Source organism: Staphylococcus sp. 11007852, assembly GCF_011394325.1.
Classification (GTDB): Bacteria; Bacillota; Bacilli; order Staphylococcales; family Staphylococcaceae; genus Staphylococcus; species Staphylococcus agnetis.
The window spans coordinates 57672-115342 of the sequence record NZ_JAANBJ010000008.1 but is presented as its reverse complement, the minus strand read 5'-3'; the positions used below and the strand labels follow the sequence as shown (position 1 = coordinate 115342).

Sequence of the window (57671 nt, the reverse complement as noted above, 5' to 3'; positions counted from 1 at the left end):
ATGAGTAAAACCAGTGAGAACCACACACTCACCCAAATCTTAATACGATATTAATATCATCAACGGACATGTTAACGTCCTCTTAATACCAATCGTGATATAGTTTTCTCATCTTATAAAGGGAGGCAAAAAAATGGAAGATATTCTTTATATCCTTTTGTTTCTTGGCATGTTCGGCTTACCTATTTTAGGGTTAGACATTTTAGAAAAATATTTAACAAAAAAGGAGCCTAAATGATGGTGCTACGTTTCATTATTATATGTATTTTTATATACCTGATACATGTGCTTATTTACCCAGAAAGATACTAATAAAGGAGTAATGGTTAATGGATTGGTTACTTTTAATTAGCATATTTATAGTGCTCGCCACTCTCTTAGCGTGGTACCTCTACCACATTTTTTTCAACAGTAAAAGTTATATCTATATGCACTATGCAAAGTTAGAAAATACGTTGACGCATGTTCTAAAAGTAAAAACATCTGCGCAAACCGGTAAAGCATATCTTAAAAGTTTACTACTCACCAATGGGATTGCGACAGTAATATGTTACGCCATATTACGTTTACAACATGGCTTATGGCTCAACCCAAATCATATTGATAATATGACACCGGACATGGCATTTCACACTGTCATTTCCTTTATCACTAATACCAACTTACAACATTACGCTGGTGAAACAAGTCTAAGTTATTTATCACAAATGATAGTGATTACTTTTTTGATGTTTCTGTCCGCAGCTTCGGGTTTATCGGTGGCACTTGCCTTTATCAGACGAATGACGGGCATTAGTGATTGCGTAGGTCACTTTAACTCTGATGTCATCAAAGTCATTGCATTAGTGTTACTTCCGCTTTCATGTATCATCAATTTGCTTTTGATGCATGAGGGTGTCATACAAACGTTGAACAAAAACTTATATATTTCGACAATCGACCATCGCATTCAAGCGTTACCTTTAGGTCCTGTCGCCTCACTCGAAAGCATTAAACATCTCGGTACGAATGGGGGCGGTTTTTTTAGCGCAAATAGTGCGATGCCTTTTGAAAACCCTACCGTTGTGACAAATATGGTAGACATGATTTCTATGATGATTCTGCCAGGGGCAATGTTCATTTTATTTGGCATCGTATTATATAAAAAGAACTTCCCTTCTAAAAATCAAGCGTTTTATTTCGTTGGCTTACTATTACTCATTTTCACACTTTGTTTTATCGTACACATTACTGCAGAGTATATGGGAAACCCTCACATTCCGGGTGCCAATTTTGAAGGGAAAGAAACGCGTTTTGGGATGACGCAAAGTGCCCTTTTCGCTATAGTCACAACGAGCTTTACCACTGGTGCTGTCAATCATATGCATGATTCTTTAACGGCACTCGGCGGAATGGTACCACTGATGCTCATGATGATTAATGCTATTTTTGGAGGAGCGGGTGTAGGCTTTTTAAACTTTATGACGTACGTGTTATTAACGTTATTCATTGCAGGACTCATGATTGGACGTACACCACAACTTTTCGGAAAACGTCTTGAAAGTAAAGAAATGACACTCATTTCTATTATCCTTATTATTCATCCATTCATCATCTTGGGGCTAACATGTCTAACTTTCATTTATCCACAAATGATGCATGCCATGACTAATCCGGGTGCCCATGGTATCTCACAAGTCCTCTATGAATTTACGTCAGCGAGTGCAAATAATGGATCAGGATTTGAAGGATTACAAGATCACACTCGACTTTGGAACATCACTACAGGTTGCGCCATGTTTTTCGGACGTTATCCTGCGATGATACTTCAACTCTTCGTAGCCTCGTTACTTGTCAGAAAGCCCGTACAAAACACAGCCAATGAAATGGCTATAGATACTGCAGTCTTTAATGTACTTTTAGTTGTCATTATTTTGACTATAAGTGCACTCACATTCTTACCTGCTCTCGTACTAGGTCCTATTGGTGAGTATTTGACGTCTCTAGGAGGAGTATTATGAAACAAGAACTTTTAAAATCAGCCGTTGGACAAGCGTTTGTGAAACTTAATCCAACAAAAATGATTAAAAACCCTGTTATGTTTGTCGTCTTAGTGACCTTTTTTGTAACGGTGTTGGGTGGCATCTTTCCATCCTTATTTTCTATGAAACCTGCAGGCCCTTACCACTGGACTATTGCAGTCGTTTTATTAATAACGATATTGTTCGCCAACTTTGCAGAAAGTCTTGCAGAAGGACGTGGTAAGGCAGAAGCCAGCGCCCTCCGTATGAAGAAAAAAGAGATGACTGCCAGACGTCTTAAAGACCATCAAGAACATACTATCCCTGCAACCAAGCTTAATAAAGGGGATATTGTACTTGTAAAAAAAGGCGAAACCATTCCTTGTGATGGTGAAATCATTGAAGGCATTGCAATGGTCGATGAATCCGCCATCACAGGAGAATCTGCACCTGTCGCAAAAGAATCAGGCGGCGATTTTTCAAGTGTCATTGGGGGAACGGTCGTTGTCAGCGATCAGTTGAAAATCAAAGTTACAGCCGCAGCGGGCGACTCCTTTCTCGATAAAATGATTGCATTAGTCGAGGGCGCTTCGCGTCAAAAGACACCAAATGAACTTGCTTTGTCGACCTTGTTAACCAGTTTGACGCTCATATTTTTAATCGTCATCGTTACTTTAGTCCCCATTGCACGACACTTACATTATGATTTATCGACGACAGCTTTAATTGCACTATTTATTTGTCTAATCCCGACTACCATTGGGGGATTACTTTCAGCGATTGGCATTGCCGGGATGGATCGGGTTACCCGCTTCAACGTCATTGCCAAAAGCGGGAAAGCCGTCGAAGCATGTGGTGATGTGGATATGATGATTCTTGATAAAACCGGGACCATCACCTTTGGTAACCGTATGGCACATGCCTTTTACCCTGTCAGCGGGGTCACACAAGATGTATTAACACAAGAAGCCGTACTCAGTTCTTATGATGATGATACGCCAGAAGGACGTTCTATCGTCACATTTGGCGCATCACAAGGCACGCACATTACACCCCCTAGTCGTTATACAGTCATTCCATTTACTGCAGAAACGCGAATAAGTGGGATTGAGGTAGACGGTCAACTTCACCTTAAAGGAGCTGTAGATGCCGTTATAAAACGCGCTAAAAAATGGGATATTGCGATACCTGAAGATTTATTGTCGTTAACAGATGAAGTGGCACATCAAGGTGGGACACCTCTTGTCGTCATGGATCATACACAAATTTATGGTGTCATTTATTTAAAAGACATCGTTAAACCAGGGCTACCTGAACGCTTTACCGTATTGCGTAAAATGGGCATCGAAACCGTAATGTGTACCGGGGACAACCCACTCACAGCTGCGTCCATTGCACAAGAAGCCGGAGTAGACCGTTTTATCGCCGAATGTAAACCTGAAGATAAAACACGCGTTATTAAAGAGGCACAAGCACAAGGCAAAGTCATCGCAATGACAGGGGATGGTACCAACGATGCCCCTGCCCTTGCACTCGCTAACGTAGGCGTGGCGATGAACTCTGGAACCATCGCCGCGAAGGAAGCAAGCAATATGATTGACTTAGATTCTGATCCAACAAAACTCATTGAGATTGTAGAAATTGGGAAACAATTATTAATTACACGTGGCGCCTTAACGACTTTTAGTATTGCTAATGATATTGCAAAATATTTTGCAATCATCCCAGCACTCTTTTTACCGTGGATGCCCGCGATAAATAGTTTAAACATTATGCATCTACAAACGAGTCATTCAGCTATCCTATCGGCATTAATTTTCAATGCCATCATTATTCCTTTATTAATCCCTATCGCCTTAAAAGGGGTTAAATTTAGACCAACAACTCAAAGTCGTTTACTGTTAAACAATACGTTGATTTTTGGACTTGGTGGCATCCTTACACCATTTATCGGTATCAAACTTATAGATATCATTATCAATCTATTTTGAGAGAAGGTAATACTATGTTTAAAAGTTCGATTTTGACAACACTATTGGTGTTCGTCATATGTGGTTTTGTGTACCCTATACTTACAACCGCAGTGGGTCAAACGTGTTTTCATTATCAAGCCAACGGGAGTTTAATCAAAGACCATGGTGAAATTGTCGGTTCTGAACGCATCGGTCAAGATTTTACATCGCCATACTACCTACATGGACGACCATCACCTCACCATTACAGTTCATATCCGGTCACCGAAAACCCAGACCATATCCAACCAGTGACAGGCGGTACAAACTTTAGCAATCAAAATCAAACGTTACTCGACCGCGTCGCTAAAGACCGTAAAACATTCAGTCAAAACAACGGGGTTCAACCTAACGATGTCCCGGTAAATATCTTAACTGCATCAGGCTCAGGATTAGATAGCCAAATTACGAAACAAGCAGCAAATATGCAAATACACCGTATCGCCAAACATAGTGGCTTATCCATAAAAACGATACAATCTATAATTGACAATCATACGCTACATCAATCCGAATCAGATATCGTCAACGTACTCGCTGTGAACCTAGACATCAAGCACGCTATGCATCTTTAAAAATCAACGCCCTTCCTCACACTCATCCGTCAAGGTAGACTGAGGGAGGGCTTAACTTTTCGTATGCCTCTATGTTTCTTCTACATAACATCGACACTATCACTTTTAAACCTCGCTTGACTACACAATGAATGGCTACTAAAAAATGTATACAATAACAGTCAAACTCACACCCACAATATAGAACAAAATATATATCATATAATTCGTGTTTAATTCACTTTCATATAAACACAACTTTCATAAGATATAATCTCTTTTAAGAATCACTTAAATAAAGGTACCCTTCTTGCCATCATTGTCAAAATGATTACTTACTTTTTGACGTCACATCTCTACACAAATTTATATTTAAATGCATAGCACCCCAAAAAAGTGTCGAATTATCAAATATTTTATAAACTTTGATTACAACTTCTATATTTAAGAAATATTTAATGTTACTCTAATTGGTTGCGTGTTATACTTTTTTACGTTAATAAAAGTTATTCTATTTAAAAAAAGAAAGGGATAGTTATGAAAAACAAAAATATTTCTAGATTGCTAATGGGAGCAGCAACAATCACACTTGCAACAATGGTAGCTAATGGGGAAGCGAAAGCAGCAGAATCAACAGAAACAACACCTGCACAACACACACAAACGAGCGACGTAACTGACGCACAACGCGCATTTTACAAAGTATTGCACTTAGAAGGTATCACAGAAGAACAACGTAACCACTATATTCAAACATTACGTACACAGCCTGAGCGCGCACAAGAAGTTTTCTCAGAATCCATCAAAGACAGTAACAATCAAGAGCGACGTGCTGGACAACAAAACGCATTTTATGAAGTTTTAAACAATGAAAATTTATCTGAGCACCAAAAAACAGAAGCACTCGCAGAAATCCAAAAGAATCCAGACAAAAGCCAAGACGTATGGTACCAAACATTACACACTGAAACACACACAAACAACAACTTAGAATCTACAACTCCAGAACACACTCCAAACTTAAATGAATCAACGCAAAACACAGGGCACCTCACAAGAGAACAAGCATTCGCACGTCATAACGAACTAACATCAGACGCAAACACATCACTATCCGAATTATTAAAAACAGACTCAATCGATAACCGACGCAACGCACAACGTAACGTTAATAAAGCGCCATTAGACGTTAAAGAACAATTACAAAAACAACTCGATTTAATCATTGCACAACACGATGCAAAAGTACGTGATAACAGCACTAAAACGACTGAAGACACTAATAACAGTGTTGAAGATGCACAAGCACGTATTGACGAACGTGTACGTACAATCAACGAAGCTTTAACAACATTAGAAAAAGAAGATTCAATTAAAAACCGTCGTCAAGCACAACGTGAAGTGAACAAAGCACCACACTACATGCAAGATCGTTTACAAAAACAATTAGACTTAATCATTCAAAAACATGCGACTTCAAAAACAACAGTAGCGACAGAAACATTATCATCTAATCAAAACACAGAAGCACCAAAAGTAGAAGCACCAGCGAAAACAGAAACAGCACCAAAATCACCTGGTTACTATCAAGCATTTAAAAACTACATCAGTGAAACATTCAATAACGGTTATAAATACGTAACAGATACGTACAACAGTTATAAAACAAAATATGACAATGCTAAATTTTATGCTGACAAATACTTTAAATATAAACGTCTAATTGATCCAATCGTATTAGCAACTTTAGGTGATGGATGGAAATCGCATATTACTCCAATTAAAATTGAAGAAAAAAATGGAGCTCTCTACAACTCATACGCTAAAGTCAGAAACTACGTCACTGAAGGCATTAACACAGGTAAAGTTTTATATGCGTTCTATCAAAATCCAACATTCGTAAAAGCGACAATTAAAACAGCTAACACTGTTAGTTCATTAACTAACTCTTTCACAAATTTATTCTCATCACTTTGGAAATAAATAATTGAAAATCAAAAAAGCTAGGACATAATTCCTAGCCAAAAAAGAGAATCGATCAGGTAAAATCATTTTTACTTAATCGATTCTCTTTATATTTTATTTCGAAATAAAGCCCTAATGTGTAAAAAATTATCCATAAACAAAATGATATTTTTGGTAATCTGAAAGCTAATTGAGACTTCAATAGATTGTCCGTACGTACTCCATCTAAAGTCGAATGTGAAAATATAATATTTTCATGGCACTCAACCTAAGTAAAATAGCATAATAAGTGCTAAATTTAAACAGAATTAGCGCGCAAAACACCACAAAATTGTAAATAAATTTTGTGGTGTTTTTTAATAGTTAAGATTCTATATCCCAGGCCAACTCTAATATCTATATTTTACGCGTGATAGCGGCCAATCATTACTTTCTCAACATATTTTCCATTATATGCAAAGCTAATTTGTTGTCCGTTCACATTGTACATGATTGCTCCGTGTAACTTATCTTCTGTCATTTTATATCCCGCGTATGCTTTTTTTACATCAGCCACTTTTAAACTTTTATTCTGAACCATGAAAGTAACAGAGACTGGCTTCTTATTAATATATTCAATTTCTTGATCGTATTTCTTTTTAAATGCTAATGGACTCCCACTTTTAAATGTTTGGATTTTAGCATCTACTCTCACTTTATTCATTGTAATGTTATTGTATCTTAGCGCATTAATAAAATTTTTCTCAGTAACAAATTTCGCATTATATCCAGCATACCCATTATACGTATAATAAGGTGTTGTTGCTGCGTGTGTCACAGGCGCTTCCGGATTCACTACATTAAATGTCACACCAGTTAATAAAATACTTACTGAAAGAACTAATTTACCCATTTTATTCATTTAATACCACTCCATTACATATAATTTTTTATTCACAATCATATATTACAATATTATTGCAATTATTACAATAAGATTACAGAGTATTTATTAATTCTAGTATAAACACGTACCAACAAGTATTTAGAATCACATTTGTACTATCCAGAAAGTTATTGGAGTGAAAGAACATGCTTAATGCAAAACTCGCGAAATAGATGATAATATACCTAAAAATATTAATAATGAAATTTTGTTATTAACAAGATAGTGAAAAAACCTACAAGAAAATCCACCCTATTCATACATTTGGAAAGTTGTTTCACCCGAAACAGCATCAAAACAAGGATTCATTAGAGCCCTTGTTTTGATGCTGTTTATCTAATTTATTCTTTTATAATTCCGTATACTTACTATTGCTATCCTTACTTTTGTCTATAGGATATTTATTAGCATTCTCTAATAATTTCTTGCGTATAATTTCGTTAATATCAAAATTCAAATTATCTGCTAGCATATAACTATAAATTAATATATCAGCTAATTCTTCAGCTATTCTATCTTGTTTTGTATCTAAAACTTCTCTTGAAGATTTCCATTGAAATAATTCGAGTAATTCAGCTGCTTCTATACTAATCGATAAAGATAAATCTTTCTCATTATGATATTGACGCCAGTTACGATCATCTCTAAACTGATTGATTTCATTCATTATTTTTCTTGTTTCATTCATATTTATCACCTTTAGATGCGTTTTTTAATGCTTCTCTTAATTGGTCATCAACTGCATAGATATATAATCCATTTACACCACGTGTTAATAAAACATTCAATTCATTTTTTAAAAGCATATTTGAAAAGTATTGTTTCGATCCATCTTCTAAAGTTCTCTTTCGAGTCGCTTTTTTGTTAGCGCTACTTTTTTCATCAAAAATAATTTGTCCATCTCTATACTTAACGGAAGGACCAATCACCACACCGGCATAGTTTAAATCTAACCCTTGAATAGTATAAGTTGATTCAATCGTATTGGGTACATTAGGACATGGATGGATACACATGACACCTATTGAAATCAACAAATTCTATTACTAGCACAATTTGAAGTATTTGGTTTTCACTTTGAAAACAATTAATTGAAATTAATAAAGGACAACCATATACATAGCTGCCCTTTTTAATTAATATTGAAGCATCAAAATTAGCTATAAATCCAATTAGATTCTTAAACGTTCAATTCAGACCTCTAATTTACAAACCGAGTCTAATCCATCTTCTTTTACAAAATGTTAATATCAACACGTTAATGATTAGTAAAATTATGAAGAAAGCAATTAAATTAACGATATCTGTAGAAGTGATAAACACTTCATTACTATTTAATGTATTTACTACATGGTTATACATTTTATTGCTCGCTTCAAATGGCGCCAAAATACCAAAGTAAGACTTATTAATTGCCACCATAATAATTGAAGTTATCCAAAAAACTATACTAATAGCAATACTAATAAGTAAGTTTGAAAACATAATACTTATTGTCCCTATTATTAGAAGATACTGAAGCATGATTAGCATAAACAAACCAATCAATAAAAAGTAATGAGTAAAATCATTAAATATTAATGAAATGACAGTGATACCAATAATTATACATACTAATGATTCTATAAACAGAACCAGTATTTTTTTGTAGAAAAAGCTATAAATATTTTCACCTATCAACTTGTAAAAAAGGATTTGTTTGGCTGAATACTCTTTATTAATAAAGAATGCGATTATAAATGAAAATAGTAAAAATCCAAATTCTGTAGCAACCGTATATGCACTAATAAAATACTGACCATAACTCAATTTCTCAACCTTATCTATGCCAATAGGAAGGAAATATCCTAAAAGATAAACAAAAGTGAATATTACAGCTAAAACAATAAAAATTTTATTCGTTATACTCTTTCTAAATTCCAACATTCTGATTTCCTCCTATATCTTAGTTATCAATATAATTACGAATTAGCTCATTTTGATCTTTATAATTAAGAATCTTTTGATTGTCGAGCATAAAGTAATGACCTTCTAATGCTTTTAAATCCGCTAGATTGTGCGTGATATTGATAATAATTTTTTCAGGATTAATAGATATGTATTCATTTAAAAAAGTATGAATCTCATTTACAGTTCTTTTATCAAGCGCATTAGTAATCTCATCTAAAATAACAATAGGCTTGTTTTCTAATAGAAAACTTAAGATTTTTAATTTCTGTTTTTGGCCGTCACTCAAGCTTTTTATTAAAGTATTATTGGGAATACTATGAATATGTAACATATCCATCAATTCAACCATTTTCTCATTTTGGCTAAATGTGTTTGTAAGAATATTTATTAAATCATTTTTTGTAATATCATACGGCACATTAGAAGCACTTGAAATAAGTGTAATACTTTTCGATAAATTAGGATGTAAATTTTTATTCAAAATCAAGTCCTTAGCAAACATTGATTTACCTACACCATTTTTACCAACAATATGGTTTATAGATCCTTTAAAAAATTCCACATTTACATCTTTCAGTAACACTCTTGATTTAACTATGAGGTTATAATCACTAATTTTCACAATTTCACTTCCTTGTTTTATATCATTCACCCTAAGGCATCATTTATTCCGAAATGTAATTTACTATTAAATTATAACAAATCATATAGCGAATAAGTTGAATATGACCTATTTATTGTTAATAAAATACAATTTATATATGATACATACGATTAGAGACCTATATAATCTAAATAAATAAAAACCACCCCTTCACATGGGTGGTATTTATAAGCTTTGTATTTTAATATTCAAAAACCTTAATATATTATATAATATCTAATAACATATTATTAAAAAGGAGTGTAATAATGAATGAACGTACTTTAAAAAAGTTATTAGATGATTATAATAGCTTGAATAATCCTAAGCAAACTACTGCAGTCAAATATAAGGGTGTTTTTAAAAATACTCAAATTTATATTTATTTCGATGCTTGGGATCCAAACAATTACAACTTCCAGCTTATTATTCATAATAACTCCGATTACTATCTAACTACATTGAATATAATTAATGATAAATTTGACTCTAAATACTTACATAACATATCTCTAGACTTACTATCTTCTATAACTGTAAACAGGACCTTAGATGATTTTTACATTAAATTAGAAGATATTATCATCAATAACAATTCTGTTTACATCAATTACAATAAAGATACTATTTATACCAATACGAATAAATATAATCCTCCAAAAGAAGAATTGTATTTAAAAACACTTTCTCATAAAAATATGACAGACGACATGTTTAATTGGGCTTTTCATAATACAAATATTGATATAGAAACACTTAAAAAAATTAGAAACCACAATTTAACTTTCGTAAGAACGCCTGATATTAATAAAAGAAGAAAATTAACAGTTATTTTAGAGCAATTTTCTTTAAATTAGAAAACGGTTATACTACATATTAATGTAATTCAATCATTAACGGTTTGTCTGAGTTTATTGATTATTCATGAGGTTTATAATTCTTCTATAACTAATGATTTTGTATTTCGTAAACAATCTATATGCTAATTGGGACTTATCAATGAATGCCTTATTACTTTTTAGTTCCTTCAAAGTAGTATTCTCATAAGGTACGCTTAACTATTTTTCTTAGTAATTATTAAAGTGTTTCAACAATAAATATCATAATTGTCAAAAAATTCGTGTTATAATAAATGAAAAGAGGTGATGACTATGGCGTTTGGAGCAGAAAGTATAACTTTAAAACAGAATAAAGTAGTAAAAACTTTGAAAGAACATAATGCAATTTCTTCAAAATCTGCTAAAGATTTAAATAGCTTAAATATACGACATACTCGTACTTTTAATAATTTAGTAAAACAAGACGTTATAAGAGAAATTGACAATAAATATTATCTAGATATAAAAAATTGGGAAAATTTCAGAAAATCATTTAAAAGATGGTTTTTAATATAGCAAAGCTTTTGTAAATAGACTGATCTTGGATAAATATACTATTTCAAAGTTTGAATTAATTTTAGTAGAATTGTGAAAACTATCTTAAACTACCTCCTACTAATTGTAATACTAATGAAACTTCTTAAATCGCATTTCAGTTAATTTAACCGATATAGGCCTTGTATAGTTAATTTCTTTATTTGATATTTACATACTTTGCATTTTTATATGTTTGATTACCAATTATTTAAATTTATCAGCTAGCTCTTCCTAAGTTAAACTGTAACTTTTTATTTACTATCTAATCTGCTCGCAAGTCTCATATTTAAGTCACCTATTATTAGGGTGATTGTTTTTTATATGTAATCTTATGCATTAAAAAAACGCATCATTAACTAATTTGCAGAAGCGTATCAGTTAATGATGCGTTTTTACCATTTATTAGTACTCCATACTTTTAAAATAAAAATTGAATAATTTTTCAATATTGTATCTTACATAGCATCAAGAATTTTATTCATAAGAATAAAATTCCAATTTTTTATTCTTATGAATTTCCTTAGTATAACTTTCTTTAGACAAATAGTTAATCTTGTTATCTTCCGAAAATTTTTCAAGTTCTTTTTCACTTTTCAATACTTGAACTAAATAACTCTCTCCTTTGAATCTCCCTTTCATTTTTGTGTACATCACATGAAATTCACCATTCAAATCATTCGTTATTTCTTTGTTATTAGTCACTCTAGATAAAGCATTATCAATATTAGTTGCTATTCTTTTAATAACAGGTATTACAACGCTATTACCAGCTTGCTTGTATAACTGACCATTAGACATACCTTCAGGTAGTTTAAAATTAATAGGATACCCTTGTGCATTAAACGTTTCTCTAGGCGTTAATTTTCTTATACCACTATCAGATAAAATTATTGGAACATTATGACCACCCGTTCCCATATTGGCTGTTAATGTTGGTATAACTCCTGTTTTATTTTCCCTAACATACTGTCTTCTCCACTGATAAATTGCATACTTTTTATTAACTTCTTTTGATAATTTACTATAAAAAGGTTGTCTTCCTTCTTTATAATAATATCTATCCTCTTTTTTTGATGAAAAATCAATGATATCACTAACAGTTGTAGTTAGTTCGACTGGGTCTGGAAATTGAAAATTATCAAAAGCTTCCTTATTAGTGAATCCCACAATATATATTCTCTCTCGGTTTTGGGGAATATTACCGTAATCTTTACTATTTAATACTGCCCACTTAATTAAGTAACCATTCATCGTAAGGGCTTCCCTAATGATTTTGAATGTGTTTCCATGATCATGAGTAACCATATTTTTAACATTTTCTATAAATATTACTTTAGGTCTATTAGTTTTAATAAATCGCAAAAGTTCAAAGAATAAATCGCCACGTTCGTCTTCAAATCCTTTTCTATAACCTGCAATACTAAATGCTTGGCAGGGAAAACCTCCGACGATAACGTCTGTTATTGGAATTTCAAATTCATGAACATCATGAATGTCTCTTTCATCTAATGGTGTATCAGGATTATTTAATTTATAGGTTATACATGCATTCTTATCGAATTCATTAGCGTACACCACTCTGAACTTGCCAGTCTGTTGAAAACCTAGCTCAATTCCTCCTACACCACTAAAAAAGGCAGCAATTGTGCGCTTTCTTACTTTTCTAGAAGAACTTACAGAATTAGTCATGTAGCTCTACCTTCCTTCATATTTTCATAGAGAATATTGTAGCACATACATGAAGTTTCGTACATACGTTCCCATATCCTTATTCATATATGCTATGTGATTTTATTTTAAAAATATATGGATAAATATTTAATGTGATTTTTTGTTAATTTTATTTACTTAGCTTCACTCTTTATTCATCATCTGCTACGCCTTTACCGCTAATAAATTTATCAAAGGCACCTACTGGCGCAAAATCAATATATATATTTTTAAAGTCATTTTTATTTCTCCAAAGCCTTACAGAATCAGTCTCTTTTTTAATTAACCATTCTCTTGTAACTACCTCTCTATCAGAAAGTCCTAAAACATCTACAAGTAACCATTGACCCAAATCTGACTGACCATATAATGTACCGTCTTCTCTTCTTTCGGTCAAACTGCCAGATTGTAAACTTTTCATATTCTGTTGACCTACTAGAGCAGGGATTACACTTCCATTTGGTAAATGCAAGTGAAATCTAACTTGATGTTTTGCTCTATCTTCTTTAGATGATTCTTTTAATTTATTTTCTGCCTCAAAAATATCTTCAATAAAAAAATCAGAATACTTTTTATGAAATATCCTAGGTATAGGTATGTATATTTCATTAAGTGGTCTTAATTGCCCGCTGCCTTTATTTTTAGAAGCCGCATTCCATGCATTCAATCCAGATTTAGTTTCAACTTCTCCAGTTTTGTAAGAATAAAGAGGCAGATAAACTTCGTATATATCTTTTTCTTCTTGTTTAAATTCACCAATCAAATTTAAATAGGCCTTTATTAAAAACTCAAAAGGATCATCAATTATATCAATTTCACATTGTTCTATAATATGAGTATCACTATGATCAGTTGCAAACCTTTGCCATATTTGGGAATCTCCAAATGTATACCTATAGTATTTTGAACCATCATTCCAACTAAAAGACGTTTTTGAGATACAAGGATTTTGAATTTTATTAATATCAATAAGTGGATAAGCACATTCTTGTAAAATGAATTTACCTTTATCCCTGGTTATATAATGATAAATATTTTTGTCTTTAGATAATCCCAATCTCTCATAATCAGAAAGCATTCTTTCATTTTTTAAAGTCGATATTTTATATGCTAAGTCTTCGAGATTTCCTTTTTCAATATACGGTTTAATTTCATTTTGATAACGTTTTAACTGCATTACTTTTTGATATGATGGTGAAGAGTTCATCCATGTTTTTAATCCTATTCCTATTCTTTCATTACCAAATTCTGATAAAATATCATGTGGAGTATTACCTATATCCACATTTTTTGAATTAAAAGATTTTGCATAGACCGTTTCTTGGAACTTTGAATCTAAGTACGGTATCATATCTCCCTTTTTTTGTCTAAATAAGTTTGACAATGCACCATATACTTTTAAGAATTGAAGATATTGTTCTTGTCCCTCTTTTGAATATCTCTCCCAAATACTCACTATACTCACCCACTCTAAATTTTCATACATTACATTTTAATCATTAAAACTACAACTAAATTCAGGTATTTATGCCAATCACTTATGATACGCTTCTCCTCTATTTATCTTAAATGCCCGATACACCTGCTCTAACAACACAACACGCATCATTTGATGTGGAAATGTCATTTTACTGAAGGACAAAGCAAAGTTGCTACGATTCATGACGTCTTGATGTAAGCCATTCGATCCTCCAATAATGAAAGTAAAGTCGCTTGCACCTTGTGTCATACGTTGATCTAGTTCTTTTGCGAGCGCTTCGGAACTTAACATCTTTCCTTGGATTTCTAACGTAATGACTGTGGATTGTGGTTTGACTTTGGTTAGGATGCGTTGGCCTTCTTTTTCTTTTACTTGCTCAATCTCTTTGTCACTCATATTTTCTGGTGCTTTTTCATCTGGCACTTCGATGATTTCGACTTTTGTATAAGCACTTAAGCGTTTTTCATATTCTGAAATGGCCTGTTTCCAATATTTCTCTTTTAATTTTCCAACTGCGATGATGGTTATTTTCATAATTTCCTCCATTTTGTTTATAAGTAGCAAGTTATCCACAGGTTATTCAGTTACTCACATATTTATCCTCATTATACCGAATTTGTATAAATTATTTAAGATAAAATGTGGATTATTTCGATATAATTGTGCATAAGTTTGTGAATATGTGTATAACTTTGTTGGTAATAACGTTATTAACATGTGGATTGTTTATAATTCTTTCGTTTTGTGCACATGTTTGGGGATAACTTTTAACTCATTTTGCACATTTATGCATGTAAATATTTGAAAACGTATTGCGTATATCCCTCAAAATTTTCAGTTATTTATATCATAAGTGATTCATAAATGGTTGCCAATGTTTTGTAAATCTATAAAAAAACGTTACGCATCAATCGCGTAACGTTTTGATTATTATTGCCTATGTTTAAAGTGTTCGATAGCGCTTTTGATTTCATCTCTCACGCGTTGAAATTCTGACCATGGTTGTCCTGCCGGGTCCTCGAATCCCCAATGTTGTTTATGAACGTGTGGCGGCATGATCGGACAATGCGCATCGGCATGGCTACACAATGTGACGACTAAATCTGCTTTATTCACAATATCAGGATTGATTAAGTCTGATGTTTGATTTGAGATATCTATACCAACTTCTTGCATCGCTTCAATGGCATTAGGATTGACGCCATGCGTTTCTATACCCCCTGAATAGACATTCCAGTCCTTACCAAGTATGGCTTTTCCCCATCCTTCTGCCATCTGGCTACGGCATGAATTCCCCGTACATATAAAATAAATCGTTCGTTTTTCCATATTGCTCCCCCTAGTTTTTAAACTAATATCATTGTCAGATAGAGTCCGAGTAATGTAATGACTAGTACAGGGAATGTGATGATAATACCTATTTTGAAATACATTCCCCAAGAAATTTTGACGCCTTTTTGTGCTAACACATGAAGCCATAATAACGTTGCAAGTGAACCGATAGGCGTGATTTTGGGTCCTAAATCTGCCCCAATTACATTCGCATAAATCATCCCTTCTTTTAGACTGCCCGTGACACCTGCTTGATGTATCGCAAGGGCATCAATCATGACGGTCGGCATATTGTTCATGACCGCAGATAAAATTGCAGATATCAAGCCCATCCCCATGACACTCGCAAACAATCCATGCGCTGCAATCATGGATAACGTGTTTCCGAGTAATGTCGTAATGCCGACATTTTTTAATCCAAAGACGACAAGATACATACCGATAGAGAAAAATACGATGTTCCACGGTGCCCCTTTAACAACAGCACTTGTATGAACTGCTGGAGAGCGCCGTGCGACCACAATAAAAATGGCAGCAATCGTACATGCGATGAATGAAACAGGCACTTTCACCAATTCGCTTACGAGATAACCTATAAATAAAAAGCCTAATATCCACCATGACAGATAAAAGAGTTGCCAATCTTTAATAGCATGTGTTGGTTTTTTTAAATGATTAATATCAAATGATTTGGGTATCGCTCTTTTAAAATAAAGCCATAATACAACAATGCTTGCACCAAATGAAAACACATTCGGAATCCACATCCGACTTAAATATTCAACAAAGCCGATATCGAAATAATCTGCTGAAACGATATTAACAAGGTTACTCACGACAAGGGGCAAAGACGTTGTATCCGCAATAAAACCACTTGCTATAATGAAAGGGAAGACTGCCCGCGCTTTAAACCCTAAGTGGCGCACCATTGCGAGCACGATTGGCGTTAAAATTAAGGCAGCACCGTCATTTGCAAAGAATGCAGCGACGATTGCACCAAGTGTCATAATATATAGAAACATTCTAAAGCCATTACCTTTTGAAGCTTGGACCATATTAAGGGCGGCCCATTCAAAAAACCCTATTTCATCAAGGATTAATGATATCAGAATAATCGCAATGAAGGTGAGGGTCGCATTCCAAACAATTCCCGTCACTTCGCCGACATCACTTAAATCGACGACACCCGTCAGTATTGCGACGACAGCGCCGACACACGCCGTAATACCAATATCTAAACCTTTGGGTTGCCAAATCACAAAAACAAGTGTCAACAAAAATATAGTTATCGCAAGTATCATCATCCTTCACAGTCACCCCTTTTTATAGAACGACATGCACACGTTGACGTTGACGTCGTAAGGTGTTCTAACGTCTCTTTGAGTTCATCAAAAACGTGTTGATTCAGTTGATACATGCGTTTATTACCTTCTTTACGCATATTGACCATATTACCTTCAACAAGGATTTTCATATGATGGCTCAGTGTGGGTTGTGAAATCTGAAAGTGTTCGAGTAAGTCACATGCACATAATTCACCGCATGATAACATGTTGATGATTTCTAATCGGTTCACATCAGAGATCATTTTGAGTTGTTGCGCTAACTTTTGATAAGTCATTGTCATCCACTCCTAACAAAACATAGATTAACATCTATATAGATATATATCAATATATAGAGGATAAAAAAAGGATTAGAATCGCAAAGTGCGTTTCTAATCCCAGTTATCATTATAGCGTATAAATCGGTGTCGCTTGTGCTTTGTCAGTATCACATAATTTAACGTCATTTACGGTATCAATATCGTGTTCACGTAAAATCTGTCCGACACTCATACGTGCTAAATCTTTCATATTATTGTCTTGTGAGAGATGTGATAAATAGATGCGTTTCGTTTGTCCTGTAATGACGTCTGTCATCGCATGTGCTGCGTCTTCATTTGAGACGTGACCCATATCACTTAAAATCCGTTGTTTCGTTTTCCATGGGTAGCGACACATGCGTAACATATCAACGTCGTGATTACTTTCAAAAATAAATGCATCGCTACCACGAATCATGCCTTTCATACGGTCAGACACATAGCCTGTATCCGTAATCAGTGTTAGTTTTTTATAGTCATTATGGAAAATGTAAAATTGTGGATCTATCGCATCATGAGACACGTTAAAGGATTCCACATCAAACCCAGCGATTGATTTCGTTTCGTATGGATTGAAAATAAATTTTTGTGCACTTGGAATGCGTGAATCTTTCTTTTCAATACATGTCCATGTTTTTTCATTCGCATAAACAGGCAGGTTGTATTTTCGTGCCAAAACGCCTAATCCTTTAATATGATCGGAATGTTCATGCGTCACTAATATGCCATTTAAATCTGAAATTTTTCGGTCGATTTGATCGAAAAGTGCTTCCATTTTCTTACCTGTTAAACCGACGTCGACCAACAGGCTGCCTTTATCACTCTCTACATAAGTGGCGTTACCTGTACTGCCACTTGCGAGGACACTCATTCGTATCAAGTGACCACCCTTTCTATTATTCTGTAATTTGCGGATTTGATGATACCGCTTCAACATAATACGTATGTTTTTTACCTTTTTTACTAACGGTAATTTCCCAGTTTGCTTGTAATACTTGTACGTTGGTTTCTTTTACTACCGTATAGTACCCCAGTCGAATACTATCAACCGACTGGCCAGCTTTTAAATATTGGTTATAATATAGTGTTTCTATAGCTTCACGCGCACTCATAACTTGACGTGGTTTATTATTTTCACCTTTAGACGGTCGGATGTCTTCCATTGTCGATTGCGTATAAGATTTTGTTTTATTCCCATTAACATCAAAAGACAATCTGGCACGATTATTATTCATGATTGGATACCCATCATATGTTTGTTCATAAATAATTTTACCATCTTGCGTTTCATGATATTGATATTGGCTACCACCGTACACATTAGCATTAATGTACGGTTTTAATATCGAAATGGGATCTTGACTCACATTCACCGCGTGCGTCATCTTTTGCGTTAACGTAAAACCATCTTTACTGGCTTCAGCATTATCATCTTCTTTCACATCTTTTTCAAAATCATGTGAATCTCCAGTGATTAACTGCATTTTGACGCCACTAACATTTGGCATATCTTTTGGCAATTTAATATCTTCTTGTTCAAAATTAACGGCATTGTCGTTTTCTGAATCATTGACGTGCGATTTATTCACTTTATCAACATAAATATAAATTAAACATAAATTTGTCAGGAAGAAGACGACGATGAAAAGGGTTTTGGTTTGTTTCCAGTTCACGGCTTAATCAACTCCCCATCTCGAAATTCATACCAATCATTATCATATTTAATATACCATGTTGGCACAAATTGACTATTATGTTGGATTTCAATCCCATCATTTGAAGATTCTTTCGTAATCATACGGTAGCCGACAATCATTTGTTCTACTTTAGAAAAGTCCACACGACCATTACTTGCCAGCTTTGATCGCACATCTTCTGCAGGTGGCAATGCTCTAGGTTTTTCACCATTATCCACGGTCACATTCGTTTTTAATAATCCACGACTGTATTCGAAAATGCCGCGTTCACCCCAAATCACGCGTATTTGGTTTCGGATTGTTGAGTCAAATATAGGTCTACCATTAATGAACATTTGATAAATCATTTCACCTTTAGACCCATTCGCTTTAAATAAACGAAAATCATCGGTAAAACCACCATGTTTGTTAATGTAATCAAAGGTTCTTGGAATACTGATATTCATATCACGTGTACTATGTTCATCTTCTGATAAATTCGTGTAACTGTATGTTTCTTTATTGGCATCATAATTTACCATGCCCGTATTATTATTGTACGTTGTCGTACCGCTTCTTGTTGTCCGCACAATTGGTGTATCATCAAAAAGAATGGAATTAAGGTCTTCAACATTAATGTTGTTGAAAATCGTACGATACGTGCGTAAATCTTTTGGTGCTTTAGGCGCATATAAATAAGTTGCTTTATTTACTGTTGTTTGGTCCGTCAAAATATCCGTGTAAGGTTCAAGATTAGATGACATCTCATCTAGATGCCCTTTTATTGTTTTAACAGACACATCCGTCGTCATTTTTATAGCACGCTGACGATCCGCATCAATCGCATAGACGTCAACATCATAACGACTGTTCATATCTAAAATAATGCGATTAAATTTAAAATTTGAAGGAACCTTAGCGGGTACATTCATCACTTCATTCAAATACATCGCAAGTGGGGTGTCTGTCGGGTAGTCTAAAATAACAAGATGATCACTTAATGTATCTAATGATAAAACATGATCATTTGAAAATTCTTCTACTTTAGAAATGTGATGCTTACTAAAGAGATTGGCAAGTTCATTGACCGATGGGGTCGCAGAAGATCCTTCTATTTTACCTTGGTCTACATGCACCATTTGATTTGGGGTCATCACTTGCGCCGCTTCCTTATCGTAACGCGCACCTATGGCTTTCGTATTTTCATGATGTGGGTCGCTATATGTATCTGCCACATCAGGAGAAAAATTCCAAATCTTTACAGTTAGAATAATACTCATTAAAACAAGGAGTCCTAAGATGATGGATTTGATGAGTTCTTTAGTCTGCATCCCAATCACCATCTTCAATAATTTCACACGGTAATGTTATAAAAATAGAGGTACCTTGCCCTTCCACACTATTTGCCCAAATGCGCCCGTTGTGTGCTTCTACAATTTCTTTTGAAATCGCAAGACCAAGACCTGTTCCACCCATCTTACGTGTCCGTGCTTTATCTACTCGGAAAAAGCGGTCAAAGATTTTGTCCACTTTGTTTATCGGGATACCAATCCCATTATCTTTAATACGCACTGTCACACGATTATGCACCGCATTTTGTTTCACGTGAAACTCTACACGTTTCTCACCGCGAGAATATTTAATTGCATTTGTAATCACGTTATCAAATACTTGCGTCATCTTGTCTGGATCGATTTCTGTAAATATAGATTTATGCGGGATATCGCGCACAAATGTTGTGTCTTTGGCAGACATCTCATGTCGATTGATGATTTTATTGACAAACATGTTAAAATCAACAATTTCTTTCGTAATTTGTTCTGTTTCATTATCCATTTTAGATAAATGAAGTAAATCATTAACGAGACGAATCATACGCTCTGTTTCTTCTCGTGTCACAGATAAAAATTGAGGCGCAATCGACTCATCTTTCCACGCGCCTTCTTCTAAAGCTTCGATGTAACTGTTCATCGATGTCAGTGGCGTACGTAATTCGTGTGACACGTTCGCAACGAACTCACGACGTTCTTTTTCTACTTGTTGTTGTTCAGTAACATCATGTAACACGGCAATATAACCGGTTACGAAACCAGTATGTTGAACGATATTACTAAAGTTCACTCGCGCAATAATGCCTTCATCCTCATTAATATCAAGAAGAAAACTATCATGATTGTCGCTTAATTCTTCTAACGTATACGTATCACGTAAATCTAAAATATCAAATATATGTTGCCCAGTAACATCTTCTTTCATCTTACCGAGCATTTTAAGCGCCATGTCATTGATAATACGCACACGCCCTCGACGGTCTGTCGCAATGATACCGTCACTCATGTGTGTGATAACAGAGTCTAAACGACGCTTTTCACTTTCAGTATTCGCTTGTGCTTCTTGCACACGTTTGGACAAGTTATTGAATGCTAATGCCAACTCACCAATCTCGTCATTGCCGTAGATTTTCACACGTTGCGTGTAATTCCCTTTCGACATTTCAACCGTTTGGTTACGCATATCTGTAATCGGTTTCGTAATTGTACGTGCAATAAAGAATCCCAATATAACTGTAATAATTAAAGAAATTAAAGTCCCAACAATAAAAATTTGATTAATATTATTAAGCTGGTCATAAACTTGGTTAATGTTGGATTCGATGTATATATCACCTATCAATCCTTTATTCGTTGTGACAGGCATATTTTTAACCCAAACCCGTTGCTTTCCTTCGCCATAATCTTTAAGAACCGTATCCGAATTTTCTTGTCCGAGTGAAAGCGCCTTTTGAATTGAACTTTCATTCGCTTTTTGATTAATCATATGACGATTGGATTGTTTAGACGTCGCTAAAATGATTTGATCTGTATCAATGAAGCGTATTTCAATCATTTCATTACGGTTGGCATATTCATTTAAAAGATTTTGAATATCTTTTTGAGTATTCGTCGTGCCATTCTCGTCCGCATATATTTTCTCAATACTGAGCTCAATTTGTTTCGCATTTTGAGAAATATTGGTTTTAAAGGTATCGGTCATTTCTTTTTCAAGACTGTTCGTAAAATAAAGACCGATAATTTGCATACCGATAATGATAAGTAACACATAAACAATAACGAGCTTCGTGTGAAGGGATTGAAATTGTTTTAACCACTTCATATTAAGCTTCCTCTAATCATGTTGTTGAAGAAAATAGCCTACACCACGACGTGTAACAATGTAGTCCGGGTGAGACGGATCATCTTCAATTTTTTCACGTAGACGACGAATCGTTACGTCAACAGTACGTACGTCGCCAAAATAATCATAACCCCACACCGTTTGAAGTAAATGTTCACGTGTCATTACTTGACCCATATGATTTGCTAAGTAATGGAATAATTCAAATTCACGATGCGTTAAATCAATATCTTCGCCACGTTTTTTAATCGAATACGCATCTGGGTAAATGACGATATCTTTAATCGTAATATCGTTAGATTGTACTTCTGTATCTTGTGTAGGTTGTGTGTAATGGCGACGTAAGTTCGCTTTCACACGCGCAATGAGTTCACGTGTACTAAATGGTTTCGTAACATAGTCATCTGCGCCTAACTCAAGACCAAGAACTTTATCAATTTCTGAGTCTTTCGCTGTTAACATAATGATTGGCATTTCGTATTTTTTACGTACTTCACGGCATACTTCCATACCGTCTCGACCAGGTAACATAATGTCTAGTAAGACAATATCTGGTTCTTTTTCATAAATTAAATCCACGGCATCATCACCGTCGTAGGCTACGTATACTTCGTAACCTTCTTTCTTCAAGTTAAATTCTAATATATCCGCAATTGGTTTTTCATCGTCGACTACGACTACTTTTCTCGCCATATGCTTTGACCCCATTTCATATTAAAGTGCAAAATTATACGTTTCCAATTGGCATAATCCTATACCTTATAATGTATCACTTCTAAAGTGCAAATTCTATCATTTACTTTATTCAACATTAATACAAATTAAAAAAGCAACACTATGATAATCGCATGGTTGTCATAGGTTGCTGTGAAAGTATTGTATGGTTGGAGATGTGTTTGAATCAAAAAAATGCCCATCCATATTTGGATGAGCAAGTAGCGGTCCCGACGGGAATCGAACCCGCGATCTCCTGCGTGACAGGCAGGCGTGTTAAACCGCTCCACTACGGGACCATATCATGGTGACTCCTACGGGACTCGAACCCGTGTTACCGCCGTGAAAGGGCGGTGTCTTAACCGCTTGACCAAGGAGCCTCTTTTGAACACAAGATTGATTATAGCACCCCATTTTCATGATGGCAAGATAAATTTTAAATTTTTTTCAATAATTTTTCACACACGCTTTACAAACGCAACACAATACCTTCAAACCCCTTTATATCAACGATTCACTCTCATCTTTTTTACACTTTTATCTCTCTCAAACACCTTATCACATCAATTAAATGATAAAAGTTAGTTTCATCATTATTGAAATTAATGTAATTCATAAACAATACCTATGTCATCATGCCATAACGGGTATAACATACGAGTAGATTTTAAGGAGGGACTACGCACATGCCAAAAAAGCAACAAGCTAGTATAAATTTTAGTAATCAAAAAAATAGAAAGTCTTTTGTCTATAAAGCACTGTATCAACTCAATGATGTCGTACTTGGCCTCATTTTTTAATCGGTAGTTTTTTATTTTTCTCTGATTCGACCGTATTTCAAGGTACTGTATTATTCGTTATTGGGAGTATTCAGATGATTATTCGTCCACTTATCGCTATGATTCATGATCTTCATATGGCAATGATAGACCGGAATGAACAACAACACTAATATACAAAAAAAGCCAGCAAATCCATTGATTTGCCGGCTTTCATATACTGCAAGTCAGTCTTACCGTTATATTGCGGTTAGACTTACCTCAGACGAATTAAACCCATAATTTTTCAACAATGTTCGTTTGATTACGGTCTGGACCTACAGAGAAGATTGAAATGTGAACGTTACATAATTCAGAAATACGTTCTAAATAACGACGCGCGTTATCAGGTAATTCATCTAAACTACGTACACCTGTTATATCTTCTGTCCAACCAGGTAATTCTTCAAAAATTGGTTTACAACGTTTTAAGTCATTTAGGTTCGCTGGGTATTCTGTAATTTCTTTACCATCAAGCTCATACGCTGTACAGATTTTAACTGTATCTAAACCTGTTAATACGTCGATAGAGTTGATTGATAAATCTGTAATCCCACTTACACGACGAGAGTGACGTAACACGACTGAGTCAAACCAACCTACACGACGTGGACGTCCTGTAGTTGTACCGTATTCACGTCCAACCTCACGAATGTGATGTCCTTCTTCATTAAATAATTCAGTTGGGAATGGACCATCACCAACACGAGAAGTATACGCTTTACATACACCTACTACTTTAGATACGTGAGTCGGGCCTACACCTGTACCTACTGTTACGTTACCCGCAACTGGGTTACTAGATGTTACAAAAGGATACGTACCGTGATCGATGTCTAACATCACACCTTGCGCACCTTCAAATAAAACTTTTTCGTCAGCCACAAATGCATCATCTAACACTTTAGCTGTGTCAGTAACATATTGTGCCAAACGTTGACCCGCTTCGTAATACGGTTCGAAAATTTCTTCAAACGATGGTGCATCTTGATTAAACATGCCTTGAAAATAGTCATTTTTATAAGCTAAGTTTTCTTTTAAGCGTTGTTCAAAAACTTCTTTATCTAGAAGGTCTGCCATACGAATACCGATACGTTGTGCTTTATCTACGTATGCTGGGCCGATACCTTTTTTCGTAGTACCGATTTTGTTATCACCACGACGCTCTTCTTCTAATTCGTCTTGTTTTAAGTGGTATGGAAGGATGACGTGAGCACGGTTAGAAATGCGCAGATTGTCAGTCGCAATTCCACGTTCATTTAAGCCATCTAATTCTTTTAATAAAGCAACAGGATCTACAACGACACCATTACCAATAACAGATAATTTTTCTTTATAGAAAATACCTGATGGTACTAAGTGAAGTTTGTATGTTTCACCATCAAATTTAATTGTATGTCCTGCATTATTACCGCCTGAAAAACGTGTAATGACATCTGCTTGTTCTGCTAAAAAGTCTGTAATTTTACCTTTTCCTTCGTCTCCCCATTGTGTCCCAACTACTACGATTGATGACATAAGAGCACCTCCAACGTTTTCTCGATTAACCAAAGTGTATTTTACCAGTATGACAGATGGAATGCAAACCAAAAAACGAACGTTAAAATCTATGAAAATTTTCATGACCTTGTTGAGTCGAATGTCTCCTCAAGCTTATGACAGCGCATTATTATAGCGTTTATCGTACAAAATAAACATTTCAAAATCCATACTTAACACAAAATACAATCGAAAAATCAATTAAAAAACCGTACATTAAACAATTAAATAGTTTTAATGTACGGAAAAATTATTTTTTAGACTTAAATTTGTCACATTTTATTTAACCCATATCGGCATGTGCATACTCAATATCTGTAAATTTATTATATTGTTTCATGAAGTGCAATTTCACTGTCCCTGTAGGACCGTTACGTTGCTTGGCAATAATAATTTCAATTTCACCATTTTCATCATTTGTTTGTGGTTCAAACCCTGCGTCGTCATCATCTTCATCGCCATCACCGCGATTATAATAATCATCACGATATAAAAAGGCAACAATGTCGGCATCTTGTTCAATTGATCCAGATTCACGAATATCACTCATCATTGGTCGCTTATCTTGACGTTGCTCCACACCACGTGATAACTGACTCAATGCAATTACAGGACACTCTAACTCACGGGCAATCCCTTTTAGCATACGTGAAATCTCAGAAACTTCTTGTTGACGGTTATCAGATGCACGCGAACCACTTCCTTGAATCAACTGTAAATAGTCAATCACAATCATATCAAGTCCATGTTCTTGCTTCAATCGACGACATTTGGAACGTAAATCTGTAATACGAATCCCTGGTGTATCATCGATAAATATCTTTGTACGAGAAAGTTTACCGACCGCAACTGTAAATCGGTTCCAGTCTTCTTCCGTCATTGTTCCAGTACGTAAACGGTTAGAATCTACATTTCCGGAACTACATATCATACGTGTTGCCAGTTGGTCTGCACCCATCTCGAGTGAGAAAATACCGACCGTATATTGATCTTCGTGGGTTGCCACTTTTTGCGCAATATTTAATGCGAAGGCAGTCTTACCTACCGATGGACGTGCCGCTAAAATGATTAAATCGTTACGGTTAAATCCTGCTGTCATTTGGTCAAGATCACGATAACCTGTAGGAATCCCTGGCGTTTGCCCACTATTTTGATCAAGCGCTTCTGCATTATCATACACTTGTCCTAGAACGTCACGAATATCTTTAAAACCATCACTTTCTCGTGTTGACGATAGTTCTAAAATACGACGTTCCGCATCATTTAAAACGGTATCAATATCTAACTCATCATTATATCCATCATTCGCGATACTATCAGCAGTGTGAATTAATTTACGCTTAACCGCATTTTTAAAGACAACATCGGTATAATATTGAATATTTCGTGTCGTCGGGACATTTGACGTAATTTCAGCAAGATACTGTGGTCCCCCGGATTCACTGATGACCCCATCTTGAGTGAGACGGTCTAACACCGTTACGATATCAATGTCATTACCGTCCTCATTAAGGTTCATCATCGCACGGAAAATATGTTGATGGGCAGTGCGATAGAACGATTCAGGTAATAAAATTTCTTGTGTTGAAGACATTAATTCAGGATCTAAAAATATCGCACCTAAAACGGATTGTTCCGCTTCATTACTATGTGGCATTTGTTGATGCTCATACATTCCATCCATGCGATTAACCTCCCTACGTGCTTTTATATACTTTACATATTTTAACACTAGTTAGAGTTCATTCCTAGAAAATTAATAGATGTCATAAAGGATTTGAAAAATAAGACTGTAAGTTACGTAAATAATGTAATAAAACCAAAAACGTTTTAATGAACAGTTGAATCTGCTAAAACATACTTTGTTGATAATGAATAATTTCCATTGATTAATTTATTGAAGCATGTTTACTTTCAACATTTCAATTTTATAAAAATAGGACTGAAACATTTGTTTCAGCCCTAAGTAAAATATCTATTTTTCCACTGTATGCACGCGAATTACGCCTTCAACTTCTTTGTGTAGCTTAACTGGTACGTTCGTATAACCTAATGCTTGAATACCGTGTGAAAGCTCCATTTTGCGCTTATCAATTTTAATGCCATGTTGTTTATTTAATGCTTCGGCAATTTGTTTTGTACTCACAGATCCGAATAATTTGCCACTTTCACCTGATTTGGCAGTAACTTCAACTTCTAATGATTCAAGTTTGGCTTTTAGTGCCTTCGCATCATCAAGTTCTTGTTGTTTATCTTTTTCAATGCGTTTATTTTGTTGTTCTAATTTTTTCAAGTTACCTGGTGTCGCTTCAACAGCATAATTGTTTTTAATTAAAAAGTTATTGGCATATCCAACAGGTACGTCTTTGACTTCACCTTTTTTACCTTTACCTTTAACATCTTGTGTGAAAATTACTTTCATGCATTGTCACTCCTATCGATTTGTTCTTGGATGGCTTGTTTTAATTGTGCAATGGCTTCTTCGACTGTGACGTCTTTCATTTGTGTAGCCGCATTCGTTAAATGGCCACCACCGCCAAGTGCTTCCATTGTAAGCTGAACGTTAAATTCACCTAATGATCGTGCTGAAATCCCTACAAGGTCATCTTCACGTTTAGCGATGACGTAAGAGGCTTCAACACCATCTAAACTTAATAGCTCATCTGCAGCTTGTGCCACCGTTACAGGATGATATATTTGATGCTCTTCACCGTGTGCAATGGCTATACCATTATCTTGTAAATCTACTGTACGAATCAACTCTGTCCGTTTAATATACGTTTCAATATCATCTTTTAAGAAATGTTGCGTTAAGATGGTATCGGCACCATGCGCACGCAAATAGCTCGCAGCGTCAAATGTTCGTGAGCCTGTACGTAATGTAAAGTTACGCGTATCAACAATAATACCGGCGTACATCACTGTTGATTCTAAACGTGTTAAACGTTGTTCTGTCGTTTGATATTCTAATAACTCTGTCACAAGTTCGGCTGTCGAACTTGCATAAGGTTCCATATAAACGAGTAAAGGATTAGAAATAAATTCCTCTCCACGTCGATGATGATCAATAACGACCTTACGATTGGCTTTATTTAATATATCTTTATCAATGACCATTTCAGGTTTATGCGTATCGACAATGACTAATGTCGTTTTACTTGTCATCATATCCCATGCTTCGTCAGACGTAATAAAACGTTCCTTAAGCTCTGGTTTTTGATCAATTTCGTCCATGACGCGTCGCAATGTCGGATCTATGTCAGATTCATTCAATATGATATAGGACTCAAGATTATTCATCATCGCAAAACGGGTCACACCAACAGCCGCACCAATGGCATCTAAATCTGGACGCGTATGGCCCATTACAATGACTTTATCACCTTCAAGTAAAATATCTTTTAAGGCGTGTGAAATAACGCGGGCTCTTACACGTGTACGTTTTTCCATCGGGTCAGTCTTACCTCCATAAAAACGCACATTGCCATTCATCGTTTTAATCGCTACTTGGTCACCGCCTCGACCTAAAGCAAGGTCAAGACCAGATTGAGACATCTCACCTAAATCGATGAGGTTTTCGGAACCTTCACCCACACCAATACTTAATGTGAGTTGTGCACGGTAACCCACACTTTTTTCTCGTAGCTGACTTAAAATATCAAAATTTGTGTCTTCAATTTCTCGTAAAATGCGTCGGTTTAAATACGCTACGAACTGATCTGAACTATAACGTTTAAAATACACATTATGTTCTTGTGCCCATCGACTAATGACACGCGTAACCATTGAGTTAATTTCCGAACGTTGTGTATCGTTCATATTTTGCGTAATCTCATCATAGTTATCTAAAAAGAGCGTCGCAATAATCGGTTGTTCATCGTCATATGCTTGTCTAATCTCTGCTTCTTCTGAAACATCGAGAAAATACAAAATACCTTCATCTTTTGAATATTTAACGCGATAGGTATAGCCGTTATTCATAATTTCTATTTCTTTTGCTTTTTCAAGCTGTTTTAAAATATTCGGATATACTTCGTTAATTGGATCAGAAATAACGTTCCGCTCTGTACGTTCCGTTAAGAATTTGTTCATCCACTCAATTTGATCATGTTGATTTAATACTATGATACCTATAGGCATATTTTTGATAGCGCGATCACTTGCTAACGTTACCTTGCCACTTAAATCATCTAAATAAGTATCAAATCGTTTAAAAATCCATCTAAATAGAAAAACACAAATAATCAATACGATAAATAACGTAATCGCAGCAATAAACCCGTACAACACACTAAAGAAAAAGCTCACACCGACACTCGCTATTGCCATTAATGTAATGAATATAAAAGGGAGGAGTAACGATTTCTTTACCGACTGACGTTTCATTTTGTCACCTCTTAACGTTTTTTAAGCATGCTTTTTAAATTCAATCCTAAATCTAGTAAACCAATGAGTCGTGTTAACGGATAAGCGATGATGCCTATAATTATGAGTAAAACTGAAACACCTATTGGAAATTTTTTTATAGAGCAAGCATAATGAATAAAACTTAAACCTTGGATGACAAGCAAGAAACCAAGCACAATAATAAAGTTTTGACTGATGCTATTCGCAGTCGTTGAAGGTTCTGTCACAATGCTAACTAATAACGCAATGGCATAGATGATAAAAATAGATTTTCTTAATTGCCATAAATATAAAGGGCGATACACGGGTGTGGCCACTTTAAATTGACGCAATATCGGAAACATAATGAGTAATGACAACATAAAAAATAACGTTATGCTTATCACAATAAAACTTGGCATTTGAACGGCCATTTGTTGTACAGATGCTTCTAAGATTTTTGCCGATTGCGCATCTAAGTTTTGCATACGAATCGTTTCATCTACAACGATTTTGTATGGTTCAATTAATTCGTGCGCATAAGGCAGTTTCTTAATACTTTGTAGAAAAATCATTACGCCTAATGTCACTAAACTTGTGACAAATGAGACGACATATAAAATGCGTTCTTTTGACGCTTTAATCAGTAATAATTGACTAATGATTAAACTTGCAAGAAGTAAAATAATCATAAAGGTTTGCACAAATAAACTTCCCGTGATGGTTGCAACCATAATTGAAACCAGCGCAGCAATGCCAAAAGAATATTTAGAACGATACCAAAGAATAATTCCTGGAAGCGGTGCAAAAAATATAACAATTACTCCCAATATAGGTATAAAATGCATCACTAAAGCAACCAAAATTAATGCAATGGTGCCTAATATGGTGTCTTTAGGTTTAATTTTCGAAAACAATAATGCCACTTCCAAACTTAAATTTATAGTCACTATTTTACAGGCTTTGAGAGTGGTTTACAACAGACGTCATGCGTTCGAATTATAGTTTCATATTACGAATAAAATCACGTAACATCCGTTTTTTATCTTTATTTTTAAAGTAAATTTTAAACCTTCGCCAATACACATTTAAAATAGTTTTGAGATAGCTCCTACACATTGTCTTTCTTTATATCGTGTTCTGCTTAATACAAACAATAGGTAAGTTGTATTTCAGTTATCATAACTCAAATACAGCTCATCAACGTGTATCTCATTTACATGATTATAACAAAAATGTAACATATTCGTCTAAATTTAGCGTCTAAATCTTGAAAGTTCTAAGAAGTGGTACAAATAAGGTGCCCAATCATTGAAATTTAACAAAAAGCCATCATGTCCCACATTGTCTGGTACAAAAAAATGACGGTGATATTTAAAATAATCCCCTATCGCCGCGACTTGATCATCGGGATAGAGTAAATCATCAGTAAATCCCATCGTTAACACCTTTGTATCTAACGAACGAAAAACGTGTTCAACGTTTTGACGCCCTCGAAATACATTGTGACTATCTAACACATCTAGCAGTGTGAGGTAACACTTCAAATCAAAAGATGTTTTGAATTTATCACCTTGATGCTTTTGATAGGTTACTACTTCATCCGGCGTAAATCTCGCTTCATAACTTTTAGACGACCGGTAGGTTAAAAAACCTAATTGTCTCGCAATACTTAAGCCTTCCCTTCCTCCTAAATGTATCGCTTGACGTGCGATTTCATTAAATGCGCGTGAATAAGAAGACGTTTTTACGGTTGAAGCCATAATGACTGCCTTTTTCACTTTAAATTTTTGGTTATACAAGAGTTCTAGTACTTGCATACCACCGAGAGAGGCGCCTATCAACACTTCTATCGTTTCAAATTGAAGCGCTTGTAATCCTAATTCAATAGCACAAACGATATCACGGATTGTTAACCTCGAAGGGAATTGTGAATCTGTTAGCCGCGAACTAGATCCAAATGGACTTCCAATCACATTAAATGTTAAAAATTGGTAATCATGTAACGGCATGTAGCCGCCATCAATAATTTCACGCCACCATCCAGGGTTATCTTCTGTACCATAAGTTAAATGGTTTCCTGTTAATGCGTGACATACTAATACCAGAGGTTGTCCTCGATATCCTACATGTTCATATCTCAATTTTAAATCTTGAATCATTTCACCTGATTCTGTTTTAAATTCACCTAAATGCAGTGTATCTACTGTATAATGTGTCAATTTAGCATGCCCTCCCTCTAAACAAAAAAGTTGTACTACCGTCTGTACGGCAATACAACTCATGTTAATCATTGACTTATCACTCGAAACATTCGTTGGTTGTAGCACCGTACTTATCACTAAGTGGTTGCTGAAGCATCACAGGGCCAAATCCCTCAACTTCTCTTAATAAGCTTTCAGTATTCAATTCATTAATTCATATCATAACGTATTCAGAATATTCATGCAAATGTTTACAGAGGTAGAATAAGTCTTAAACATGCAACACTTACCATACCTATAATAACAGCAATGGTTAAACTCCTTGATATCAAAGTAGCGAGGAGTGTTGGTATAACTGCGAATACATAAATCCAGTTTAAGCGAAATCCAAAGTGACCACTTTCTTGAATAATTAATCCATCGACAACTAAGGCAGCAAACAATGTAATTGGTATAAAAGATAACCATTGAATGACTTTTTCAGAAAGTTGTAATTGTGCGATTGCGATGAAAGGCGTAATACGTAATAATAACGTGCCTATACCAGATAGAATAATCGTCCAAAGAATATACATTGTCATCGGTCCATCACCACCCCTATTGCAGCAGTAACCATTGATGTAATTAAAATGGCGATATAAGATGGCATTACAAGACTGAGTACCATCATTTGTATAACGACAATACATACCAATTTTAAATAGAGATGTAACTTTGGTTTCGTAAGACCTTCAAATTGACTTAACATAAGGAAAATAAACATGGCGATAATCGCATAATCCAATCCTAACGCCTCAGGATTCGAAAAGATATCACCAAGTAACGCACCAAGAATACATACAAAAATCCAAAATATGTAAGCTGTTATATTGATGCCATGCATCCAACGTCTCCCGATTACGGCTCCTTTTGTATGTGGTGTAATTGCGATACCAAATGTCTCATCCGTTAATAACGATCCGATACCTATACGATGAGGTAAAGATGTCGCTTTAAAGTTTGGGGCGAGAGTCATACTTAATAAAAACATACGACTGTTAACGACAAGTGCTGTGAGTACAATAATCCATATAGGCGTTTGAACAGCCATTAATGCAATAATGATAAACTGAGCAGCACCTGCATAAACAAGTATAGATAGTAACGCGATGTCTAAAATACTGAAGCCAGATGCAATACCTACGATACCGAAAGAAAAACCAACACCCGCATAACCGAGCAACGTAGGAATACAATCTTTGACACCTTGCCTAAACGAATTGTAAGCCATTGCACCTCACCCCTCCTTAAAATTAAGACTATTTTAGTATAAATCAATAAAAATTACTATAAGGTTAGTCTGAGGTGTGAGTGACGTCAGACTGTCGTTCGTATTAAAAATACTGAATTCTTGCCGATGCTGGATAATTAGTTTTTCCTAATCAAAGATACCTTTAATATCATAAATACGCACTATGTTATTAAAATCCCCTCCCCTACACATTTACGCATAAAAAAACTGGATGTATCTTAATAGACCCATCCAGCTACTCATTTATTAAAATGTGCTTAGCATTAATTTTTGTCAAATTTATTTTGCTTCTGTAATTTTACCTAAGAAGAAACTATCCACTTCAGTTAAACGACCTCTCCATAATGTCGAACCTACAGATGGAATTGGGTGACTACCATTTAAATAAACGCGTGCATCTTTGAGATGAATAAAGTTCGCGCCACCTTCGCTTGATTTCGCAGATTCACTCGCATCTGAAAATTGTTCACTAAATTCTTTAGCAACATCATTGCCATCTTTAAACGATTCACTTAAAGATTTGTAGTAATCCTCAGCAGAAACTAACGTCCCTGAAACAATTGATCCATTAACAAGTAAAGAAATATCTAATGCAAAACCATTTTCATTCGTAGCCTCTACAAAAGATTCTAAAATACCGTCTTTATTCGTCGCTTCACTCATATTGATACCCCCACACGATTATTTTTTAGAAACCGTATCATCATTGATTTCTATTTTAGTTTGAATGCCTTTAGCTTCTTTAGAAACCTCATTTTTCTTGATTTTCACTGATTTTTTGTTTTTCGTCAGTTTATCCCAAAAACCTTTTTTCGGCTCTTTAACAGATAATGCAGTGTCTTGTTTTTCTTCTTCCTCATCATCTTCCGTATCTTCAGAGTCTTCATCTTCTTCAGTTGATTCTTCTTCCTCTGTTTCTGAATCTTCCTCTTCATCCTCTTCTTCTTTTGAGTCCTCGGAGTCTTCTTCTTCAGCTGATTCTTTTTCCTCTGTTTCGGAAGCTTCCTCTTCGTCCTCCTCTTTTGAGTCCTCGGAGTCTTCTTCTTCAGCTGATTCTTTTGAGTCCTCAGAGTCTTCTTCTTCAGCTGATTCTTCTTCTGTATCCTCAGTGTCTTCTTCTTTGTCTTGGGCGTCAGATGCTTCTTTATCATCCGCATCGTTCGCTTTTTCTTTGTCATCAACAGTTTCTGAATCCGAAGTCTCCGCGTCGTCTTCTTTTTCTTGTTTAGACGCTTCTTCGGTTGCTTCTTCATCTTTTACCTCATCATCTTTTTTCTTAGTAGTCGCTTGAGATGACTTGGTAGATTTATGAGTTGTTTCATTATTTTCATCTTTAGTTGAATCATCTTCTGATTTTTTTGTTGTTCTACGACGACGTGTCGTTGATTTACGCTTAGGTTTTTCTTCTGTCTCATCTACTTTTTCACTGTCTTTAGAAGCTGCATCGTCTTTTTTAGAGGATGCAGCTTTCTTCTTAGTTGCAGTAGATTGAGATCTAGCGCGTGTATTTTTCTTTTTTGAAGTTGAAGTTTTAGACGTCTCTTCTTCAGAGTCTTTTTCTTTTGTTTCATTTACTTCAGTTTGATTGTCTTTTTTTGTACTTCTAGGTGAGGTTTTTTTACTTTGTGGCATATCAATCACTTCCTCATTTTCCCGAGAAGCCCCTTTTTCTCTTTCTGCTTCTTCTTCTTTTTTTTTAAATCCTTCTTTTTGTTCGCACCATTTTTACCAAACTTATTCAAAATTGAATCTTTTAAAGAGTCATCTTTGTTTGATTTCTCTTTTTTCTTATTCGTTTTTTTAGATGATTGATCATCTCTTTTAAAACGGTCCAACAAAGAAGGTTTCTCTTTTTCCTTTGTTATTTTAGCTTCTTTTCCATTCTTTTCAGCTTTTTTCGCATCTTTTTTGCGAGCTTTTTCATTTTTTGTTTGATCACCATTTTTTTCACTTTTCTCGGGCTTTTTGAAAATAGTTTTCCCTTTGTTCTTTTTCTCATGATTAGATCCCTCTTCTTTCACTTTTGCTTTTGCCTTTTTCGCATCTGTGCGCGGCGTTTTAGACGCTGATTGTGTTTTCTCTTTCTTATCTTTTTTCAAACTGTTTAATACATTTCCCTTGTTATCTGAGTCTTTCGTTGACGTATCATCATTATGAAAAATACGTGAATTAATTTTCGTTTTTTTCATAGACTTCTTGTCCTTTCTATCGCCCTTGTGATCTTTTTTGAATTTATCCCATAAAGATCCTTTCCGCTTTGTCGCTTTGTTTTTAGTAAATGAACTAAATACTGAGGATTTAGACTTTTTAGATTGAGATTGTTGGTTTAAAAGTTGTGACGTTAAAGATTTCATATGGTCTAACCGATCTTTCGTCATCGTTCCTGATTTCGGATTACTTTTGGACGTAGATAAATAGCCCATTGTAGCACCTAATATGCCACCAACAATCGTTTTCTTAATTATCTTTTCCTTCTCCTTTTGCTTCATCTTTTTGTCCCCCATTCTTTGCTGTCGCTGGTTCTTCTACCTTAGTGTCTTGACTTAACTCATTCGCATTAATTTTACTTTCGAGTGCTTCAATTTTATTCAACAATTCTTGATTTTCGGATTCTAAATCTTTTTGTTGATTCATTTTATTTTCAGTCGCTCTTGAAGTGAGATATGGATCTGTTTCCCACCAATCTAAACCAATTTCTTTCGCTTTATCTACTGAAGCCACAATTAGACGTATTTTAATGGAAAGGAGCTCGACATCAGCAATTCCAACACGAATGTCACCTGCGATTACGACACCTTTATCAAGTACTTTCTCAAGTACTTCCACTAAGTTACTTGATCCATTTTGTGGTAAATTTGGGTCATTTGCCATTGCATTTCACTCCTTTTTGTTGGTATTACATCAATCTGCCTAATGGTCCGAGGTCTATATTTAAATCTTCATCGTCAAAGCCGAAGTGATCTTTAAGCTCGTCCATTTTCTCCTCTAAATCCATTAATGCGACGCCTAATTCTTCAATTTGTTCATCCGTTAAAGTCCCACTTTCAACGCGACGAATGGCATGACGTTCAACAATTTCACGTAACAATTCGATAACAGTTAATACAAGTTGTGCTAATCCATCTTCAGCTTCGTCCTGATTGAAGTTGATGCGTCCGTTTTGGTTCACTTGATTCATCTGTGGCATCGAGCAATTCCCTCCTTTGTCTCTCAAAATCTTCTGATGTTAAATCTCGACGTTCCGTTTCTTGAGTTTGAATTAATTTTTCAACTGAAGAGATGAGTACACGTAAATCCAAGTAAACTAAATCAATATTTGCAATTGAAATAATTAAATCTCCGCGAATAACGACACCTTTATCCAAAATGACATCCAAAACATCAATGAGACCGACTTCTTTATTTTCTATCGTTTCTTTAGTAGATGGCATACGCACATCACCTCACTTCTAGTAAAAAACAGAAAAGTGATAAGCTGGCCATGGCCCATTTGCATCAATTCTCAGTTCTTCACCTTTATTATTTTTCTCCCATTCCGCAATATCAGACTTGAACTGTTCCACTTTGTCTTCTGAAAGGAGATAGACACTATTTAAAATCATATCTTCTTTTAAACCAGTGACATCTTTACTCCAGTTCTTTTTCACTTTTTGCTCTATGGCATAGGATTTAACTTGATTGTGAAGTGACTCGCTAATACGATCTTTTTCATTTTCAAGCTCTGTATCAATCAGCCTGTCAATTTTCTTTTCCTCAAAGAAACGACGACCTTTTGGTAAATTACTGATTTCTTGACGTTTAGCTTCAACTTTTTCATTGTTAACGCTTAATTTGTCCCTCAATTTGCTATCATCACAGTAAATTTTAATTGTCCACTCTTCTTTACCTTGAAGATACGCAAACGTTTCTGTCACTTTGTCTTTCACTTCACCAATCGTTTCTCTTAAATTGTCTTCACTTTTATAAATCGTACAAAATTTAAGTGGGATTAACGTGTAATGTTGATTTAACGTCGAAATGGTTTCATGGTGATGAAAGGCTTTTTCTTGTAGCCATTCCATATCATTATCGACTTTGTCTTCAATAATCGATTCAGAATAAGCTTCACCATCTAATGACGTTACAATTGCCACAATGTCATCATTTACTTTTGAGGTGAATAATTCATGTTCACCATCAAAACCGGTAATAGACGGTAATGGTTCTTTATCAATTTCTGATGCAGGTACTAATGCGTATAAATAAGTTAAGTTTTCCATGTTATCTCTCTTCTTTCTCATCGATTAAGGCTTCCCATTTATCGATTTCTCGTTGTTTTGCAATTTCATAGCGTGCTAATAACACTTCTTCTTGTTCTTTATAAACATCCTCAGGTATTTCCCCTAGTTCAGCCATCATTTGTAGATGAATGAGTTTCTTCTCAATAGTAGGTAAATCGTAAAGTTCTTTATCGGCTTCTTCTTTAACCTTACGTGCTATAGAAGTCAACATTTTAATTGACCCGTATGCTAACATTAAGATCCCTCAATGTTTAATCGGATATTTACAAAGTTATATGCTGGCCATGGACCTGTATATTTGAAGTCCACTTTATCTTGATATTTCTCGTAAAGTTCATTCACTTTTGCATCGAACTTTTCATCTTGATTACGATCGACTAAAAAGGCTGCATTTAATAAAACTTTTTCACCTTGTGGATCGTTCACACGTCCAGCAGTACTTAATTTCTCAAGTGGTTTATAAATATCCGCTTCGATATCTTTTCTAAGACCCTCAATAATTTTTTGAGTTGCCTCACCAAGTTTCATACGATCGAAGTAGCCAGCATCTTTAGATTTACCTTGGACATTTTTACTCATTGATTGGATGTTTGCATTACTTTTTACGGTTGACTCTAAATATTCTTGTTTACCGATGACTTTAAGTCCTAGTTCAAATTTACCCTTAATTTCAGGAAATAATTTCTCAAATTGAGGATAAAGTTTTTCAAGCAAGATTTTGACATCTTCTTTTGATTTGAAAACATTACCAAAACTTACCGGAATCACGGATTCTTTTTCTTCCATCACTTTTGCAACTAATGATTGATGCATCATTAAGTTTTCTTGGTTTGGAGAGTAGATTTTCATCGGTACAGTTGCTGCAACAAATGCCGCATCTTTATAGCGAACAAGATACGTGTCTCTTTCTTCGCCTTCAACTTCTACTGTGCCAAAATTACTGTCATCTTCGGTTTGGATACCACAAAAGATGTAAACGCCCATTTCTTTTTCTTCTGCCATGTGTATAGCCTCCTCTTAACATTGCTACAACTCAATCGTCTTAGAATGAGGGTAGTCTAACCGGTTATAAAAATGACTCATTTTTATAGCCTTTATATTTATTGATCAACCTTACTACGGTAACGAATGCCTTCACGTTTAAAAGAAGTCACTTCTTTATCATCATCTAAAAGCACTGTGTACGTACCAATCATTTGGTCTTTAGCGTAGCGTTTCATATATTCTTTTTCTTCAATCACTTCTACCGTCGCTCTCCATCCAGACTTACCTTCTTCATCTGAGTCACTATCTTCACGACGCTCAACAGACGTTATTTTATAGGGTGGTGCGACATGCTCGTTAAAAAATGATTTAATGTTTTCAAGTAATTCCTTCATAATGTGCAATCCCTCCATAATTCTTTCTAAAAATAACGAGAGGGCGACAAAAATCAATTTGCCGCCTCCGAGTTAATGTTCAATTTAAACGCCAAATGAACCTTCTTTTTGTTTCGCTTCCTCTTTGTCGGCTTCTTTAGATTGACTATCTGACTCGATGCGTTCTCTTGATTGATTTTCACTTGCTAATTGTTCTTGAGACTGACCAGGTAAGCCTTCCTCTTCAACTTCATCTCTAAGTAAACCAACAGCTTCAGCATAACGTAACCATGTGTCTACACTTGCGATAACAATTCTTGCTTCAATTGTTAAGATTTCAATACCTACAACTGAAACTCTTACATACGCATCAATAACAATCCCTTTATCTAAAATACGGTCGATAACTTCCGCTAAACTTGCTGTGTCAGCACTTCTTTGTACACTACTCATAATAAAATTCCCCTCTCAATTTGAATAAATAATTTGACCAATGACGTTGTTGTCATTTAAAACTGCTTAAACTGCTTTTCTTGGCTGACTTTTAGTTTGTATATAACGATTGATTATCTTCAATATTCTTGATGTCGGACGCATGCTTGATGTCGTCGTAACTTTTCAGATTTGAAACGCCTTTAATATTGCGGACGCTTTTAATATCTTGCACACCTTTAACTTTTCTCTTCGATTTTGAAGATTTGCCTTGGCTCGAAGAAATGTTCTCTTGAAACTTTTCTCCCGCTTCTTTGAAGTCTTTTAACTTTTCTCTTGTAGTGAGTAAAGCATCCTGAACTTTTTCTTTTGCTTCGTTAGCCTTTTCAGGAACGACTTCTTGATTTTTCTTTTTCACTTTTTGAAGTTTGTCTGCTACTGTGTCTGCTTGTGATTGAACACTATCTTGAATTTTCTGTTCAACCATTTCATGCGCTTTGTCTTTTAGTTTATCTTTTGCTTGGTCTTCAACCTCATCTGGTAAAAGTTCCAATGTTTTCTTTGTCGCTTTTGTCGCATTACGCGCGAGTTTAAAAGCCATGATAACTTCTCCCTTAAAAGTTAGTTATGTCTATATGCTTGAGTTCATTGAATAACCATACATGAAAGTTGAAACGAGATTGTTCTGTCATAATTGAATCGTCTCTGTCAAAGCTATCAACTTCCTTCCCTACAGAAGATGATGAATGAAAACATTTAAAGGTTTCATCATATATGCGATGATGTTTTACACTAAATTTCTGTATTGCGTATTTTGAAATGCACTGACCTTTGTCAGTTTCTAATGTTACGTTTACCACCTGTGTAATTCTCAAAACATATTTAATGTTACAAGTTATTTTTTTGTGCAAAAGACCAACTGTGCATAAGTTGTTTTATTATATGTAATTTTTTAACTACTTTTTTAAAAGTTCTGAATATCTTTTTAATTAATGTGAAAAATTGTATTTTTTATTAAGATTTCAAATTAAATAGCTGAAACGTTGACAATGCGTCACAATGGTTATTGGTTAAAGTAAATATTTAAAAGTCGCACGCGACATGTAGAAAGGAATGTAGAAATATAAAAAGGGTGCACATAGGAACTTTATTAACCAAAAATGCTAACAATATTCTTTATATATGAACTTTGTTGGCTATTATTTATATGTTTAGTCCTTGAGAGGGGAAGTATGGCTAATTAAATTATTACATTGATTGCTTCCTTAGCTGAGATTCCTGATGCATTAATCCTTAAATAAAAATCCATTTTTAGAGCACAAATTTAAGACTATTTGTTTTTTCAATATATAAAGCAGTAGTTAAGTTAAGGAGCTTGAAAAAGTGAGGAATCGTAAGTTGAAATAATTTATGTCTTACTAAAAAACCCTTCGACATTCAAAAATGAACGCCGAAGGGTTATACATATTTATATCATTACATCTATTACAATGCTTCAATAACTGTTTGACCACCCATAAATGGCACAAGTGCTTCAGGTACAGTTACAGAACCATCTTCGTTTTGATAATTTTCAATAATCGCAGCAAATGTACGTCCTACCGCTAAACCTGATCCATTTAATGTATGCACATATTCTGGTTTCGCATCTTTATCACGTTTGAAACGAATATTTGCGCGACGTGCTTGGAAATCAACACAGTTTGAACAAGAACTAATTTCTTTATAATCATTATAACTTGGTAACCATACTTCTAAATCGTATGTTTTACTTGAACCAAAACCGATGTCACCTGTACATAAAATGACACGACGGTATGGTAAACCTAATTCTTCTAAAATAGCTTCTGCATGACTTGTCATTTCTTCTAAAGCATTCCAAGAATCTTCAGGTTTTTCAATGCGCACCATTTCAACTTTATTAAACTGATGTAGACGAATAAGACCACGTGTATCACGACCAGCAGAACCTGCTTCACTTCTAAAACATGCCGTTTGACCAGTGAATTTCTCAGGTAAGACTCCCGGCTGGATAATTTCATCACGATAGTAGTTTGTGAGTGGCACTTCCGCTGTTGGAATCGTATAAAGTCCTTCTTTTTCAACTTTAAATAAGTCTTCCTCAAATTTCGGTAATTGACCTGTCCCATACATTGCTTTTGGATTTACGAGTTGTGGGGCAATCATCTCTCTATAACCATGTTGTGTCGTATGTTTCGTTAACATGTAGTTCATTAAAGCACGTTCTAGTTTTGCACCTTCACCAGTTAAGAAAACAAAACGTGCACGTGCAATTTTAGCTGCGCGTTCAAAATCAGCCATTTTCAATGATTCTAATAAATCCCAATGTGCTTTCGGTTCGAAATCAAATGTTCTCGGAGTACCCCATTTTTTCTGTTCAACATTTTCTGTATCATCTGCACCTTGAGGTACATCATCGTGAATCAAGTTCGGGATGCGAGATAATTTATCATGTAACGCGTCGTCTACTTCTTTTAATTCAGTGTCAATCGCTTTAATTTTTTCGCCGACTTCACGTTGTGCTTTAATCGCGTCATCTGCATTTTCTTTATTACGTTTCTTTTGCGCAATCGCTTCTGAAGCTTTATTACGTTCAGATTTTAATTCTTCTGTTTTTTGAATTAACTCACGGCGTTTTGTATCAAGATTTAAAATTTCATCTACGACTGAAGTGTCATCACCGCGTAACGCAATTTTCTCTTTGACGTGTTCTGGGCTCGTTCTAAATAATTTAATGTCTAACATGTTTATCATCCTTTCTATGATTGCGAGTAACAAAAAAACCACGTCCCCTTGACTACAAGGGACGTGGTTCAACGTGTTGCCACCCTATTTAACAGATATTCATCTGCACTCTACAAAGTTAACGGTTTGACCCGAATTGTTCATCACGTGGGTAGATTTCATATGCAACGTATTATTTGTTCACACCAACCACAAACTCTCTGAAATCGATACATATTACTTAGTCCACAAACAATTGTTTATTAATTTAACTTCAATATAGCAAATTCATTTTCAGTAAGCAAGTGCTAATTTTGTGAACACGTTTAAGCGTGATATGCGACGTTTTTTAATGCTTCCGCCATGACATCAATATCCTTATGGAATTGACGGTCTTCTGTAATAGAAGGGATGTGTGTTCGATAATGATCATATTTATCACGCGTTTTTGGAGACAAGCCTTCAATGCCTTTTAATTCAACTGCTTGCAATGCAATAATCGCTTCAATCGCTAATACACGACGCACATTTTCTAAAATTTGATATCCATGTCGTGAAGCAATTGTCCCCATTGAGACGTGATCTTCTTGATTCGCTGATGAAGGAATGGAATCGACACTTGCTGGATGGGCTAATGTTTTATTTTCTGATACTAAACTTGCGGCCGCATATTGCATAATCATCGCACCGCTTTGTAAACCAGGTTCTGGACTTAAAAAGGCTGGGAGCCCTCCATTAAGTTGTGGGTTCACTAAACGTTCCAAACGTCGTTCAGATACATTAGCTAATTCACTTAAACCAATTTTTAAGAAATCTAACGCAAAGGCAACGGGCTGACCATGGAAATTTCCTCCAGAAATGACTAACGTCTCATCACCATCATCGAATATAAGTGGATTGTCGTTTGCTGCGTTCATTTCAAATTCTAATTTCTCTCTCACATAATTAAATACTTGGAAACTGGCACCATGAATTTGTGGAATACAGCGCAACGTATATGGATCTTGAACACGGATTTCACCTTGACGTGTCGTTAATTTTGACCCTTCCAACCAGTCTGACATCCGTCTTGCCACAGCCGTTTGTTCTTCAAAATTACGAACGATATGGACGTTTTCATTATATGCGTCTGTAATACCGTTTAAAGCTTGATGTGTAAGTGCCGCAATCCATTCTGCTTCATATCCCAAACTTTCCGCTTCAATAAATGTAATAACACCTTGAGCAGTCATCGCTTGCGTTCCATTGATTAATGCAAGCCCTTCTTTGGCTTGTAATGTCAAAGGCTGACGATGAAGTGATTTTAAGACGGCCGCGCTGTCTAAAATTTCCCCTTTGTAAGACACGCGACCTTCGCCAATCAATGCTAAAGCTAAATGAGATAATGGTGCTAAATCACCTGAAGCACCTAGTGAACCTTGTTGTGGAATCACTGGAATAATACGTTCATTTATAAAATACGTTAGCTGTTCAACGAGGTCTGTAGTCACACCTGAATGTCCTTTTAGTAATGTGTTCAATCGTAACACCATCATGACTAAAGAGACGTTATCCGCAAATGGCGCACCTACTCCACAAGCATGAGAACGAATTAAATTCACTTGGAGTTGATTGTATTTTTGTTGATCAATTAACACATCACTAAACAGCCCAAACCCTGTCGTAATACCGTAGATTGTTTCCTTATTTTGAATAATACGTTCTACAGTAGCTCGGCTTTGTTTAACGCGCTGTAACGCATCTTCAGTTACTTCTACGTTATCGTGATGGGCTAAAAAATCTCGTATGTCTTGAATCGTTAATTGTTCGCCTGTTAAACGTAATGTCATAATAATTCCCCCTTTGTTTATGTCTCATCCCATTTAAGTATAGATGTCATAAAATTGAGTGACAATAGTTCTAGCGATATCCGTAACGTATTATTGAGGTAGCCATTTAATGCGATAAAATATTCATAGATTTACTATTGACGAAAGATATAGACAGGTATAATATATCTTGTTGTATTTAAACTATTTTAATTAAGTAAATGGATAGGTTCATCACGTTAAAATATAAAGAATATATGGAAATGAAAACTGTTATAAAGGAGGTCAAACATGCAAACATTATCAAGTGTTAAAATTCCTAAGCGAAAACAAGAAACGCATAAAGGGGATTATGGACGCATTTTGTTAATTGGCGGAAATGCAAATTTAGGTGGCGCCATTATGCTTGCAGCAAGGGCATGTGTATATAGTGGTGCAGGGCTTATCACTGTGGCAACACACCCGACAAATCATGCCGCACTACATTCTCGTTGTCCAGAAGCGATGGTCGTTGATATTAATGACACGAAAAAATTAACGAAGATGATAGAATGCTCGGACTGTATTTTAATCGGTCCAGGATTGGGTCTTGATTTTAAAGGGAACAATGCCATGACATTTTTACTTCAAAATATCTTACCGCATCAAAAATTGATTGTTGATGGCGATGCGATTACTATCGTGAGTAAATTACGTCCAGAAATCCCTTCATGTCATGTCATTTATACACCGCATCAAATGGAATGGGAACGTTTAAGTGGCATTCCCATTGAAGAGCAAACGTATGAACGCAATCGTGAGGCAGTCAATCAACTCGGTGCAACAGTTGTACTTAAAAAACATGGTACTGAAATTTTCTTCAAAGATGATGAATACAAATTACAAATCGGTAATCCTGCCATGGCCACAGGCGGTATGGGTGATACGCTTGCGGGTATGATTACTGGATTTATTGGTCAATTTGATAATCCAATCGACGCAATCACGAGTGCCACGTACACGCACAGTTATATTGGTGAAAAGTTATCAGAAACGATGTACGTCGTACCACCATCGAAAATTATAGATGAAATTCCTTTTGCAATGAAAGCATTAGAAAAATAAAAAAACAGGGCTGGCAATCATCCAGTCCTGTTTTTATTTAATTTATGCTTCGTCATCATCAGTAGATGCGATATCTTCATTCACACGATCCATGAAGTCTTGGCGTAAGTCTTCACGTTCGTCGTTATTATCCTGTTGGTCTTCCGTCTCAGTGACTTCAGTGTGAATGGTGTCTTCGGTAGGTTGGTCATCAATGACATGCTCAGTTTGAGTTTCCATACCATCTTTATTGATATTTTCCTCAACATCTTCGATATCTTCAGGTTCACGTTTAACTTTTGCAACAGTTGATACAAATTGATCATCTGCCATTTTAATTAAGCGTACCCCTTGGGTCATACGGCCATTTTTAGAGATGTCTTGAACTTCCATACGGATAATGACACCATGATTTGTAACGACCATGATATCCTCATCACCAGACACTGTACCAATGCTGATGAGTTGTCCATTACGTTCCGTTAGTTTCGCTGTTTTAACACCCATTCCGCCACGATTTGAAACGCGGTATTCACTTACTGATGTACGTTTACCGTAACCTTTTTCAGTAACAACAAGTACTTCATCTTCACTATCTTCGTTCGCGACACCTAAACCAACAACTTCATCCTCATCGCGAAGTCTTATACCTCTTACACCAGAAGCGATACGACTCATCGCACGTACGTCACTTTCTTTGAAACGAATAAGCGACGCGTCTGATGTTCCGATAAGGATATGTTTATGGCCGTCTGTTAAACGAACAGCCACGAGTTCATCGTCATCTCGGAAATTGATCGCGATTTTACCATTTTTATTAATGCGGTTGAAGTTACTTAAAGCAGAACGTTTAATTAACCCTTTTTTCGTCGCAAAGACGAGGAAGTTTTCTTCAGAATCTAAATCTTTCACCGCTATCATCGTACTGATTTTTTCATCATTATCAAGCTCAATCGCATTCACGATAGGGATACCTTTAGACTGACGGGAGAGTTCCGGTACTTCATATCCTTTCAATTTGTATACGCGACCTTTATTCGTAAAGAATAAAATATGATCATGTGTGCTTGTCGTTACTAGTTGACTCACGAAGTCGTCTTCTAATGTGTTCATACCTTGAACGCCACGACCACCACGATGTTGTGAACGATAAGTAGATGCAGGTAGACGTTTAATATAGTTTTTGTGACTTAACGTAATTACAATTTGTTCTTCAGGTATTAAATCTTCATCTTCAAGATTGTCTACCCCACCTAATTGAATTTCAGTGCGACGTTCATCTCCATATTTATCTCTAATTTCGATTAACTCTTCACGCACTAAGTCTAATAGTTTTTCTTCATCAGCTAAGATTGCTTCCAATTCAGCAATATAAGCAATAAGATCATTGTACTCTTGTTCAATTTTATCACGCTCTAAGCCTGTCAGACGTCTTAAACGCATATCTAAAATCGCTTGGGCTTGACGTTCTGAAAGTTTAAAACGAGATTGTAAACTTTCCATTGCGATTTTATCTGTAGCAGATTCTCGAATAATCGTAATGATTTCATCGATATGATCCAGCGCTATACGTAAACCTTCCAAAATATGTGCGCGGTCTTTTGCTTTACGTAAATTATATTCCGTACGACGACGTACGACTTCTTTTTGGTGCTCTAAATAATGATAAAGCGCTTGTTTCAAGTTAATCAATTGTGGACGTCCATTGACAAGCGCAATCATGTTAACCCCAAATGACGTTTGAAGTGGTGTTAATTTGTATAAATTATTTAAAATTACGTTGGCATTTGCGTCTTTACGCACATCGATAACGACACGTACACCTGTACGTAAACTTGTTTCATCTCGTAAATCTGTAATACCATCAATTTTCTTATCACGCACTAAATCTGCTATTTTCTCGATCATACGCGCTTTATTGACTTGGAATGGAATTTCAGTGACAACGATACGTTCACGACCACCACCACGTGATTCGATTTCTGCTTTAGCACGCATAATGATTGAGCCTCTACCTGTTTCATAGGCGCGTCGAATACCGCTTTTACCTAAAATTAAACCAGCAGTAGGGAAGTCTGGCCCCGTAATATCTTCCATTAATTCATTGATAGAGATTTCTGGGTTCCGACTTAAACTCAATACACCATTAATGACTTCAGTCATATTATGCGGTGGAATGTTGGTAGCCATACCTACCGCGATACCAGATGCACCGTTGACTAAAAGGTTTGGAAAACGTGAAGGTAGCACACTTGGTTCACGTTCATTGCCATCATAGTTATCGATAAAATCAATCGTGTCTTTGTTAATATCTCTTAATAATTCAAGTGCTAACTTTGTCATACGCGCTTCAGTATAACGCATCGCTGCTGCACCGTCGCCATCCATTGAACCAAAGTTACCTTGACCGTCTACGAGTGGATAACGATAGCTGAAATCCTGTGCCATACGTACCATTGCTTCGTAAATAGATGAGTCACCGTGAGGGTGATATTTACCCATGACGTCACCAACGATACGTGCAGATTTTTTATAAGGTTTATCTGGTGTCATACCTTGTTCATTAAGGCCATATAAGATACGACGATGTACTGGCTTCAAGCCGTCTCTCACATCTGGCAAGGCACGAGACACAATGACACTCATCGCGTAGTCTAAAAAGGACTCACGCATCTCGTTACTGATATTTCGTTCATTAATTCTTGATTCAGGTATTTCAGCCATCAAGATATCCTCCTTCTAATTGAACCGTTTTCCATTTTAGAAATCTAAGTTGGCATAAACAGCATTATCTTCAATGAATTGACGACGATTTTCTACGACGTCACCCATTAACATCTCAAATGTTTGGTCCGCTTCAATCGCATCATCAAGTGTCACTTGAAGCATCGCACGGTTTTCAGGATTCATCGTCGTTTCCCAAAGTTGATCCGCATTCATTTCTCCAAGACCTTTATAACGGGCAATAGACCATTTTGGTGTTGGATTTAGACGTTCTTTTAATTTATCTAATTCTCGATCGTTGAAGACATAATATTTTTGTTTTCCTTGCGTTAATTTATATAACGGTGGTTGTGCGATATACACATATCCCGCTTCAATTAACGGGCGCATAAAACGATAGAAGAACGTTAACAATAACGTACGAATATGTGCACCATCGACATCCGCATCAGTCATAATTACAATTTTGTGATAACGCGCTTTTGAAATATCAAATTCTCCACCGATACCTGTCCCAAAGGCAGTAACCATTTGGCGAATTTCGTTGTTATTTAAGATTTTGTCTAAACGTGCTTTCTCAACGTTTAAAATCTTACCTCTTAAAGGTAAAATTGCTTGCGTACGTGAATCACGACCTGATTTTGTAGACCCCCCGGCAGAGTCCCCTTCGACTAAGAAAATCTCACTTTCAGAAGGATCTTTGCTCGAACAGTCTGCCAATTTTCCTGGTAGACTAGATATATCTAAAGCCGACTTACGACGTGTCACTTCACGTGCTTTTTTAGCTGCAAGACGTGCGCGTGATGCCATAATACCTTTTTCAACGATGACGCGTGCAACTTGAGGGTTTTCATATAAGAAACGCTCAAAGAGTTCAGAGAATACACGGTCTACGATTTGACGTACTTCAGAGTTCCCAAGTTTCGTTTTCGTTTGACCTTCAAATTGAGGGTCGCCATGTTTGATTGAAATGATAGCTGTAAGCCCTTCACGCGTATCTTCACCAGATAAGCGTTCTGAATCGTCTTTCATAAGTTTATTTTGAGAGCCATAGCTGTTTAACACACGTGTTAAAGCACGTTTAAATCCGTCTTCATGCGTACCGCCTTCATATGTGTGAATGTTATTCGCATACGTTAACAAATTAGCAGCATAACCGCCGTTGTATTGTAAGGCGATTTCCACTTCAACTTCATCTCTAGATTCATGCACGTAAATAGGTTCTGGATGAATAGCCTCTTTATTCTCGTTTAAAAGCTCCACATACGACTTTATTCCACCTTCGTAGTGGTAAGTATCCTCACGTGGAGAATCGTCGTCACGCTCGTCTCTGAGCGTAATTTGAATACCTTTATTTAAGAATGCCAATTCACGAATACGAGATTGTAACGTTTCGTAGTTGTAAACCGTTGTTTCTTTGAAAATTGTACCGTCCGCTTTAAAACGAATAACTGTACCTGTTTTATCGGTATCATCAATTTGCTTAAGGTCAAATGCAGGTACACCTTTATGGTAAGCTTGGTGGTGAACGCGTCCATCACGGTGAACGTAGACCTCTAACGTATCACTAAGTGCGTTTACAACAGATGAACCTACACCATGAAGCCCACCTGACACCTTATAACCGCCGCCGCCAAATTTACCACCAGCATGTAATACAGTTAAGATAACTTCAACGGCCGGACGCCCCATTTTTTCTTGAATATCTACAGGGATGCCTCGACCATTATCAGTTACTTTTATCCAGTTATCTTTTTCAATTACTACTTCAATTTCATTCGCGTATCCTGCGAGCGCTTCATCGATACTATTATCGACAATTTCCCAAACAAGATGATGAAGTCCGCGTTCTGAAGTTGATCCAATATACATACCTGGGCGCTTACGTACTGCTTCTAGTCCTTCTAAGACTTGAATCTGACTGGCACCATAGTTTTCTGAGTTGTTCACATCAGCCAATGCTTCCACCTTCACTTTCTACTATTTCTCAATATTTCCTTGCGCAATTTGATATACTTTCGCATTTTTCATAATTTCATGATCAATGCCGTCTACAGAAGTCGTTGTAACGAACGTTTGTACTTTATGTTGAATGGTACTAAGAAGATGTGTTTGCCTAGAGTCATCAAGCTCACTTAACACATCATCAAGTAAAAGAATGGGATATTCTCCCACTTCTTGATGCATCAATTCTATTTCAGCAAGCTTTATGGAGAGCGCGGTTGTTCGTTGTTGTCCTTGGGAGCCAAAAATTTGTGCATCCATGCCATTAACTTGAAAAGATAAATCATCTCGATGCGGTCCAAACAAACTATTCCCACGCTCAATTTCTCGTTCCATTTGCTGTTCTATAAAGCGATATGTTTCATCAGTTAAGACATCCTCAGACTGCGAGACGTCTTCATATTTAAGACTGGGCATATATTTTAATGTCAATGACTCTTTCCCATTCGTGATGCCATGATGAATAGGTTGTGCTAACGTTTCTAATTCTTGAATGAATTGACGACGTCGCTGTGTTACTTTTACAGCGTATAACGCAAATTGTTGATTTAGAACCTCTAACATTGTAGTATCTTTTTTTTGTTTAAGTTGGAGCTGCTTTAAGTAATGATTACGCTGTTTAAGTATTCGTTGATATTGTGAGAGATCATTTAAATATAAACTGGAAATTTGGCCTAATTCCATATCTATAAAACGACGTCTAATTTGAGGAGAACCCTTCACAATATTTAAATCTTCAGGCGCAAATAATACGACATTTAGATGTCCGATGTATTGTGTCAAACGACTTTGCTCCAAATGATTTACCTTTACTTTTTTACCTTTTTTCGTAATGAACATCGTTAGTGGCATCGTGCCATGACGAAAATGAAGCTCACCCTCTATTTTAGCATATTCTGCATCAAAGCGAATGAGCTCTCTATCATTAGACGTACGATGACTTTTAGCCAAAGCGAGTACATATATTGATTCAAGTAAATTTGTTTTACCTTGCGCATTCTCGCCAATTAAAATATTGACGTCTGGATGACATTCAAGTAAAACAGAAGCGTAATTCCGATAATGCTCTAGTTGGAGTGTTGATAATTTCATTGCTCACCAAATTTAATAATAAATGAACCCACTTCAGGAATGTCGAGTTGATCACCATCACTAAGTTTTTTTCCACGACGTGTTTCATGTTCACCATTGAGGTAGACGTCATACTCTTTTAAAAACCATTTCGCTTGGCCACCTGACTCTACTATGCCTTCATAATTTAAAAATTGACCTAAAGTTAGTTCGCCATCAACGATTATTTCCTCAGCCAAATCCATCACTCCATTCATATTTGCTCACTTATATATTATACCGTTTTACGCGTAAAATTTCATGTGCAAACGTGTATAAATATCAGGATTGAACATGTAAACGTTTTACGTGAAACATTTCATCTTATTTTTCTTTATTTTCTTCATGTAGCGCTGTATCAATCGCTTTTTTAATACTTTGATAATCCGTAACATCTTCTACACGTTTGCCATTGACGTATAATGCTGGTACTTGTTTCACATGATATTTTTCAAAAAGGTGATTGTCCGCTTTGACATGTGTTAACGACGCATCTGTTTTAGCTTGATACGCGTGTAAAATATCTTCTTTTTGTTTAGATGTCACTTCAAGTTGATTGACGCCCTTTTTTATCAAGTCATCTGTCAACCATGTCTGATGCGTGACGGCTTTTTTTGATTGTGGTTGGTGCGCATATAAGTAATGGTGAAAGTCCCAGTAAGCTGCTGGAGCGATCCGATTCACAGCTAAGGCGGCGCGTGAACCACGCAGAGATTCTTTACCATGAAGTAAGACATTCACATAGCGAAATTCAACCTTATCCGTATCGATATACGCTTTTTCTAACTTAGGTTTGATGTTTTTCTCAAAATCACCACAATACGGGCATTTGTAATCTCCAAATTCAGTAAGAATCACTTTATTGTTATGCCCTGCTGTTGGACTTTTTAAAGTGTCTTTATGAAGTGCTTTCACGTTCTCTATATTTTGATCGTCATTGTTAGAAGACCATGTCATGATGAGTGTTGCGATAATTAAAACAATAAATGACACGACAATAATGACAGTGATTGATTTTTTTAGGCTCATAGTTTCCCTCCGAATCGTCATACTTATATTTTACTAAAAAAGAGACCCTTTTAATATTACACGTCCGTTAAAACAACATTTCTTTATTTTCTTAAAAATAAAAAAGGGTGCTAGAACATAGCTACCCTGTTAATCAAAAAACCAACAAAATTCTTCGCACATGAACTTTGTTGGTAATAGTTATATATAAATTTAGTCTTTGCGAGGGAAAGGATGATGAATTAAGTCATCACATTGATCGCTTCCTTAGCCGAGACTTCTAAGGCAGTAGCTGACTGGATTGCGAATGCGTTTCGAAAAGCGAGGCGCTAGGAGCAATCAAAATTGAAATGATCCATGTCCCCCCCTTTTTTTCTGTTAATTAGTATGTGCGGATTGGTAAGATGAGTTGCGTTACTGTGTCGTCATCTTTCGGTTTTAAAATAAATGGCTTCATAGTACCGAAAAATTCAACTTCAACTTCGTCATTATCAATGGCTTTTAACGCATCCATCATATATTTTGAGTTGAAAGAGATTTTAAGGTTGCCCCCTTCAACATCGTTTGCTGTCACTTCTTCTTTCACTGTACCAATTTCTGGTGATGTTGATGAAAGTTCAACAAGCGAATCCCCTGTACTTAATTTAATGACGTTGTTACCACCTTCACGTGCTAATAATGACGCACGATCAATTGCGTGATAAAAATCATTGTTGTTTAATCCTAATTTGATTTCGTAGTTTTCTGGGAACAAACGTGATGTATCTGGATAATGGCCCTCAAGTAATCGTGAAATGAAATTAATGTTTCCTACACGGAATAATACTTGGTTTGATGCAAAGAAAATATCGATGTGATCTTCATTTTCAGTCATAATTTTGTTTAATTCTGCTAAAGCTTTACCTGGAATGATGACATTTTTGTCTTCAATTTCTTCGTCTAACTTTAACTTTCTTACAGCCAAGCGGTGTGAATCGGTCGCTGTGCATATTAATTCATTTTCTTGTATAAGCCAGTTTACACCAGTAAGTACAGGGCGTGTTTCTGAGGTGGACACTGCAAAATTTGTTTGTGCAATAATATTTTTAAGCACTTTAATTGGTAATTGTAGCGCATCATCACTAGAAACTTGCGGTAATAATGGATATTGATCTGGATCTAAACCACTTAAGTTAAACTCAGAATGACCAGAAGTAATTAAGGTTTGGAATTGTTCATTCGTTGATAATTTAACTTCTTTACCTGGTAGTTTTTTAATGATATCCACAAAGAAACGTCCTGGTAATACGACTGAACCTGGTTCTTTTACTGCTACGATTTCTTCTCCATCTACGTCATTAGGAATCGTAATTTCGATTGAGATTTCAGAGTCAGAGCCTGTTAAGACAATACCTTCATTTGTGGCTTCAATTTTTATACCCGTTAAAATCGGTAAGGTTGTTCTTGGGGATATTGCTTTTAATGTATCGTTTAATTGCGTGATAAAATAATCTCTCTTAATAGAAAACTCCATCATTCAATAAACTCCTTTCAGTCGTTTATATAGTCTTAGTTATATTAAAAATAGTAATAATAGTCATAAGTGCTGTGGATTAGTGGATAAGTCAAAAATAATGTGATGTTTCAAGATTGTACACATGTGGATAAACTGTGCATGATGTGTATAATCCTTCAACATTATCCACAATGACCTTTTCTAAGCATTGCGTATTTCTTTTTCAAGTGATTCAATTTCTTGCTTAAGTGTTGGATCATTTTTTATATCTTTAATAATTTTGTCATGCGCATGAATTACAGTAGTGTGATCTCGACCACCAAATTCTTCACCAATTTTAGGAAGTGAAAAATCGGTTAATTCTCGAGATAAATACATGGCAATTTGTCGTGGATACGCAATTGATTTTGTGCGTTTTTTCGCTGCAAAATCTTCAATACGTACGCCGTAATATTCGCCAACTACTTTTTGAATATCTTGAATCGTAATTTTTTTAGACTTTGGTAGTTGAATAATATCTTTAAGCGCATCAGCTGTAAGTTCAGTTGTAATCGGTTTACCTTGAAGTTTTGAAAATGCGAGTACACGCGTCAGTGCCCCTTCAAGTTCACGAATGTTCGTTTGAATTTGATTTGCAATATACGTCAGCGCTTCAATAGGTATATCCAAGTTTTCCTCTTCTGTTTTCTTCTGTAAAATGGCCATTCGTGTTTCAAAATCAGGCGGCGTAATATCAACGATAAGTCCCCATTGGAAGCGAGATTTTAACCGTTCTTCTAAAGTTGAAATTTCTTTTGGTGGACGATCACTGGAAATTACAATTTGTTTGTGATTTTGATGTAGATCATTAAACGTGTGGAAAAATTCTTCTTGCGTTTGTTCTTTCTTTTGAATGAATTGAATATCATCAATAAGTAAAATATCTATGTTTCGATATTTTTCACGAAATGATTCTGTATCATTATTTCGAATTGATTGGATAAATTCATTCGTAAATTTTTCACTTGAGGTATAAAGTACTTTCGCATTTGGGTTGTTTTCTAAGACGTAATGCCCGATCGCATGCATCAAATGCGTTTTACCCAGCCCTACGCCACCATAGATAAACAATGGATTGTAGGCTTGAGCTGGTGCTTCGGCCACTGCTAAACTTGCAGCATGTGGGAAGCGGTTGCCTGGGCCTATAACGAAGGTTTCAAATGTATTATTCGTGTTGAATTGTTCACCATTTGTTTCAGGATTTGTCGCAGGCGTTGTTGCCTGTGCTGATGAAGGTGGTTTCAGTTCATCAAAATCTGCTTCTGTTAAAAAGCGTACGTGTTTCACGGATTTTCCAGTTACAGTTTTGATAATGGCTTGAATTAATTCCGTATAATTGGTGCTCAACCAACTTGCTACGAAGGGTTGATTGACTAATACAATTGCTTCTTCATCAGACAGAGTATGCAACATTGTGTCTTTAAGCCAAGTTTGATAAGAAATATTTGATACTTCCTCTTTAGATAAGTTGAGAACTTTGTCCCAAATTTCTTGTTCTGACATTTACACTCCATCTTCCTAAGTAATATTTTTTAAGTTATACACAGATTTCCCGTCAGTGGATAAAACTAATCACACCTTGTTAATAATTATCCACAAATTAATCACATGTTGTGGGTAACTCTTACGTTTAACGGGATTATTCACAGGTATATGCTACGTTATCGTGATAAAGAAACCTATGTATCGTAAGGGATTAATCCACTTATCCACACAATTATACTTTTTAACAACACTCCCTGTCAAACGGGTGTGAATATGTGTGACAACTTTCGAGTAACTTGTGCACAAAAAATATTTATCCACAAAATATTCGGGCGCAATTGTGTATAAGTGGATAACTTTTACACATAGATCGATGTCGTTTAATCAAAAAATACGCTTGATTTACCAATATGAATTTGATATTATGTAGTAGTTGCTTGAAATGTAGACATTTCATTTAAGAGAAGAATATCTATTTAACGTGGCAGTGCGTTGAAATTGAAGATAGTTAAAATGAATGAAGATCATCGAATAAAGCAAGATGGAGGTGTTTTTAATGGTAAAACGTACTTATCAACCAAACAAACGTAAACATAGTAAAGTGCACGGTTTCAGAAAACGTATGAGCACTAAAAACGGCCGTAAAGTATTAGCGCGTCGTCGTCGTAAAGGCCGTAAAGTCTTATCTGCATAAGACAGAAGATGAATAGGGGTCTAAATGCGTGTTAAGTTTGCTTAACCGCTTTTATAGGGGCTAGGACAGCATATGATGTCCCAGCCCTCTTTTTTTCGGTATGAAAGTGTATTAAAAGATGTTCGAATTGAGAAAGCTGAGTGATGTTCAATGGAAAAAGCATATCGCATCAAAAAAAATTCAGATTTTCAATTGATCTATCGAAAGGGGAGGTCAGTTGCAAATCGACAGTTTGTTGTTTATACGTATCGACATCAACAACAGGATCATTTTAGATTAGGAATTAGTGTTTCTAAAAAAATCGGTAACGCTGTAACACGGAATCGAATCAAACGATGTGTGAGAGAATGTTTTAAAGTTCATAAACAAGATATGTTACCTTTAGATATTATCGTCATTGCGAGACATCCCGCTAAAGAGATGTCCGCGCTCGAAATTCAAAAGAGTTTAGAGCATGTGTTAAAAATAGCCAAAGTATTCAATAAGAAAATTCAATAAATTATACGACCGTTTGTGTGACGCCAGACAAACCGAAGACTAACTTAGAGACTTTATAACTTTAATTGTAGCGTTTTTATGAGCGTTTTAGACTAAGTCAATAAAGCACATCAATCGTAATAACACTTTAAACATTTTACAATAGATATAATCGTAAAGGAGGTACGTGTGTCATGGAACAATTGGATACAATTACAAGCATATCGACCCCGATGGGTGAGGGGGCAATTGGTATAGTACGTTTATCAGGTCATGATGCCGTTGAGATTGCAGATAAACTGTATAAAGGTAAAAGTAAATTAAAAGATGTTGCTTCTCATACAATCAATTATGGACATATCATTGATCCGGAAACGAATGAAACCGTTGAAGAAGTTATGGTTTCAGTCTTACGTGCACCTCGAACATTTACACGTGAAGATATTGTAGAGATTAACTGTCACGGAGGTATTCTTACAATTAACCGTGTGCTCGAACTCACTATGACACATGGCGCACGTATCGCAGAGCCAGGCGAATATACCAAACGCGCATTTTTAAATGGGCGCATTGACTTGTCTCAAGCTGAAGCCGTGATGGACTTTATTAGAGCTAAGACTGACCGCGCGTCTAAAGTGGCACAAAACCAAATAGAAGGACGTCTGAGCGATATGATTAAGGCGCAACGTCAATCTATTCTGGAAATTTTAGCACAAGTTGAAGTGAATATAGACTACCCTGAGTATGATGATGTTGAAGATGCTACGACAGAGTTTTTGTTGGAACGTTCTAAAGCCATTAAGACAGACATCCAAAAATTACTTGATACAGGCGTTCAAGGAAAGATAATGCGAGAAGGCTTATCTACAGTTATAGTAGGTAAACCTAACGTAGGGAAGTCTTCTATGCTTAATAGTTTAATACATGATAATAAAGCAATTGTCACTGAAATTGCAGGTACGACGCGAGACGTCTTGGAAGAATATGTAAACGTTCGTGGTGTGCCACTGAGACTCGTCGATACGGCGGGTATTCGTGAAACAGAAGACATTGTTGAACGTATTGGAGTAGAACGTTCGCGCAAAGCATTAAGCGAAGCAGACCTCATTCTATTTGTTTTAAATTACAACGAAGCACTCACAGAAGAAGATAGGAAATTATATGAAGTCATTAAAAATGAAGATGCGATTGTCATCATTAATAAAATGGATTTAGAACAACGCCTTGATATTGATGAAGTGAAAGCGATGGTCGGGGACATGCCTATCATTGAAACGTCCATCTTAAAACAACAAGGTATCGATGATCTCGAACTTCAAATCAGAGATTTATTCTTTGGTGGAGAAGTCCAAAGCCAAGATATGACATATGTATCTAACTCACGACATATATCTTTATTAAAACAAGCAAAACAAGCAATTCAAGATGCCATTGACGCAGCCGAAATGGGTGTCCCAATGGATATGGTACAAATTGATCTAACGCGCACATGGGAA

Annotated in this window: 55 protein-coding genes, 2 tRNA genes, 2 pseudogenes, 1 riboswitch and 1 other annotated feature (1 of these 61 only partly in view); of the genes and pseudogenes, 12 read left to right on the top strand and 47 right to left on the bottom strand. The window is 35.7% G+C overall.

Annotated features, from left to right (window positions below):
* Positions 1–234: 234 nt before the first annotated feature.
* From G8Y85_RS12520 to G8Y85_RS02815, 5 genes are all read left to right on the top strand, one after another.
* Positions 235–312 carry a potassium-transporting ATPase subunit F gene (locus G8Y85_RS12520; protein WP_082624799.1) on the top strand — a complete coding sequence of 26 codons (78 nt, stop codon included), beginning with the start codon at positions 235–237 and terminating at the stop codon, positions 310–312.
* 17 nt (positions 313–329) lie between these two features.
* Positions 330–2000, top strand: coding sequence for a potassium-transporting ATPase subunit KdpA (kdpA, locus tag G8Y85_RS02830; protein ID WP_107368474.1), 1671 nt, complete (start codon positions 330–332; stop codon positions 1998–2000).
* The gene (gene kdpB / locus G8Y85_RS02825) at positions 1997–3991 is read left to right on the top strand and encodes a potassium-transporting ATPase subunit KdpB (RefSeq protein ID WP_060552131.1); all 1995 of its coding nucleotides are present in this window, start codon (positions 1997–1999) and stop codon (positions 3989–3991) included. The genes kdpA and kdpB overlap by 4 nt, the downstream gene beginning before the upstream one ends.
* Before the next feature lie 14 nt (positions 3992–4005).
* On the top strand, positions 4006–4587 hold the full coding sequence (gene kdpC / locus G8Y85_RS02820) for a K(+)-transporting ATPase subunit C (protein ID WP_107368475.1): 582 nt from the start codon (positions 4006–4008) through the stop codon (positions 4585–4587).
* A gap of 516 nt (positions 4588–5103) precedes the next feature.
* Positions 5104–6549: a C3-binding domain-containing protein gene (locus G8Y85_RS02815; RefSeq protein ID WP_107368476.1), complete on the top strand. Its 1446-nt coding sequence runs from the start codon at positions 5104–5106 to the stop codon at positions 6547–6549.
* A gap of 385 nt (positions 6550–6934) precedes the next feature.
* On the opposite strand, the gene isaB is transcribed toward G8Y85_RS02815, so the two are convergent.
* The 5 genes from isaB to G8Y85_RS02790 form a co-directional block, all read right to left on the bottom strand.
* Positions 6935–7432, bottom strand: a complete 498-nt coding sequence (isaB, locus tag G8Y85_RS02810) for an immunodominant staphylococcal antigen IsaB family protein (protein WP_107368477.1) — start codon at positions 7430–7432, stop codon at positions 6935–6937.
* A 373-nt stretch (positions 7433–7805) separates the two neighbouring features.
* Complete coding sequence (locus tag G8Y85_RS02805; protein ID WP_107368478.1) at positions 7806–8144, bottom strand: nucleotide pyrophosphohydrolase; 339 nt, start codon at positions 8142–8144, stop codon at positions 7806–7808.
* Entirely contained in the window at positions 8137–8493 is a 357-nt protein-coding gene (locus tag G8Y85_RS02800; protein ID WP_348981039.1) for a DNA/RNA helicase domain-containing protein, read from the bottom strand. Before G8Y85_RS02800 ends, G8Y85_RS02805 begins: the two co-directional genes overlap by 8 nt.
* 169 nt (positions 8494–8662) lie before the next feature.
* Positions 8663–9382 (bottom strand): peptide ABC transporter permease, encoded by a 720-nt coding sequence (locus tag G8Y85_RS02795; RefSeq protein WP_107368479.1) that lies wholly within the window; start codon positions 9380–9382, stop codon positions 8663–8665.
* Between the two features lie 19 nt (positions 9383–9401).
* Positions 9402–10028 carry an ATP-binding cassette domain-containing protein gene (locus tag G8Y85_RS02790; protein WP_107376526.1) on the bottom strand — a complete coding sequence of 209 codons (627 nt, stop codon included), beginning with the start codon at positions 10026–10028 and terminating at the stop codon, positions 9402–9404.
* 290 nt (positions 10029–10318) lie between these two features.
* On the opposite strand from G8Y85_RS02790, the gene G8Y85_RS02785 reads away from it, so the two are divergent.
* Both G8Y85_RS02785 and G8Y85_RS02780 read left to right on the top strand, forming a co-directional pair.
* Entirely contained in the window at positions 10319–10906 is a 588-nt protein-coding gene (locus tag G8Y85_RS02785; protein WP_107376527.1) for a hypothetical protein, read from the top strand.
* 294 nt (positions 10907–11200) lie between these two features.
* The gene (locus G8Y85_RS02780) at positions 11201–11443 is read left to right on the top strand and encodes a hypothetical protein (protein ID WP_107376528.1); all 243 of its coding nucleotides are present in this window, start codon (positions 11201–11203) and stop codon (positions 11441–11443) included.
* 495 nt (positions 11444–11938) lie between these two features.
* Here G8Y85_RS02780 and G8Y85_RS02775 read toward each other — a convergent pair whose 3' ends face one another.
* The 13 genes from G8Y85_RS02775 to G8Y85_RS02715 all read right to left on the bottom strand — a co-directional run bounded on the left by G8Y85_RS02775 (position 11939) and on the right by G8Y85_RS02715 (position 23575).
* Positions 11939–13153 (bottom strand): DNA cytosine methyltransferase, encoded by a 1215-nt coding sequence (locus tag G8Y85_RS02775; protein WP_107368484.1) that lies wholly within the window; start codon positions 13151–13153, stop codon positions 11939–11941.
* A 172-nt stretch (positions 13154–13325) separates the two neighbouring features.
* Complete coding sequence (locus G8Y85_RS02770; protein ID WP_168429111.1) at positions 13326–14660, bottom strand: phospholipase D-like domain-containing protein; 1335 nt, start codon at positions 14658–14660, stop codon at positions 13326–13328.
* A 48-nt stretch (positions 14661–14708) separates the two neighbouring features.
* Positions 14709–15188: a 23S rRNA (pseudouridine(1915)-N(3))-methyltransferase RlmH gene (gene rlmH, locus G8Y85_RS02765; protein ID WP_107368485.1), complete on the bottom strand. Its 480-nt coding sequence runs from the start codon at positions 15186–15188 to the stop codon at positions 14709–14711.
* 396 nt (positions 15189–15584) lie between these two features.
* On the bottom strand, positions 15585–15983 hold the full coding sequence (arsC, locus tag G8Y85_RS02760; protein WP_107368486.1) for an arsenate reductase (thioredoxin): 399 nt from the start codon (positions 15981–15983) through the stop codon (positions 15585–15587).
* A 17-nt stretch (positions 15984–16000) separates the two neighbouring features.
* Positions 16001–17290: an arsenite efflux transporter membrane subunit ArsB gene (gene arsB, locus G8Y85_RS02755; RefSeq protein ID WP_107368487.1), complete on the bottom strand. Its 1290-nt coding sequence runs from the start codon at positions 17288–17290 to the stop codon at positions 16001–16003.
* Positions 17287–17607: an ArsR/SmtB family transcription factor gene (locus tag G8Y85_RS02750; protein ID WP_060552146.1), complete on the bottom strand. Its 321-nt coding sequence runs from the start codon at positions 17605–17607 to the stop codon at positions 17287–17289. Before G8Y85_RS02750 ends, arsB begins: the two co-directional genes overlap by 4 nt.
* Positions 17608–17719: 112 nt before the next feature.
* Positions 17720–18568, bottom strand: coding sequence for an MBL fold metallo-hydrolase (locus G8Y85_RS02745; protein ID WP_390901890.1), 849 nt, complete (start codon positions 18566–18568; stop codon positions 17720–17722).
* The gene (locus tag G8Y85_RS02740) at positions 18528–19304 is read right to left on the bottom strand and encodes a two-component system regulatory protein YycI (RefSeq protein WP_060552148.1); all 777 of its coding nucleotides are present in this window, start codon (positions 19302–19304) and stop codon (positions 18528–18530) included. The genes G8Y85_RS02745 and G8Y85_RS02740 overlap by 41 nt, the downstream gene beginning before the upstream one ends.
* Positions 19301–20638 (bottom strand): YycH family regulatory protein, encoded by a 1338-nt coding sequence (locus G8Y85_RS02735; protein ID WP_060552149.1) that lies wholly within the window; start codon positions 20636–20638, stop codon positions 19301–19303. The genes G8Y85_RS02740 and G8Y85_RS02735 overlap by 4 nt, the downstream gene beginning before the upstream one ends.
* The gene (gene walK / locus G8Y85_RS02730; protein ID WP_060552150.1) at positions 20628–22460 is read right to left on the bottom strand and encodes a cell wall metabolism sensor histidine kinase WalK; all 1833 of its coding nucleotides are present in this window, start codon (positions 22458–22460) and stop codon (positions 20628–20630) included. The genes G8Y85_RS02735 and walK overlap by 11 nt, the downstream gene beginning before the upstream one ends.
* A 12-nt stretch (positions 22461–22472) precedes the next feature.
* On the bottom strand, positions 22473–23174 hold the full coding sequence (yycF, locus tag G8Y85_RS02725; protein ID WP_037565202.1) for a response regulator YycF: 702 nt from the start codon (positions 23172–23174) through the stop codon (positions 22473–22475).
* Positions 23175–23420: 246 nt separating this feature from the next.
* Positions 23421–23494 (bottom strand) — tRNA-Asp (locus G8Y85_RS02720).
* 6 nt (positions 23495–23500) lie between these two features.
* A tRNA-Glu gene (locus G8Y85_RS02715) sits at positions 23501–23575 on the bottom strand.
* Positions 23576–23881: 306 nt separating this feature from the next.
* Here G8Y85_RS02715 and G8Y85_RS02710 point away from each other — a divergent pair.
* Positions 23882–24147, top strand: a pseudogene (locus tag G8Y85_RS02710) (YrhK family protein).
* A 97-nt stretch (positions 24148–24244) separates the two neighbouring features.
* Here the strand turns inward: G8Y85_RS02710 and G8Y85_RS02705 are convergent.
* From G8Y85_RS02705 to hutH, 22 genes and pseudogenes are all read right to left on the bottom strand, one after another.
* Positions 24245–25531 (bottom strand): adenylosuccinate synthase, encoded by a 1287-nt coding sequence (locus tag G8Y85_RS02705; RefSeq protein WP_060552151.1) that lies wholly within the window; start codon positions 25529–25531, stop codon positions 24245–24247.
* Positions 25532–25835: 304 nt separating this feature from the next.
* Complete coding sequence (dnaB, locus tag G8Y85_RS02700; protein WP_165805392.1) at positions 25836–27236, bottom strand: replicative DNA helicase; 1401 nt, start codon at positions 27234–27236, stop codon at positions 25836–25838.
* A gap of 291 nt (positions 27237–27527) precedes the next feature.
* Entirely contained in the window at positions 27528–27974 is a 447-nt protein-coding gene (gene rplI, locus G8Y85_RS02695) for a 50S ribosomal protein L9 (RefSeq protein WP_037565191.1), read from the bottom strand.
* Positions 27971–29938 carry a DHH family phosphoesterase gene (locus G8Y85_RS02690; RefSeq protein WP_085622246.1) on the bottom strand — a complete coding sequence of 656 codons (1968 nt, stop codon included), beginning with the start codon at positions 29936–29938 and terminating at the stop codon, positions 27971–27973. The genes rplI and G8Y85_RS02690 overlap by 4 nt, the downstream gene beginning before the upstream one ends.
* A gap of 11 nt (positions 29939–29949) precedes the next feature.
* Positions 29950–30888 (bottom strand): DUF2232 domain-containing protein, encoded by a 939-nt coding sequence (locus G8Y85_RS02685; RefSeq protein WP_240928885.1) that lies wholly within the window; start codon positions 30886–30888, stop codon positions 29950–29952.
* A gap of 306 nt (positions 30889–31194) precedes the next feature.
* Entirely contained in the window at positions 31195–32160 is a 966-nt protein-coding gene (gene metX, locus G8Y85_RS02680; RefSeq protein ID WP_165805397.1) for a homoserine O-acetyltransferase MetX, read from the bottom strand.
* Between the two features lie 73 nt (positions 32161–32233).
* A riboswitch (SAM riboswitch) is annotated at positions 32234–32335 on the bottom strand.
* A 58-nt stretch (positions 32336–32393) separates the two neighbouring features.
* Entirely contained in the window at positions 32394–32723 is a 330-nt protein-coding gene (locus G8Y85_RS02675; RefSeq protein WP_060552155.1) for an AzlD domain-containing protein, read from the bottom strand.
* Entirely contained in the window at positions 32720–33412 is a 693-nt protein-coding gene (locus G8Y85_RS02670) for an AzlC family ABC transporter permease (RefSeq protein WP_060552156.1), read from the bottom strand. Before G8Y85_RS02670 ends, G8Y85_RS02675 begins: the two co-directional genes overlap by 4 nt.
* Before the next feature lie 300 nt (positions 33413–33712).
* Positions 33713–34096 carry a gas vesicle accessory protein GvpU gene (gene gvpU, locus G8Y85_RS02665; RefSeq protein ID WP_060552157.1) on the bottom strand — a complete coding sequence of 128 codons (384 nt, stop codon included), beginning with the start codon at positions 34094–34096 and terminating at the stop codon, positions 33713–33715.
* A gap of 18 nt (positions 34097–34114) precedes the next feature.
* The gene (locus G8Y85_RS02660) at positions 34115–35065 is read right to left on the bottom strand and encodes a hypothetical protein (protein ID WP_165805391.1); all 951 of its coding nucleotides are present in this window, start codon (positions 35063–35065) and stop codon (positions 34115–34117) included.
* A gap of 5 nt (positions 35066–35070) precedes the next feature.
* Entirely contained in the window at positions 35071–35922 is an 852-nt protein-coding gene (locus tag G8Y85_RS02655; protein WP_165805390.1) for a hypothetical protein, read from the bottom strand.
* A gap of 70 nt (positions 35923–35992) precedes the next feature.
* Positions 35993–36304, bottom strand: a pseudogene (locus G8Y85_RS02650) (gas vesicle protein); the annotation flags it as partial.
* Between the two features lie 25 nt (positions 36305–36329).
* Positions 36330–36620 (bottom strand): gas vesicle protein K, encoded by a 291-nt coding sequence (locus tag G8Y85_RS02645; RefSeq protein ID WP_370672133.1) that lies wholly within the window; start codon positions 36618–36620, stop codon positions 36330–36332.
* A complete protein-coding gene (locus G8Y85_RS02640) occupies positions 36559–36864 on the bottom strand; it encodes a gas vesicle protein (protein ID WP_037565174.1) in 306 nt (101 codons plus the stop codon). The genes G8Y85_RS02645 and G8Y85_RS02640 overlap by 62 nt, the downstream gene beginning before the upstream one ends.
* Positions 36865–36882: 18 nt before the next feature.
* On the bottom strand, positions 36883–37692 hold the full coding sequence (locus tag G8Y85_RS02635; protein WP_037565172.1) for a GvpL/GvpF family gas vesicle protein: 810 nt from the start codon (positions 37690–37692) through the stop codon (positions 36883–36885).
* 1 nt (position 37693) lies between these two features.
* On the bottom strand, positions 37694–37948 hold the full coding sequence (locus tag G8Y85_RS02630) for a gas vesicle protein GvpG (protein ID WP_037565170.1): 255 nt from the start codon (positions 37946–37948) through the stop codon (positions 37694–37696).
* Positions 37948–38715 carry a GvpL/GvpF family gas vesicle protein gene (locus G8Y85_RS02625; protein ID WP_037565169.1) on the bottom strand — a complete coding sequence of 256 codons (768 nt, stop codon included), beginning with the start codon at positions 38713–38715 and terminating at the stop codon, positions 37948–37950. Before G8Y85_RS02625 ends, G8Y85_RS02630 begins: the two co-directional genes overlap by 1 nt.
* A gap of 98 nt (positions 38716–38813) precedes the next feature.
* A complete protein-coding gene (locus G8Y85_RS02620) occupies positions 38814–39092 on the bottom strand; it encodes a gas vesicle protein GvpO (protein ID WP_370672132.1) in 279 nt (92 codons plus the stop codon).
* Positions 39093–39176: 84 nt separating this feature from the next.
* Complete coding sequence (gvpJ, locus tag G8Y85_RS02615; protein WP_039643410.1) at positions 39177–39524, bottom strand: gas vesicle protein GvpJ; 348 nt, start codon at positions 39522–39524, stop codon at positions 39177–39179.
* A gap of 91 nt (positions 39525–39615) precedes the next feature.
* Complete coding sequence (gene gvpQ / locus G8Y85_RS02610; RefSeq protein WP_165805389.1) at positions 39616–40104, bottom strand: gas vesicle protein GvpQ; 489 nt, start codon at positions 40102–40104, stop codon at positions 39616–39618.
* Positions 40105–40988: 884 nt separating this feature from the next.
* Positions 40989–42269 (bottom strand): serine--tRNA ligase, encoded by a 1281-nt coding sequence (gene serS / locus G8Y85_RS02605; RefSeq protein ID WP_060552162.1) that lies wholly within the window; start codon positions 42267–42269, stop codon positions 40989–40991.
* A gap of 54 nt (positions 42270–42323) precedes the next feature.
* Positions 42324–42509: a binding site (T-box leader), on the bottom strand.
* 65 nt (positions 42510–42574) lie between these two features.
* Positions 42575–44077, bottom strand: coding sequence for a histidine ammonia-lyase (gene hutH, locus G8Y85_RS02600; protein WP_107368490.1), 1503 nt, complete (start codon positions 44075–44077; stop codon positions 42575–42577).
* 270 nt (positions 44078–44347) lie between these two features.
* Here hutH and G8Y85_RS02595 point away from each other — a divergent pair, with 270 nt between their 5' ends.
* Positions 44348–45160 (top strand): NAD(P)H-hydrate dehydratase, encoded by an 813-nt coding sequence (locus G8Y85_RS02595; RefSeq protein ID WP_060552164.1) that lies wholly within the window; start codon positions 44348–44350, stop codon positions 45158–45160.
* Positions 45161–45202: 42 nt separating this feature from the next.
* Here G8Y85_RS02595 and gyrA read toward each other — a convergent pair whose 3' ends face one another.
* The 7 genes from gyrA to dnaA all read right to left on the bottom strand — a co-directional run bounded on the left by gyrA (position 45203) and on the right by dnaA (position 55022).
* Positions 45203–47863, bottom strand: coding sequence for a DNA gyrase subunit A (gene gyrA, locus G8Y85_RS02590; protein WP_107368491.1), 2661 nt, complete (start codon positions 47861–47863; stop codon positions 45203–45205).
* Between the two features lie 36 nt (positions 47864–47899).
* Positions 47900–49831 (bottom strand): DNA topoisomerase (ATP-hydrolyzing) subunit B, encoded by a 1932-nt coding sequence (gene gyrB, locus G8Y85_RS02585; protein WP_171509150.1) that lies wholly within the window; start codon positions 49829–49831, stop codon positions 47900–47902.
* Between the two features lie 12 nt (positions 49832–49843).
* Positions 49844–50959: a DNA replication/repair protein RecF gene (gene recF, locus G8Y85_RS02580; RefSeq protein WP_107368492.1), complete on the bottom strand. Its 1116-nt coding sequence runs from the start codon at positions 50957–50959 to the stop codon at positions 49844–49846.
* Complete coding sequence (locus tag G8Y85_RS02575) at positions 50956–51195, bottom strand: RNA-binding S4 domain-containing protein (protein WP_081858172.1); 240 nt, start codon at positions 51193–51195, stop codon at positions 50956–50958. The genes recF and G8Y85_RS02575 overlap by 4 nt, the downstream gene beginning before the upstream one ends.
* A 106-nt stretch (positions 51196–51301) precedes the next feature.
* Positions 51302–52006 carry a DsbA family protein gene (locus G8Y85_RS02570; RefSeq protein ID WP_157951752.1) on the bottom strand — a complete coding sequence of 235 codons (705 nt, stop codon included), beginning with the start codon at positions 52004–52006 and terminating at the stop codon, positions 51302–51304.
* A gap of 361 nt (positions 52007–52367) precedes the next feature.
* The gene (dnaN, locus tag G8Y85_RS02565; protein ID WP_082021506.1) at positions 52368–53501 is read right to left on the bottom strand and encodes a DNA polymerase III subunit beta; all 1134 of its coding nucleotides are present in this window, start codon (positions 53499–53501) and stop codon (positions 52368–52370) included.
* Between the two features lie 180 nt (positions 53502–53681).
* Entirely contained in the window at positions 53682–55022 is a 1341-nt protein-coding gene (dnaA, locus tag G8Y85_RS02560; protein ID WP_039643393.1) for a chromosomal replication initiator protein DnaA, read from the bottom strand.
* A 538-nt stretch (positions 55023–55560) separates the two neighbouring features.
* Between dnaA and rpmH the strand changes: the two genes are divergently transcribed.
* The 3 genes from rpmH to mnmE all read left to right on the top strand — a co-directional run.
* Positions 55561–55698: a 50S ribosomal protein L34 gene (rpmH, locus tag G8Y85_RS02555; protein WP_000240855.1), complete on the top strand. Its 138-nt coding sequence runs from the start codon at positions 55561–55563 to the stop codon at positions 55696–55698.
* Positions 55699–55848: 150 nt separating this feature from the next.
* On the top strand, positions 55849–56196 hold the full coding sequence (gene rnpA, locus G8Y85_RS02550) for a ribonuclease P protein component (protein WP_107368494.1): 348 nt from the start codon (positions 55849–55851) through the stop codon (positions 56194–56196).
* Positions 56197–56369: 173 nt separating this feature from the next.
* Positions 56370–57671: the 5' portion of a tRNA uridine-5-carboxymethylaminomethyl(34) synthesis GTPase MnmE gene (gene mnmE, locus G8Y85_RS02545; RefSeq protein WP_107368495.1), read on the top strand. 81 nt of this gene lie beyond the right edge of the window; the window shows 1302 of its 1383 coding nt (coding positions 1–1302); its start codon is at positions 56370–56372; its stop codon lies beyond the right edge, outside the window.

Bases quoted from the DNA above. Each gene is read 5' to 3' on its own strand.
- G8Y85_RS12520 (WP_082624799.1), top strand. From the start codon at position 235: ATGATGGTGCTACGTTTCATTATTATATGTATTTTTATATACCTGATA.
- kdpA (WP_107368474.1), top strand. From the start codon at position 330: ATGGATTGGTTACTTTTAATTAGCATATTTATAGTGCTCGCCACTCTC.
- kdpB (WP_060552131.1), top strand. From the start codon at position 1,997: ATGAAACAAGAACTTTTAAAATCAGCCGTTGGACAAGCGTTTGTGAAA.
- kdpC (WP_107368475.1), top strand. From the start codon at position 4,006: ATGTTTAAAAGTTCGATTTTGACAACACTATTGGTGTTCGTCATATGT.
- G8Y85_RS02815 (WP_107368476.1), top strand. From the start codon at position 5,104: ATGAAAAACAAAAATATTTCTAGATTGCTAATGGGAGCAGCAACAATC.
- isaB (WP_107368477.1), bottom strand. From the start codon at position 7,432: ATGAATAAAATGGGTAAATTAGTTCTTTCAGTAAGTATTTTATTAACT.
- G8Y85_RS02805 (WP_107368478.1), bottom strand. From the start codon at position 8,144: ATGAATGAAACAAGAAAAATAATGAATGAAATCAATCAGTTTAGAGAT.
- G8Y85_RS02795 (WP_107368479.1), bottom strand. From the start codon at position 9,382: ATGTTGGAATTTAGAAAGAGTATAACGAATAAAATTTTTATTGTTTTA.
- G8Y85_RS02785 (WP_107376527.1), top strand. From the start codon at position 10,319: ATGAATGAACGTACTTTAAAAAAGTTATTAGATGATTATAATAGCTTG.
- G8Y85_RS02780 (WP_107376528.1), top strand. From the start codon at position 11,201: ATGGCGTTTGGAGCAGAAAGTATAACTTTAAAACAGAATAAAGTAGTA.
- G8Y85_RS02775 (WP_107368484.1), bottom strand. From the start codon at position 13,153: ATGACTAATTCTGTAAGTTCTTCTAGAAAAGTAAGAAAGCGCACAATT.
- G8Y85_RS02770 (WP_168429111.1), bottom strand. From the start codon at position 14,660: ATGTATGAAAATTTAGAGTGGGTGAGTATAGTGAGTATTTGGGAGAGA.
- rlmH (WP_107368485.1), bottom strand. From the start codon at position 15,188: ATGAAAATAACCATCATCGCAGTTGGAAAATTAAAAGAGAAATATTGG.
- arsC (WP_107368486.1), bottom strand. From the start codon at position 15,983: ATGGAAAAACGAACGATTTATTTTATATGTACGGGGAATTCATGCCGT.
- arsB (WP_107368487.1), bottom strand. From the start codon at position 17,290: ATGATGATACTTGCGATAACTATATTTTTGTTGACACTTGTTTTTGTG.
- G8Y85_RS02750 (WP_060552146.1), bottom strand. From the start codon at position 17,607: ATGACTTATCAAAAGTTAGCGCAACAACTCAAAATGATCTCTGATGTG.
- G8Y85_RS02745 (WP_390901890.1), bottom strand. From the start codon at position 18,568: ATGTTGAAGCGGTATCATCAAATCCGCAAATTACAGAATAATAGAAAG.
- G8Y85_RS02735 (WP_060552149.1), bottom strand. From the start codon at position 20,638: ATGCAGACTAAAGAACTCATCAAATCCATCATCTTAGGACTCCTTGTT.
- walK (WP_060552150.1), bottom strand. From the start codon at position 22,460: ATGAAGTGGTTAAAACAATTTCAATCCCTTCACACGAAGCTCGTTATT.
- yycF (WP_037565202.1), bottom strand. From the start codon at position 23,174: ATGGCGAGAAAAGTAGTCGTAGTCGACGATGAAAAACCAATTGCGGAT.
- G8Y85_RS02705 (WP_060552151.1), bottom strand. From the start codon at position 25,531: ATGTCATCAATCGTAGTAGTTGGGACACAATGGGGAGACGAAGGAAAA.
- dnaB (WP_165805392.1), bottom strand. From the start codon at position 27,236: ATGGATGGAATGTATGAGCATCAACAAATGCCACATAGTAATGAAGCG.
- rplI (WP_037565191.1), bottom strand. From the start codon at position 27,974: ATGAAAGTAATTTTCACACAAGATGTTAAAGGTAAAGGTAAAAAAGGT.
- G8Y85_RS02690 (WP_085622246.1), bottom strand. From the start codon at position 29,938: ATGAAACGTCAGTCGGTAAAGAAATCGTTACTCCTCCCTTTTATATTC.
- G8Y85_RS02675 (WP_060552155.1), bottom strand. From the start codon at position 32,723: ATGACAATGTATATTCTTTGGACGATTATTCTATCTGGTATAGGCACG.
- G8Y85_RS02670 (WP_060552156.1), bottom strand. From the start codon at position 33,412: ATGGCTTACAATTCGTTTAGGCAAGGTGTCAAAGATTGTATTCCTACG.
- gvpU (WP_060552157.1), bottom strand. From the start codon at position 34,096: ATGAGTGAAGCGACGAATAAAGACGGTATTTTAGAATCTTTTGTAGAG.
- G8Y85_RS02660 (WP_165805391.1), bottom strand. From the start codon at position 35,065: ATGCCACAAAGTAAAAAAACCTCACCTAGAAGTACAAAAAAAGACAAT.
- G8Y85_RS02655 (WP_165805390.1), bottom strand. From the start codon at position 35,922: ATGAAGCAAAAGGAGAAGGAAAAGATAATTAAGAAAACGATTGTTGGT.
- G8Y85_RS02645 (WP_370672133.1), bottom strand. From the start codon at position 36,620: ATGCCACAGATGAATCAAGTGAACCAAAACGGACGCATCAACTTCAAT.
- G8Y85_RS02640 (WP_037565174.1), bottom strand. From the start codon at position 36,864: ATGCCATCTACTAAAGAAACGATAGAAAATAAAGAAGTCGGTCTCATT.
- G8Y85_RS02635 (WP_037565172.1), bottom strand. From the start codon at position 37,692: ATGGAAAACTTAACTTATTTATACGCATTAGTACCTGCATCAGAAATT.
- G8Y85_RS02630 (WP_037565170.1), bottom strand. From the start codon at position 37,948: ATGTTAGCATACGGGTCAATTAAAATGTTGACTTCTATAGCACGTAAG.
- G8Y85_RS02625 (WP_037565169.1), bottom strand. From the start codon at position 38,715: ATGGCAGAAGAAAAAGAAATGGGCGTTTACATCTTTTGTGGTATCCAA.
- G8Y85_RS02620 (WP_370672132.1), bottom strand. From the start codon at position 39,092: ATGAAGGAATTACTTGAAAACATTAAATCATTTTTTAACGAGCATGTC.
- gvpJ (WP_039643410.1), bottom strand. From the start codon at position 39,524: ATGAGTAGTGTACAAAGAAGTGCTGACACAGCAAGTTTAGCGGAAGTT.
- gvpQ (WP_165805389.1), bottom strand. From the start codon at position 40,104: ATGGCTTTTAAACTCGCGCGTAATGCGACAAAAGCGACAAAGAAAACA.
- serS (WP_060552162.1), bottom strand. From the start codon at position 42,269: ATGTTAGACATTAAATTATTTAGAACGAGCCCAGAACACGTCAAAGAG.
- hutH (WP_107368490.1), bottom strand. From the start codon at position 44,077: ATGACATTACGTTTAACAGGCGAACAATTAACGATTCAAGACATACGA.
- G8Y85_RS02595 (WP_060552164.1), top strand. From the start codon at position 44,348: ATGCAAACATTATCAAGTGTTAAAATTCCTAAGCGAAAACAAGAAACG.
- gyrA (WP_107368491.1), bottom strand. From the start codon at position 47,863: ATGGCTGAAATACCTGAATCAAGAATTAATGAACGAAATATCAGTAAC.
- recF (WP_107368492.1), bottom strand. From the start codon at position 50,959: ATGAAATTATCAACACTCCAACTAGAGCATTATCGGAATTACGCTTCT.
- G8Y85_RS02575 (WP_081858172.1), bottom strand. From the start codon at position 51,195: ATGAATGGAGTGATGGATTTGGCTGAGGAAATAATCGTTGATGGCGAA.
- G8Y85_RS02570 (WP_157951752.1), bottom strand. From the start codon at position 52,006: ATGAGCCTAAAAAAATCAATCACTGTCATTATTGTCGTGTCATTTATT.
- dnaN (WP_082021506.1), bottom strand. From the start codon at position 53,501: ATGATGGAGTTTTCTATTAAGAGAGATTATTTTATCACGCAATTAAAC.
- dnaA (WP_039643393.1), bottom strand. From the start codon at position 55,022: ATGTCAGAACAAGAAATTTGGGACAAAGTTCTCAACTTATCTAAAGAG.
- rpmH (WP_000240855.1), top strand. From the start codon at position 55,561: ATGGTAAAACGTACTTATCAACCAAACAAACGTAAACATAGTAAAGTG.
- rnpA (WP_107368494.1), top strand. From the start codon at position 55,849: ATGGAAAAAGCATATCGCATCAAAAAAAATTCAGATTTTCAATTGATC.